We start from the raw sequence: 56,109 nt of genomic DNA on the forward strand, positions 1-56,109 counted from the left end.
AGGTGGGCGCGTGACTGCGGCGTCGCACGGATCGCCCGCTCCATCGACACCACTTCGTTCGCGGTGGCGGCCATGGTCGCCGCCGTCTGGTTCGCCGCGGCGGTCAGCTCGCGGAGTTCGTCGGCGGGCAGCATCCGACCGCGCTCCATCACCCCCAGCAGCGAGAACAACCCGCGTTCGGAGGACGCCAGCGCCGCCATCGACTGACGTGCGGCAGAACCCCGCGGTGGGAGCCGGCGGGTGGCACGCGACCGCGGCGGGGGCAACGGCTCGCGTCGCAGCCAGCGATACCGCAGGAACGACAGCGTCGCCAGGAAGGCCGCGCCGACGGCGATCGGTGACGGGATGAGCAGTGCCCACGCCGGAACGTCCCACGCGGCCACCAGCCCGGTGACGCCGATCCAGAACATGGACGACATTGTGAAGAACACCGTGAGCCGCAGCGCCCACCGCCGCTTACGGAGAAGCTTCGCGCGCGGGTCGGCGGCGGCGTTCAGCTTGTCGGCCAGCACATCGGACCACTCGGCGGCCGTGTCGATCCCGTTCTGAAGGCCTCGCTGCATCAGCGAGCGCCACGGCTCGGGCCGACTCGTCTGCGCACTCACGGGTTCCTCTTCGGCTATTGCGACAGCGGGTTTTCCGGCGTCGCCTGCTGCGGGTTGGCCGCCGGGGCCGCGGGCTGCGCCGCGGCGTTACCACCGGCAGGCAGCTGCTCACCGCGCATCGAGGCGCGGATCTGCTCCAGCCGCGAATGCCCGGCCATCTGCACGCTCGCCTGCTGGACCTCCATCATCCGGCCCTGCACCGAGTTCTGCGCCAGCTCGGCCTCGCCCATCGCGTTGGCATAGCGGCGCTCGATCTTCTGACGCACCTCGTCGAGGCTGGGCGTGGTGCCCGGGGCCGCCAACTCGCTCATTGAGCGCAGCGACGAGCTGACCTGCTCCTGCATCTTGGCCTGTTCGAGCTGAGAGAGCAGCTTGGTGCGCTCGGCGATCTTCTGCTGCAGCATCATCGCGTTCTGCTCGACGGCCTTCTTGGCCTGGCCGGCCGCCTGCAGCGCCTGGTCGTGCAGCCCCTTGAGGTCCTCGACGCTCTGCTCGGCGGTCACCAGCTGCGCGGCGAACGCCTCGGCGGCGTTGTTGTACTCGGTGGCCTTGGCCGCGTCGCCGGCGGCCGTCGCCTGGTCGGCGAGGGTGAGCGCCTGGCGGACGTTGACCTGGAGCTTCTCGATGTCGGCCAGCTGCCGGTTGAGCCGCATCTCCAGCTGACGCTGGTTGCCGATCACCTGGGCCGCCTGCTGGGTCAGCGCCTGATGCTGGCGCTGGGCTTCCTCGATGGCCTGCTGGATCTGCACCTTCGGGTCGGCGTATTCGTCCACCTTGGAGCTGAACAGCGCCATGAGGTACTTCCACGCCTTGACGAACGGATTGGCCATGTCAGTTCACTCCGCCTTCGTGTCGTTGTCTCGGACTCGCCGGCCCGGCTTACCGTGCTGCCCAATCTATCGGGTCAGCGCGTATCACCACAGTCACTCGGGTCGCGCGTCAGCGCACGAGTGCGTCAGGCGACCGCCATCGACACGACCTGCGGGATGACCACCTTGGTGGTGGCGTCGATATTGGCGGCTCCGGCGAAGGCGGCACGCTCCTCGCGGTCCATTTCCTGACCGGCGTCGAAGAGCACCTGCGAGAGCGGGACGTCGAGCGCTCCGCAGATCGCGTTGAGCAGTTCGCTCGAGGCTTCCTTGCGGCCCCGTTCGACCTCGGAGAGATAGCCCAGGCTGACTCGCGCGGTGTCGGACACCTCGCGCAAGGTGCGTCCCTGGTCGACGCGGGCACGACGCAGCACGTCGCCGATCACCTCGCGCAGCAATGCCGTCATCGTGCTCTCCCTTCGGAGTCGTTTTCTGGGATCCATTAGGGCAACGCTGAGAGCGGGCCGGTTGGTTCCCGGATGGCGCAGATCACTGTCCGGCGACGATGGAGCGCAGGCGCGCGACGGCTTCGCCGACCGCCGCGAGCCGGATGTCCCATCGCGAACCGGCTAGTCGCAGTTCCACGACGTCGGTCTGAACCGGTCCGGCGATGCCGAGGAAGACGGTCCCGACGGCGTGCCCGCCGTGTGGTTCGGGTCCGGCGACGCCGGTCAGGCCCACACCCCAGGTCGCCTCGCAGCGCTGCTGGGCGCCGACGGCCAGGGCCCGCGCGGTCGGCGCCGCGACCGGGCCCACCTCGTCGAGCACTTCGCGGGCCACCCCCGCCAGCGAGACCTTGGTGTCCTCGACGTAGGTGACCAGGCCGCCGCGCAGCACGACACTGGCGCCGGGCACGCCCGCGAGCGTCGCCGCCAGCAGGCCCGCGGTCAGCGACTCGGCCGTGGCGACCGTCTGCCCGCGCACCGTGAGGTCGGCGATCAGCGCGCGGGCGTCGTCACTGACGAGCGGGTCGTCCACGGGAGTCCCTGATCGCGGACACGACGTAATCGATGCCGGTGAGCACGGTGAGGATCACCGCGGCCCACATGATGACCCAGGCAACCGCCAGCCATGCACCGGACAGCGGGAGCACGAACAGGCCGATCGCCACCCCCTGCACGAGCGTCTTGAGCTTGCCGCCGCGGCTTGCCGGGATCACGCCGTGGCGCAACACGGCGAACCGCAGCCCGGTGATGCCGATCTCGCGGATGAGGATCACCACCGTGATCCACCACGGCAGGTCGCCCAGCATCGAAAGCCCGATCAGTGCCGCGCCGATGAGCGCCTTGTCGGCGATGGGGTCGGCGAGTGTGCCGAACTCGGTCACCATGCCGTAGTTGCGGGCCAACGCCCCGTCGAACCGGTCGGTGATCACCGCGACGGTAAACACCACGAATGCGGCTATCCGCCAGAACGTTTCATGCCCGTCGCCGACGAACAGGAAGGCGAGGAAAACCGGAACCAACGCCATCCGCACGCCGGTGAGCACATTTGCGATGTTCGCTACACGGGCGCGCGGGACCAGCGGATCGATATGGGGTTGGCCCGACACCGCAACAGAATATCGGTTGCTCGAACCGATACTCTCCACGTGTGAGCGCAGAATCCGGCGAGGTCGTCGTGCGGCGTGCGCGAACCTCGGATGTTCCCGCCATCAAATCCTTGGTCGACATCTATTCCGGCAAGATCTTGCTGGAGAAGAATCTCGTGACGCTCTACGAGTCGGTGCAGGAGTTCTGGGTCGCCGAGTACAACAGCGAACTGATCGGCTGCGGCGCGCTGCACGTGCTGTGGTCGGACCTCGGTGAGGTTCGCACCGTCGCGGTGCATCCGAAGGTCAGGGGCCAGGGCGTCGGGCATGCGATCGTCGACAAACTGCTCGACGTCGCGCGCGAACTGCGCCTCGAGCGGATCTTCGTGCTCACCTTCGAGATCGAGTTCTTCAGCAGGCACGGGTTTCGGGAGATCGACGGAACACCCGTCACCGCCGAGGTCTACGAGGAGATGTGCCGCTCGTACGACACCGGCGTCGCCGAGTTCCTCGACCTGTCCTACGTCAAGCCGAACATCCTCGGCAACACCCGAATGCTGTTGACCCTCTAGCGATCTGTGCACCTCTTGTTGCGCTGAGCGCTCCTAGATGTGCACAGATCACTCGTCGTCGTCGCTGCCGGAGTCCGATCCGCGGATCGACGCCAGCGTCGCCGCCAATTCGTCGGGCTTGACCAGAACCTCGCGCGCCTTGGAACCTTCGCTGGGCCCGACGATGTTGCGGGTCTCCATCAGGTCCATCAACCGGCCCGCCTTGGCGAAGCCGACGCGCAGCTTGCGCTGCAACATCGACGTCGACCCGAACTGGCTCGACACCACCAGCTCGACCGCCTGAAGGAAAACGTCCATGTCGTCGCCGATATCCGGGTCGACGTCGGTGCGCTCGCTGTTGGTCTTGGCGTTGGTGACACCCTCGGTGTACTCCGGTTCGGCCTGCGCCTTGGTCGCCTCCACCACGGCGTGGATCTCGTCGTCGGTGATGAACGCGCCCTGCAGGCGGATCGGCTTGTTCGCGCCCATCGGCAGGAAAAGCCCGTCACCCATACCGATCAGCTTCTCGGCACCCTGCTGGTCGAGGATCACGCGGCTGTCGGTCAACGACGACGTGGCGAACGCCAACCGCGACGGTACGTTCGTCTTGATCAGGCCGGTGACGACGTCGACCGAGGGCCGCTGCGTGGCCAGCACCAGGTGAATGCCTGCCGCGCGCGCCTTCTGGGTGATGCGCACGATCGCGTCCTCGACGTCGCGTGGGGCGGTCATCATCAGGTCGGCCAACTCGTCGACGATCGCGACGATGTACGGGTAGGGCTTGTACTCGCGCTGGCTGCCCAGCGGCGCGGTGATCTCGCCCGAGCGCACCTTCTTGTTGAAGTCGTCGATGTGGCGCACCCGCGAGGCCTGCATGTCCTGGTAGCGCTGTTCCATCTCCTCCACCAGCCACGCCAGCGCGGCGGCCGCCTTCTTCGGCTGGGTGATGATCGGCGTGATCAGGTGCGGAATGCCCTCGTACGGCGTCAGTTCCACCATCTTCGGGTCGATCAGGATCATCCTGACCTCCTCCGGGGTGGCCCGCACCAGCAGAGACACCAGCATCGAGTTCACGAAGCTCGACTTGCCCGAACCGGTCGAGCCGGCGACGAGCAGGTGCGGCATCTTGGCGAGGTTCGCCGAGATGTATTCGCCCTCAATGTCTTTACCCAGACCGATGACCAGCGGGTGGTGGTCGCCGCGGGTGGCCGGGTCGGTCAGCACGTCGGCCAGGCGCACCATCTCGCGGTCCACGTTGGGCACCTCGATGCCGACGGCGGACTTGCCGGGTATGGGCGCCAACATGCGGACGCTTTCCGTCGCCACCGCATAGGCGATATTGCGTTGCAGCGCAGTGATCTTCTCGACCTTGACGCCCGGTCCGAGTTCGACCTCGTAGCGGGTGACTGTCGGCCCGCGGGTGCAACCGGTCACCGATGCGTTGACCTTGAACTGGTCGAGCACCTCGGTGATGGCCTCGATCATCCGGTCGTTGCCCGCGCTGCGGCGCTTGGGAGGATCGCCCGCGATCAGCAGATCGAGCGGCGGCAGCGAATACGGCCCGTCGACGACGCGGTCCAGCGTCATCGTCGGCTGTTTCGGTTTCTTCTTGCGGCTCTTCGCGGTCGGTTCGGGAATCGTCGGCGCTTCGTCGGAGAGCGGATAGTTCTCCATGGGGGTGCCCGACGGCCACGCCTGTTCGGCGTCGTCGCCGTAGGCCTTCGGGTCGTCGTAGTAGCCGTCGGAGAAGTCGTCGGACTCGGAGATGACGGCGGTGTCCTCGTCGTCGTAGTCGTCGTAGTCGTATTCGTCGTAACCCCGCGCGGAGAACATGGCCCGCACCGTCGACGGCACTTCGCGAATCGTGGTGCCGGTCACCAGCAATACGCCGAACAACACACCGATGAACAACAGCGGCGCGGCGATCCACGCGGTGAGCCCGTCGGACAGCGGGCCGCCGATCGCGAAACCGAAGAAGCCCGCGGCATGCTGGCGCGCGGTGGGATCCTGCGGCGAACCGGCCCACAGATGCCACAGTCCGAGCGCGGGTAACGCGATCATCGCCGTGCCGAGGATCAGCCGCGGCCTGGCGTCCGGATCGGGCTCGGTGCGCATGAGCGTGATGCCGACGGCGGCCAGCGCGATCGGGACGAGCACGACGGCGGCGCCGATCAGCATCCGAAGGAACGTGTCGAGCCAGTCACCCACCGGGCCGGCGGCGCCGAACCATGAACTCGCCGCGACGATCACCGCCAGGCCCAGCAGCGCGAGGGCGATGCCGTCGCGCCGGTGACCCGGTTCCAGATCGCGGGCCCGACCGACGGAACGTGCGGTGGTACCGGCGCCCTTGGCCAGCATCAGCCAGCCCGCCCGCATTCCGCGACCGACCGAGGCGCCCGCCGACGAAATGGGTGACGAGGTCCGCCGCGGTGCCGGCTTACGCCGCGGCGCCGCCCGGCCACCGGAGCGCGCACCCTGTTTTGACCTGGTCGAACGGGTTCCAGAGCGCGCGGCGGTCTTACTAGGCATGCCTGTAAGCCTAGTCGCTCCAGCCCCAGATTCACCATCTGCCACACGGGTAACAGATCCGTATCGATTGATGCCCTTTTGCGACTTACCGTGCGGAAATGACCGAAACCAAGACGTCGGCGGCCCTGCCGACCGCCACCAAAGTGCTCTGTGCCGCCTATGGCGCCATCGCGGTCGTCGCGCTGATCGCCACCTGGAGCCAGAACCTTGCCTATCTCGACCGCGGGGCGGACTTCCTGCGCGTGTTCTCAGAAGACACCAAAGTCAACCCGGCGTCGCGGTCGATCACCGCCGACATCGCGTTGTTCGGGCTCGCCGCGATCATCTTCATGGTGTATGAGGCGCGCAAACACGGCATCCGGTTCGTCTGGGTGTATGTCATCGCCTCGCTCCTCATCGCGATCAGCGTGACGTTTCCGTTGTTCCTCTTGGCGCGGGAGTTGCGCATCCACCGCACCGAGGTCCCGCGGATCGGCGCAGCGAACGCGGTCGGTCTCGTCCTCGTCGCGGTGTTCGCCGTGGCATTCACGATCTGGATAGACGTGGTCTGAGGGTCGCGGGTGTCGGTGAGTAGGCTGTGCACTCGTCCAGCAAGGCACTCACCGAGGAGTCCCCCGCCGATGCCCGTTGTCGTTGTCGCCACCATGACCGCCAAACCCGAATCCGTAGACACGGTGCGGAACGCCTGCAAGAAGGCCATCGAGGCGGTCCACCAGGAGCCCGGCTGCGAGCTCTACGCGCTGCACGAGGCGAACGGCACCTTCGTGTTCGTCGAGCAGTGGGCGGACGAGGACGCCCTGAAGACGCACAGCACCGCTCCGGCCATCGGTGAGCTGTTCGGCGCCGTCGGTGAGCACCTCGACGGTGCGCCCGACATCAAGATGCTGCAGCCGGTCGTCGCCGGAGACCCGAGCAAGGGCGCACTGCGGTCCTGATGCCCGCGCTCGCAGGCAAAGTCGCGTTCATCACGGGCGCGGCGCGGGGCCAGGGTCGTGCCGAGGCGGTGAAACTGGCCGCCGAGGGCGCGAACATCATCGCCGTCGACCTCTGCGACCAGATCGCCTCGGTGCCCTATCCGCTGGCGACGGCCGACGACCTGGCCGAGACCGTGAAGCTGGTCGAGGACACCGGCGCGCGAATAGTGGCGCGGCAGGCCGACGTTCGCGATCAGGACGCGTTGGCGTCGGCGTTGCAGGCCGGTGTCGACGAGTTCGGCCGCCTCGACATCGTCGTCGCCAACGCCGGTATCGCGCCGATGCAGTCAGGCGCCGACGGATGGCGCGATGTGATCGACGTGAACCTCACCGGCGTGCACCACACGGTCGAGGTGTCGAAGGAGGCGCTGCTCTCCCACGGCGAAGGCGGCTCGATCGTGCTCACCAGTTCGGTCGCGGGTCTGATCGGCGTCGGCAGCGACGACCCCGGCGCGATCGGCTACGTCGCCGCCAAACACGGCATCGTCGGGTTGATGCGGCTGTACGCCAACCTGCTTGCCCCGCACAGCATCCGGGTCAACTCGGTGCATCCCGCCGGTGTGGACACCCCGATGATCAACAACGAGGCCACCCGCGAGTGGCTGGGCAGCATCGCGGAGAAGACCCCGCAGGACATGGGCAACGCGCTGCCGGTGCAGGTGCTGCAGGCCGAGGACATCGCGAACGCGGTGGCGTGGTTGGTGTCCGACGCCGCACGCTACATCACCGGGGTCGCGCTTCCCGTCGACGCGGGATCGGTCAACAAGCGTTAGCCTCGCGCCGGTACTTACCTGGCGGATAGGCAATGCTTCCTCGTTCGGCGATGGATTCTGGCGGCAGAGCCATTACGGATTTGCGGTGCATTCGGCAGCCTTCCTTTCAGCGACACCTCAATATCCCCCGAGCAATGGACCGAAGGAACGACCATGAGATCACTCATCACCACCACGGCCGCGGCCGCCGCGGCCGTCGCGGCGCTCGCCACTGCCACAAATGCGAGCGCGCTGCCCGAATGGGATATCGGCGAATACGACAGCTGCATCGCCAAAGTCGCCGATAGGAACATCAGAGGCGTCACGAATGATGCTCAGATGCTCGACGAGGCCAAGCACTGCTGCTTGATGTCGGGAGGCGAATGGGACATCTCCGCTGGTGGGCCAGCGGGCAAGTGCGTCGCGCCCGCTGCGGAAAGTCAATGGACTCCCCCGGGCGGGTTGCCGGAAAACGTGCCCCCCCATACCTTCGAGCCGGCGCGCCCGGCATCACCAACACAATCGCAGCCCATTCTCACGCCGCCGACCCTGAACTGATCGTCAACTACCGTGTCGGCGCGTTCGCGACTAGACCTCGATGACCGTCGGTACGATCATCGGCTGACGCCGGTAGACCTCGCCTACCCATTTGCCGACGGCGCGCCGTGACGCCTGTGCGATGCGGTTGATGTCGGTGACCCGTTCGGCGACAAGCGCTTCGAGCGCTTCCTCCACCTTGCGGATGGCGGGTTCGAGGGCCTTGGGATCCTCGGAGAAGCCGCGGGAATGCAGATGCGGTGCGGCCGCGGGCTTTCCGGTGCCGCGCTGGAGGACGACGGTAATGCCGATGAATCCGGATGAGAGCGTGAGCCGTTCGCCGACGACGGCGTCGCCGACATCGCCGGTGATCAGTCCGTCGACGAACATCTTGCCGGTCGGCACCGCGCCGGCGATCGACGCTCGGCCGGCCATTAGATCGACACTGACGCCGTTCTCGGCCAGCACGATGTTCTCCTCCGGCACCCCGGTGCGGGCGGCCAGACCGGCGTTGGCCCGCAGCATCCGCCAGGTGCCGTGCACGGGCATCACGTTGCGCGGCCGAACGCCGTTGTAGAGGAACAACAGCTCGCCGGCGTAGGCATGCCCCGAGACATGGACGCGCACTTGGGCATTGGTGACGACGCGCGCACCGATCTTCGCCAGCGCATCGAGCACGCCGAAGATCGCCTCCTCGTTGCCCGGTATCTGTGACGACGACATGATGATGAGGTCGCCCGCGGTCAGGGTGATGCTGCGGTGCTCACCGCGCGACATCCGCGACAGCGCCGCCATCGGCTCGCCCTGTGTTCCGGTGGTGACCAGCACGACGCGTTCGGGCGCCATCATCTCGGCGGCGCCGATGTCGATGATGTCGTCGTCGTTCTGCAGCGTGAGATAGCCGAGTTCCTTCGCGATCCCCATGTTGCGGACCATCGACCGGCCGACGAACGCAACCTTGCGGCCGAGCGCCACCGACGCGTCGATGATCTGTTGCACGCGACCGACATTGGAGGCGAAGCAAGCCACGATGACGCGTCCTTGGGCGCTGCGGATCAGCCGGTGCATGTTCGGGCCGATCTCGCTCTCCGACGGTCCGACGCCGGGGATCTCGGCGTTGGTCGAGTCGCACAGGAACAGATCGACGCCCGCGTCGCCGAGTCGCGACATCCCGGGCAGGTCGGTGGGCTTCCCGTCGGGCGGCGACTGGTCGAGCTTGATGTCGCCGGTGTGCAGGACCGTCCCGGCACCGGTGTGGATCGCGATGGCCAGGCAGCCGGGTATCGAGTGGTTGACCGCGAAGTACTCGCACTCGAACACGCCGTGTCGCGAGCTCTGGCCCTCGTCGACCTCGACGAAGACCGGCTTGATCCGGTGTTCGCGGCACTTCTCGGCCACCAGCGCCAGGGTGAACTTCGACCCGACGACCGGAATGTCGTGACGCAGCTTGAGCAGGAACGGGATTGCGCCGATGTGGTCCTCGTGGGCGTGAGTGAGCACCAGGGCTTCGACGTCGTCGAGCCGGTCCTGGACGAGGCGCAGGTCGGGCAGGATCAGGTCGACGCCGGGCTCGTCGTGCGTCGGGAACAGCACCCCGCAGTCGACGATCAGCAGCCGGCCCAGATGCTCGAAAACGGTCATGTTCCGGCCGATTTCGCTGATTCCGCCCAGCGCAGTGACCCGTAGTCCGCCTGGGGCCAGTGGCCCCGGTGGTCTGAGTTCTTCGTTCACTACCGCAGCACCGCGGCCGCTCGCATATCGGCGGCCAACGCGTCGAGTTGCACGGGTGTCGCGGGCACCTGGGGCAGCCTCGGATCGCCGGCGTCGAAGCCCTGCAGCCGCAGCCCCGCCTTCGACAGCGTCACTCCACCGAGCCGGGCCTGGGCGTTGACCAGCGGGCCGAGCGTGACATTGATCTTGCGGGCCCGCGCGATGTCACCGCATTGGAAGGCGGACAACATCTCTCGCAACTGGCTGGCCGCCAGGTGGCCCCACACACTGACGAAGCCGACGGCGCCCATGGCCAGCCAGGGAAGGTTGAGCGCGTCGTCGCCGGAGTAGTACGCCAGGCCCGTCTCGGCGATGACCTGCCCGCCGCCGTGCAGATCGCCCTTGGCGTCCTTGACCGCCACGATGTTCGGGTGCTCGGCGAGGATGCGCATGGTGTCCCACTGGATCGGCACCACCGACCGCGGCGGGATGTCATAGAGCACGTTCGGCAGAGGGGTGGCATCCGCCACCGCGGTGAAGTGGGCCAGCAGCCCCTCCTGGGGTGGACGCGAGTAGTACGGCGTCACCACCAACAGCCCGTGCGCGCCCTCGGCCGCACATGCCTTCGCCAGGTGCACGCTGTGTGCGGTGTCATAGGAACCGGCTCCGACGATGATGCGCGCCCGGTCGCCGACGGCCTCGAGCACCGCCCGCAGCAGCGCGATCTTCTCGGCATCGGTCGTCGTCGGGGACTCACCGGTGGTCCCGGACAGCACCAGGCCGTCGCAGCCGGCGTCCACCAGCCGGTTCGCCAACCGGGCCGCGGTTTCGGTGTCCAGCGAGCCGTCGGGCTTGAACGGAGTCACCATCGCGGTCAGCAAGGTGCCCAACCGGGCTGTCACATCGATTCCGCTGGTGCTCACGGGGCTCAGATTACTCGCTATGGTCACGCTTCCGTGGCCAGAGGTGACGTGGCGACCTCCGTGCCGTCCGAGAGCGTAGAGATCTCGAAGTCGCTGAACACCTGGGGTGCGACGGCGACCAATTGACGCAGGCACTCGATCGCCAGCCGGCGGATCTCGACGTCGGCGTGTTCGCTGGCCCGCATCGCGATGAAATGCCGCCACGCGCGGTAGTTGCCGGTGACGACGATGCGGGTCTCGGTGGCGTTCGGCAGCACCGCCCGCGCGGCCTGGCGCGCCTGCTTGCGGCGCAGCACCCCGAGCTTTTCGCCGGGCTCGTCGCCCCTGAACTTGGCTTCGAGGCGTTCGAGTAGCTCGGTGTAGGCCGCCCGGCTGGCATCGGCGGCCGCGGAGAACAGCTCGATCAGCTCGGGGTCGTCCTCGATGTCCGGCGGCACCACCACCTGCGCGTCGTGTTCGGGGACGTAGCGCTGCGAGAGCTGCGAGTACGAGAAATGTCGGTGGCGGATCAGCTCATGGGTGCAGGAGCGGGAGATTCCGGTGATGTAGAAGGAGACCGACGCGTGCTCGAGCACCGAGAAATGCCCGACGTCGATAATGTGGCGGATGTAGGCCGAGTTGGTGGCGGTCCGCGGATTCGGCTTCGACCAGCTCTGATAGCACGCACGCCCGGCGAATTCGACGAGCGCGGGCCCGCCGTCGGCGTCGGTTTCCCATGGCACGTCCGGCGGCGCGGTGAACTCCGTCTTGGCGATCAGTTGGACGCGCAGCGGCGTGGTCTCGGCCACGGCTCACCCTAACGCGGGCCGTTCGGTGTTCCGGTGTGCGCGCGGCGGCGCGCCGATTGTGCGGTCAGCTTCGCGACACGGCGCCACGGCGCAGCGGGATGCACAAACGAGGCGGGTAGAACATTGGAAATCCAGGTTTTGCAGCCAGACATGCCGGGAACAAATTCGTTCTCAATCGGTGTTACCCAGACGCCGATCTAGAGAGGGAGTGTGACTGATGGCCACCGATTACGACGCACCCCGTGTGAAGGACACCGACGACACGGTCGACGAATCACTCGAGGCGATCGCCGCCCGGCGCAGCAAGGTCGACGTCGCGGTGCTCGACGTCGACGATGGTGACGCGGTCGATCCGATCGTCCTGCCCGACATGGACCTGTCCGGCGAGGAGCTCACCGTCCGGGTGCTGCCGAAGCAGGCCGACGAGTTCACCTGCTCGAGCTGCTTCCTGGTGCAGCACCACAGCCGGCTCGCGCTGCAGTCGGGCGACAAGACGATCTGCGCCGACTGCGTCTAGCCGTTCTCTCGCCGGGTGCCGGGTTGCGTCAACCGGCCACTCGGCGTAAGTCGTCGGCCAGATCGCCGTTCGCGCCGACCGTAACGGTCGACAAGCCGAGCCACGACGCCATCGCGCGCAGTTCGTCGGCCAACGCCGGCGCGACCCGGGACGCCTTTTCGCCCTCCTCCGCAAACGCACCCACCACATGCAGCGCGTCATTCGCGCGATCCGCCTTCAGATCGGCCCGCCCCACCAGTTCACCGTCGAGCAGGAACGGCCACACGTAGTACCCGTACTGCCGCTTCGGCGCAGGTGTGTAGATCTCGATGCGGTACTTGAACCCGCCGAACAGGTGCTCGACGCGCGGCCGGAAGAAGATCAGCGGATCGAACGGACACAGCAGCGCCGTACCGCGGTCGCGACGCGGAATGGTCTGTCCCGCCCGCAGATACGCGGGTCCCCTCCAGCCGTCGACCTCGACCGGTTCCAGTTCGCCGTCGGCGACCAGTTTCGCGATCGCGGGCTTCACCTGCGCCGGCGACAGCCGGAAGTAGTCCCGGATGTCCTGTTCGGTGCCGACGCCCAGCGCGCCGGAGGCCCTCAGCACCAGCTCCCGAATCGCGTCCGCCTCGTCGACCTCGCGCGCGAGCACCTCCGGCGGCAGCACCCGCTCGGACAGGTCGTAGTGCCGCGCGAACCCCACCCGCGTGGCCGTCGTCAGCACGCCGGAGGCGAACAGCGCCTCGGTCACCCACTTGGTGTCGCTGCGGTCCCACCACGGACCTTTGCGGCCCCGCTGTTCTGCGCCCAGGTGCGCCTCGATCTGCCCCGCCGTCGACGGGCCCAGCTCGGTCACCGCGCGGACCACTTCATCGGCCAGCTTGGTGTTCTTCTTGACGATCTCCTTGCCCCACCGCCCGTGCGTGTACTCGCGCATCCGCCAGCGCAGCAGCGGCCAGTCGTCGACGGCCATCAACGCCGCCTCGTGCGCCCAGTACTCGACCAGCATCCGCGGCGAGCGCGCCGAGTGGCTCCACGCGGCCCTGTCGAGCACATCGCGGTCGTAGGGCCCCAGCCGGCTGAACACCGGCGCGTAATGGGCGCGCACCGACACCGACACCGAGTCCAGCTGCAACACCTGGATCCGCGAGATCAGCCTGCGCAGGTGTGCCCGCGTGACCGGCCCCCGCGGGCGGGGCTCGGCGAACCCCTGCGCGGCGACGGCGACACGCCTCGCCTGGTCGGCCGTGAGTCTGGGCGCCACGTCCTTCATCGTGCCCGACGGCACCGACACCGAGCGCACGCTTGTGTACGCATCGCCCGAGTGGGAGCGCCAACAACCGCGCCCTCGGCGAAACCCGTCAGCGCCGCCGGTAGCTGTAGAACCGGTAGCGCAGGCCCGACGCGCTGGTCAACCAGTCGCCCGCCGCGCCGATCCAGGACTCGTCGAGCACCGGGGCCATCACGTCGGCATCCTGGCGCGGGAGGTCGATCTCGATCTCGGTCACCTCACAGCGCGTCGCGAGCGGCAGGGCCGCCAGGTAGATCTGCGCGCCGCCGATGACCCAGACCGGATCGTCGGTCAGCGCATCCTCCAGCGAGGCCACCACCTCCGCCCCGTCGGCGGCGTAATCGGGCCGGTGGGTGAGCACCACGTTGCGCCGGCCCGGCAGCGGGCGGACCTTGGCGGGCAGCGACTCCCACGTCAACCTGCCCATCACGACGGTGTGGCCCATCGTCAGTTCCTTGAACCGCGCCTGGTCCTCGGGCAGGCGCCACGGAATGCCACCGTCGCGGCCGATGACGCCCGAGCTCGACTGGGCCCAGATCAGCCCGATCTCAGACCGCAACCGGGGCCTTGATCGCCGGGTGTGGATCGTAGTTGAGGATCGCGATGTCGTCGTAGGTGTAGTCGAAGATCGAATCCCGCGGCGCGAGAACGAGTTCCGGATACGGGCGTGGGTCGCGGCTGAGTTGCAAGCCCACCTGCTCGATGTGGTTGTCGTAGATGTGGCAGTCGCCGCCGGTCCAGATGAACTCGCCGACCTCGAGTCCGGCCTGCGCGGCCATCATGTGGGTCAGCAACGCGTAGCTGGCGATGTTGAACGGCACCCCGAGGAACAGGTCGGCGCTGCGCTGATACAGCTGGCACGACAGCTTGCCGTCGGCGACGTAAAACTGGAAGAACGCGTGGCAGGGCGGCAGCGCCATCTGCGGGATCTCGCCGACGTTCCAGGCCGAGACGATGTTGCGGCGCGAGTCGGGATCGGTCTTCAGCAGCTCCAGCGCGGCGCTGATCTGGTCGATGTGCTCGCCCGACGGCGTCGGCCACGACCGCCACTGCACGCCATAGACCGGACCCAGATCGCCTGTCGGAGAAGCCCATTCGTCCCAGATGGTGACGCCTCGCTCCTGCAGCCAACGTACGTTCGAGTCGCCGCGCAGGAACCACAGCAGCTCATAGACGATCGACTTCGTGTGCACCTTCTTCGTGGTGATCAGCGGAAAACCGGCCGTGAGGTCGTAGCGCATCTGGTGGCCGAACACGCTGCGGGTGCCGGTGCCGGTGCGGTCGGACTTGGGGGTGCCACGCTCCATCACCAGCCGCAGGAGATCCTCGTAAGGGGTGGCGATCGGCACGTCGGTCAGCTTACTTCCAGACCGGACGAGTAGAACGGAAGCCATGCCGAGCATCTCCGCGACCGTCACGACACCCGACGGCACCTGCCCCGTCACCCTGCACACCCCGAACGGACCCGGGCCGTGGACCGGCGTGGTGATGTACGTCGACGCCGGCGGCGTCCGCGACACCTTCCAGGAGATGGCCGCACGGCTGGCCGGCTTCGGCCACGCCGTGCTGCTGCCCGACGTGTACTACCGCCACGGCGACTGGGAGCCGTTCGACATGCGCACCGCGTTCAGCGATCCCAAGCAGCGCAACCGGCTGTTCGGGATGATCTCCTCGATCACCCCCGACATGATGGCCTCCGATGCGGCGGCCTTCTTCGACTTCCTGCAGTCCCGTCCGGAGGTCAAGGGCGACGCGTTCGGGGTCTGCGGCTACTGCATGGGCGGGCGCACCTCAGTGATCGTCGCCGGGCGCGTGCCCGACCGGGTCGCCGCGGCGGGGTCGTTCCACGCCAGCGGGCTGGTCACCGACGAGCCCACCAGCCCCCACCTGCTCGCCGACCGGACCAAAGCGACCGTCTACGTCGCGGGAGCCGAGAACGACCACGGCTTCACGCCCGAGCACGCCGAAACCCTCGACAAGGCGCTGACCGCGGCGAACGTCGCCCACACGGTGGAGTTCTACCCCGCAGGGCACGGCTTCGCGGTTCCCGACAACGCCCCCTACGACGAAGAAGCCGCCGAGCGGCACTGGATAGCGCTTCAGGAACTGTTCGAGTCCGCCCTGCCCAATTGAGGCCCAATTGGGCATGACCCGGTACCCGTGCCGGGCCGATACGCGACGATGATCCGATGGACGATCAGGATCCCGGCGCTCACCCGGACCACGAGGACGTCGGCTCGCGCATCGACCCGGTGCTCGCCCGCAGCTGGCTCCTGGTGAACGGCGCCCACTACGACCGGTTCGCGCCCGCCGTGCGGTCCCGCGCCGACATCGTCGTGCTGGATATCGAGGACGCGGTGGCGCCGAAGGACAAGACCGCCGCCCGCGACAACGTCGTGCGCTGGCTGAACGAGGGAAACACTGACTGGGTCCGCGTCAACGGATTCGGCACGCCGTGGTGGGCCGACGACCTCGACGCACTGGCGAAAACAGCGGTCGGCGGGGTGATGCTGGCGATGGTCGAATCCGTCGACCACGTCACCGAGACCGCCAACCGGCTGCCCGGGGTGCCGATCGTCGCGTTGGTCGAGACGGCCCGCGGGCTCGAGCGCATCACCGCCATCGCCGCGGCCAAGGGCACGTTCCGGCTGGCCTTCGGCATCGGCGACTTCCGGCGCGACACCGGCTTCGGCGAGAACCCGACGACGCTGGCCTATGCGCGGTCGCGGTTCACGATCGCGGCGAAGGCCGCGCACCTGCCGAGCGCGATCGACGGTCCGACGGTCGGTTCGAGCGCGCTCAAGCTCAGCGAGGCCACGGCGGTGTCCGTCGAGTTCGGCATGACGGGCAAGATCTGCCTGACGCCCGAACAGTGCGCAACCGTCAACGAGGGCCTCTCCCCCTCACCAGACGAAATCGCCTGGGCCAAAGAGTTTTTTCTCGAATTCGAACGCGACGGCGGTGAGATCCGCAACGGCTCGGACCTCCCGCGCATCGCGCGCGCGAACAAGATCCTCGATCTGGCCCGCGCGTACGGCATCGAGGTCTCGGAGTTCGACGACGTCGACGACCCGGCGCACATCCCGGCGCCGTCGGACACGTACCACTACTGAGATCCGTGCCGCCTGCGCACCAGCATCTGCAGTGACCGCAGCAGACCGCGCGCGGCGTAGATGCCCGCGACCACGGTCGCCAGGATCATCACGATGAACATCAACAGCCAGTTGGTCCGGTGGTGGTCGACGTTCCACCACACGATCGTGAACAGGATCGCGCACAGGAACACCACGATGTCGCGCCAGTTCCCGCGATACGACAGTGCCGCCAGCCGCAGGTCGCGGCTGCGCTCGGCGGCGCTGATCATGTCCTCGATGCGATGGTCGATGCTGGCCTTGAGCCGCGCCTTGAGTTCGGGTTGGTCGTCGGGGATGCGCTCGAGCAGATCCATGTCCTTGGCGATCATGCCGCGGAAGTCGGGTCCGCGGAGGTTGCCTGCGGCGATGCCCAGCAGCGCCCCTCCCGCCAGTGGCGCTGCCCCCAAAGCGATTTCGGCGATTCCAGGCATGGGCTATTCCTCCATCAGCGTCGCGGCCAGTGTGCCACCGAGCTCGTAGGCGCGTTCGCGCACACCGGCGTCGATGCCGCCGGTGACCTCCAGCGCATCGGCGGCCTTGGCCAGCGCGAGCCCGGTCGCGAGCTTCTCCACCGCGTTGACCGCACCGACGGTGTCGTTGTTGCCGTGCACCCACAGCCCGTAGGGCCGGCCGCCGACGTGGTCGAGGCTCGGGTAGTAGACGGTGTCGAAGAAGTGCTTGAGCGCGCCGCTCATGTATCCGAAGTTCGCGGTCGTCCCGAACAGATAGCCGTCGGCGTCGAGCATGTCGGGCAGGGTGGCGGCCAACGCGGGCCGCACCACGGTTTCGACGCCCTCGATGTCGGGGTCCTTCGCACCGGCCAGAACGGCCTCGAGCAGCTCGCGGGTGCCCGGCGACGGCGTGTGGTGCACGACCAGCAGCGTCTTGCTCATCGGAGCCCTCTGCTCTTCGCGCAAGCGCTCATCGTCCGCACTCTTCCATCTCGACCGCCTTCTTCATCGCTTCCCGCGCCCGGCTGCGGTCGCCTGCGTAGTCGTAGGCACGTGCCAGTCGATACCACCGCCGCCAGTTCTGCGGGTCGTTTTCCAGCTCTGCACGCACGGTGACGAACAGCTCGTCGGCGGCGTCGCGCTGGATCCGACCGGACGGCATCCGCGGCAGCGCGCTGACGTCGAGTTCCATCCCCTCCTCGCGGGCGATGCGGGCGAGCCGCTGGTGGGCCAGCCCGGCGCGCAGCGTGCTGAGCATCGCCCACAGCCCGATCAGCGGCAGCGCCATCAGCGCCAGCCCGAGCCCGACGGCGGCGGGCTCGCCGGTTCTAACGAAGGCCATCGCGAGGCGGCCGAGCAGCACGAAGTACACGACCAGTGCCACACACATGAAGCCGATCAGCAGTTGGATGCGCAGGACGCGCCCGCCCTCGGCCATCACAGATCGAGCAGCGGCTCGATACCCACGGTCAGCCCGGGCCGTTCGGCCACCCGTCGCACCGCGAGCAGGACTCCGGGAACGAACGAGGTGCGGTCCAGGCTGTCGTGGCGGATCGTCAACGTCTCGCCTTGCGTGCCGAAGAGCACCTCCTGATGCGCCACCAGCCCGGCCAGGCGCACCGAGTGGACCGGAACGCCGTCGACGTCGGCGCCGCGCGCGCCCTCCAACCCGGTGCTGGTGGCATCGGGGTTGGGTGGCATGTCTTTTCGCGCCTGGGCGATGAGGCGAGCGGTGCGCGCAGCGGTCCCGGACGGGGCGTCGGCCTTGTGCGGGTGGTGCAGTTCGATCACCTCGACCGACTCGAAGTAGCGAGCGGCCTGCTGCGCGAAATGCATCGACAGCACGGCTCCGATCGCGAAGTTCGGGGCGATCAACACCGCCGCGTCCCGCTTGGTGTCCAACCACTCGCGGACGGTGGCCAGCCGCTCGTCGGTGAAGCCGGTGGTGCCGACGACCGCGTGTATCCCGTTCTCGATGAGGAACTCGAGGTTGTCCATCACGACGTCGGGGTGCGTGAAGTCGATGACGACCTCGGTCTGGCTTTCCGTCAGCCGACTCAGCGGGTCGCCGGCGTCGACTCCCGCGGTGAAGGTCAGATCGTCGGCGGCCTCAACGGCCTCGACCATCGTCGTGCCGACCTTGCCCTTGGCGCCCAGTACTCCGACTCGCATGGCGTCACCTTATCCACTCGTCGCATCCACCCACAGCGGGCGCGGCGCTCCCCTACCATCGGCGCATGCGCGGCGCCAAGGTGTTGATAACCGGTGCGACGGGTCAGGTCGCCGTTCCGGTCGCCGAGGCGCTGGCGGCCGACAACGAGGTATGGGGAATCGCCCGGTTCACCGATACGGCGACGCGCGAGAGGCTGGAGAACCGCGGGGTGCACTGTCACGCGGTCAACCTGGCGGTCGGCGAATTCTCCGGCATTCCTTCGGACTTCGACTACGTCCTGAACTTCGCAGTGGCCAAGAGCGGCCGATGGGACAAGGACTTGGGTGCCAACGCCGAATCGGTAGGGCTTCTGATGGCCCACTGCCCCGACGCCACGGCGTTCCTGCACTGTTCGTCGGCCGCGGTCTACGACCCGCCGCATGACGAGCCGCGCACCGAGGACACGGCCCTGGGCGACAACCACAAACACCTGTTCCCGACGTACTCCATCTCCAAGATCGCCGGTGAGGTCGTCGCCCGGTCGATGGCCCGCGCGCTCGGCGTGCCGACGACGATCGCCCGGCTCAACGTCCCGTACGGGGACAACGGTGGATGGCCGTTCTTTCACCTGGAGATGATCCTGGCGGGCGCCCCGATCCCGGTGCCGCCGGGCCCGCCGGCGCTCTACAACCCGATCCACGAGGAGGACATCGTCGCGACGCTCCCGAAACTGCTTGAGGCGGCGACGGTTCCGGCGACGACGGTGAACTGGGCCGGCCATCAGACGATCAGCCTGCAGGAGTGGTGTACCTATCTGGGCACGCTGGTCGGACGGGAACCGACGTTCGAGGTGGACGCTCATGCGTTGCGCGGCAACCCGGTCGACGTCGGCCGTATGCGCGCGATCGCCGGCGACACCACCGTGGACTGGCGCGACGGGTTTCGCCGGATGGCTGCGGCCTTCCACCCCGATCTCGTCGCCGGGTAAAACGTCACGTCTCCCGGAAGGCGGGTATGACGTGATGAGCGAAAAGCCGCATCTGGTCGAGCATCTCGTCGACGGTGTTCGCGACGAACAGGGTGGCGAAGAAACCGTCGAGGCCGGCTTCGGCGAACTTCTCGACCTTGGCGCACACCTGGTCCGGGGTTCCGATGAGGTTGTCGGCCAGATACTTGTCGAAGTCGATCCCCTTCATCATGGTGTTCGTCAGCGACCTCCGGAACAGATCGAACGTCGAGTGTTCGACCCGCGATCCTGCCTCCGCCGCCGTGTCGGCGATGCACACGACGGTCTGCAGCCCGATCGTGATTTCGGACGGATCGCGACCCACCCCGCGGGCGTATTCGGCGATACGGTCGCGGCCCGCCGCGATCTCCGCCGGGCCGGTCTTGGCGGGCAACCAGCCCTGGCACCGCTCACCGGCCCGTTTCAACGCGCCCTTGGCGTTGCCGCCCGAGAAGATCGGCAGCGGCTGCTGCACCGGCTTCGGATACGATTCGACGTCGACGAATCGGCGGTGCCTGCCGTGGTAACTCGACCTCGGTTGCTCGAAGAGAACGCGTAGAGCCTCGATGCCCTCCGTCATCAGGTCCACCCGTGACGCGTCGGCGAGATCGGGTGCGACGCTTTCGAATTCGTCGCGATAGCCTCCGGCGGCCACCGCCAGCGTCACCCGGCCTCCGGAGACCTGGTCGAGCGTCGCGACCTGCTTGGCCAGCAGCACCGGATCGCGCATGGGCAACACCAGGATCCCGGTGCCCAGGCGGATCGCCGACGTCTTGGCCGCGATCGTCGCGAGCATGATGAGCGGTTCGAAGTAGTCCGGCGGCCGGTCCCACGCGTCGCGGACGAACCGCTGGGTGCTCAGATGGTCGTTCCCCGATACCTCGTCGTAGCCCATCTGCTCGGCTTCCACGGCTATCCGCACCACGTCGTCGGCCGTGGCGAACGGTATCGGGTAGGCCATTCCCGCCAGACATGTCGGCGCGTCGACGCCGAAGAGCACGTAGTCCATTGTGACCCGATCGGGCCTTCCAGCAAGCACTTCGCCCTAGAGCGGCGAGGCCCCCCGCAGGTGCTCGAAGATCAGCGAGGTCTGCGTACCAGCTACGTCGGCGTCGGCGTTCAGGTTCTCCACCACGAAGGACCGCAGGTCATCGGTGTCACGCGCAGCGACGTGCAGGATGAAGTCGTCGGAGCCCGCGAGGAAGTAGACGTCCATCACCTGCGGTCTGCGCCGGATCTGCTGGATGAAGCTGTGGATTCTGCCGCGCGCGCTCGACTGCAGGCTCACCGAGATCATGGCCTGCAGCGGTAAACCGATCGCGGCCGGATTGATATCGGTGTAGAAGCCGCGGATCACGCCGACCTCCCGAAGGCGGCGCACCCGGCCGTGGCACGTCGATGGCGCGATGCCGACGGCCTCGGCGAGTGCGCTGTTGGAGATCCGCGCGTCGCGGTGCAGCGCGGCCAGGATCCGGCGGTCGACGTCGTCGAGCGGAACCGGCCGAACATCCTTCGACTGCACGTCCCCAGTCGGCCGCCGTGATGAAGATATTTCGGTCACAAGGCGACCATACAGAATCTTGAACACACGAATTGCCGAAGAGATGAAGTTTCTTCACACTTGAGACATCTTTCAACCGAGGAGTGGTCATGCGCGTCGGCATCCCCACCGAACTCAAGAACAACGAATTCCGGGTCGCGATCACCCCCGCCGGAGTCGCGGAGCTGGTGCACCGCGGTCATGAGGTGATCATCCAGTCCGGTGCGGGCGAGGGTTCGTCGATCTCCGACGCCGACTTCAAACGCGCCGGCGCCCAGATGATCAACAGCGCCGACCAGGTATGGGCCGAGGCCGAGCTGCTGCTGAAGGTCAAGGAGCCGATCGAAGCCGAGTGGCACCGGATGCGTCCGGGTCAGACGCTGTTCACCTACCTGCACCTGGCCGCGTCAAGCGCGTGCACCGAAGCGCTTTTGGCCTCGGGGACCACGTCGATCGCCTACGAAACGGTCCAGACCGCCGACGGCGCCCTCCCCCTGCTGGCCCCGATGAGCGAGGTCGCCGGGCGGTTGGCCGCGCAGGTCGGCGCCTATCACCTGATGCGCAGCCACGGCGGGCGCGGCGTCCTGATGGGCGGGGTTCCGGGGGTGGCTCCCGCCGACGTCGTCGTGATCGGCGGCGGCACCGCGGGCTACAACGCCGCCCGTGTGGCCGCCGGCATGGGAGCGCACGTCACCGTGTTCGACGTCAGCCTCAACAAGCTGCGCGACGTGGACGCCGAGTTCGGCGGCCGTATCGAGACCCGTTACTCGTCGATCCTGGAACTCGAGGACGCCGTCAAGGGCGCCGACTTCGTCATCGGCGCGGTGCTGGTCCCGGGCGCAAAGGCACCCAAGCTGGTGACCAACTCGACCGTCGCGCACATGAAGCCCGGTGCGGTGCTGGTCGACATCGCCATCGACCAGGGTGGCTGCTTCGAGGACTCCCGACCGACCACGCACGACGACCCCACCTTCGCTGTGCACGACACGCTCTTCTACTGCGTCGCGAACATGCCCGGAGCGGTGCCGCGCACCTCGACGTTCGCCCTGACCAACGCGACCATGCCCTATGTCCTCAAGCTGGCCGATCAGGGCTGGCAGGCGGCGTGCCGAGCCGATGCCTCGCTGGCCAAGGGACTGTCGACGCACGACGGCACCCTGCTGTCCGAGCAGGTGGCCGTCGACCTCGACCTGCCGTACACCGATCCGGCGTCGGTGCTGGTCGACGCCTGATTCCTGGGTGTCTGGCCGACACCCTTAAGCGTGCCGGTGCAAAAAGATAGGGATTCGCCCGATTCCTTCGCGCCGCTTCATGCCATACCGTCGTTTTCAGCGGCTGGCGCTCAGTGCAGGGGGGCGACGAGCGTGGGGGGACAGCCGCTGACAAGCCAGCTGGACCCGGCCGTCGAGGGGTGGCCGGGCTAGGCTGGCCACATCATCGGCCCATTCAGGCCAGCAGTTCCGCCACCAGCATCGAACCCACGTCGCCGACCATCTGGCGATCGTTGGGCACGTCGGGGTCGTCGGCCGCGGTCCTGGTCATGATCGCCAGCAGCAGACGTTCACCGGCGGGTCCGAACGCGACACCGACATCGTTGGTGCTCGCGTAGTCCCCGGAGCCGGTCTTGTCGGCGATCGTCCACCCCGGCGGCAGGACCGGACGCACGCTCGACGTCCGATTGGCCCGCATCCAGTCATCGAGCTGCCGACGTTGCGGCTCCCCCAGGACATTTCCGGTGATCAGCGACCGGTAACCGTCGCCGAGCGCCTCAGGTGTCGTGGTGTCGCGCGGATCGCCGGGAACGGCTGCGTTGAGTTCGATCTCCCACCGGTCGAGCCGAGTCCGCTGGTCGCCGATGCTGCGGGCGAAATCGGTCACGCCGGACGGGCCCCCGATCGTGCGCAGCAGCAGGTTGCCCGCGGCGTTGTCGCTCTGCTGCAGGGCGGCCTGGCACAACTCGGCCAGCGTCATCATCTGCCCGATGTGCTCCCCGGTGACCGGCGAATTGGGCACGATGTCGCCCTGTTCGACGGTGACGCGGTCCGTCAGCGCGAGCTCACCGCGTTCGGCCCTTTGCAGCACGCGTGCGGCAGCGTAGGTCTTGAACGTCGAGCACAACGAGAACGGATCCTGCGCGCGGTGGGCGACGGTGCGCCCGGTGTCGAGGTTGACGGCGAACACCCCGATCAGCGCGTTGCGGCTGCGTTCCATCTCGGCCAGGCGGCCCGCGAGCTGCGGCGGGTCGGCCATGGCGGACTTGTGCGGCGAGGCGGCCAGCGCCGCGAGTGTCAATCCACCGATCAGGACGTTGCGCCGCGACAAGTCAGTCATCGGCCCCAGCGTAGGCGATCAGCCGGCGAGGGCCCGAAGCGGCTGGGGCAGAGACCGTTTCGACCGGACCGGGCCGAGCACCGCCCCGCCGTACGGTCGCTGCAGAAGGCGGCGGGCGACGGCATTCACCTCGTCGAGCGTCACCGCGTCGATCTTGGCCAAGGTCTCGTCGATGGTGCGATGTTCGCCGAAATGCAGTTCGCTGCGGCCGATACGGTTCATCCGCGAGCCCGAGTCCTCCAGGCCGAGGACCAGTCCTCCACGCAGAGATCCCTTGGCGATCCGGCACTCCGCTTCGGTGATGCCGTCGCGTGCCACCGCCTCGAGCACGTCGGTGGTGACGCGGGCGACCTCGTCGAACCGGTCCGGCAGGCAGCCGGCGTAGACCGAAAGAGCTCCGCTGTCGGAGAACGTGTCCACCGTCGAGTACACCGAATACGCCAACCCGCGAGCCTCGCGAATCTCCTGGAACAGACGAGAACTCAGCCCACCACCCAGCGCCGTGTTGAGCACCGAGAGCGCCCAGCGGTGTTCCCAGTGCCGGCCCGGCGTGCGCACACCCAGCGTCAGGTGCGTCTGCTCGGAGTCACGGTTGACCAGTTCCAGCGTCGGGCGCCCACCCACCCGGCCGGTCCCCTTGCGGGGCGGCACAGGGGCGCGGCCACGCACCAGCCGGGCGCCGAAGTACTCGCGCGCCAGCGACACCACCTCGTCGTGATCGACGTTGCCCGCCACCGCCAGAACCATCCGCTCGGGGGTGTACCGACGGAGGTGGAAGGAGTGCAGCTGCGCGCGCGTCATCGACGAAATCGAATCCACGCTGCCGATCACCGGACGGCCGACCGGATGCGAGCCGAACATCGCCGAGAGGAAGACGTCGCCGAGGGTGTCCTCGGGATCGTCGTCACGCATCGCGATCTCTTCGAGCACGACGTCGCGTTCGACCTCGACGTCCTCGGCCGCGCACTGACCGCGCAACACCACGTCGGCGACCAGGTCGACGGCCAGCTCCAGGTCGGAGTCGAGCACATGCGCGTAGTAGCAGGTGTGCTCCCTGGCGGTGAAGGCGTTGAGCTCACCGCCGACCGCGTCGACGGCCTGCGCGATGCTCACCGCCGACCGGGTCGGCGTCGACTTGAACAGCAGATGTTCGAGGAAGTGCGCCGCACCCGCGACACTCGGGCCTTCGTCGCGCGAGCCGACGTTGACCCACAACCCGACCGACGCTGAGTGCACCGACGGGATGTACTCGGTGACCACACGCAGGCCACCGGGTAGCACGGTGCGCCGCACCGCCTCCGAAGATCTGCCGCCACGTCCTCCGTGGCGCAAAGCCCTAACTGCTGGCCGCTGCGGCATCTGCCGGCGCGGTCTCCGAGTTGGCCGCTTCCTCGTCAACCAGGATGAGCGATATCTTTCCGCGGTTGTCGATGTCGGCGATCTCCACACGGAGCTTGTCGCCGACCTTGACGACGTCCTCGACCTTGGCGATCCGCTTGCCACGTCCCAGCTTCGAGATGTGGACCAGTCCGTCGCGACCCGGCAGCAGCGACACGAAGGCACCGAAATCCGTTGTCTTGACGACGGTTCCGAGGAACCGCTCACCGACCTTGGGCAGCTGCGGGTTGGCGATCGCGTTGATCTTGTCGATCGCCGCTTGCGTCGACGGGCCGTCGGTCGCGCCGACGAACACGGTGCCGTCGTCCTCGATCGAGATCTGCGCTCCGGTCTCCTCGGTGATCTGGTTGATGATCTTGCCTTTCGGGCCGATCACCTCGCCGATCTTGTCCACCGGCACCTTGATCGTGGTGATGCGCGGCGCATACGGGCTCATCTCGTCGGGGCCGTCGATGGCTTCGGCCATCACCTCGAGGATGGTCAGCCGGGCGTCCTTGGCCTGTGACAGCGCACCCGCCAGAACCTTGGACGGGATGCCGTCGAGCTTGGTGTCGAGCTGCAGCGCGGTGACAAACTCCTTGGTGCCTGCGACCTTGAAGTCCATGTCGCCGAACGCATCCTCGGCGCCGAGGATGTCGGTCAGCGCGACGAACCGGCGCTCGGTGCCGCCATCAGTCTCGACATCGTCCGACACCAGACCCATCGCGATGCCCGCGACCGGCGCCTTCAGCGGCACACCGGCGTTGAGCAAGGCGAGGGTCGAGGCGCACACCGAGCCCATGGACGTAGAACCGTTGGAGCTCAACGCCTCCGACACCTGACGGATCGCGTACGGGAACTCCTCGACGCTGGGCAGCACCGGCATCAGTGCACGCTCGGCCAGCGCGCCGTGGCCGATCTCGCGGCGCTTGGGCGAGCCGACGCGACCGGTCTCACCGGTCGAATACGGCGGGAAGTTGTAGTGGTGCATGTAGCGCTTGGAAGTCTCGGGCCCCAACGAGTCGATCTGCTGGGCCAGCTTCATCATGTCGAGCGTGGTGACGCCCAGGATCTGGGTTTCGCCGCGCTCGAACAGCGCGCTGCCGTGGGCCCTCGGGACCACCGCAACCTCGGCGCTCAGTGCGCGGATGTCGGTGATGCCGCGACCGTCGATGCGGAAGTGGTCGGTCAGGATGCGTTGGCGCACAAGCTTCTTGGTCAGCGAGCGGAACGCGGCCCCGACCTCTTTCTCGCGGCCCGCGTACTGCTCGGCAAGCCGCTCGAGCACCTCGGCCTTGATCTCGTCGGTGCGGTCGTTGCGCTCGGCCTTACCGGCGATGGTCAGCGCCTCCGACAGCGCGTCGGTGGCCACCGAGGCGACCGAGTAGTAGACGTCGTCGCCGTAATCGGGGAACACCGGGTACTCGCCCGTCGGCTTGGCCGCACGATCGGCCAGCTCCTGCTGAGCCTCGCACAGCACCTTGATGAACGGCTTGGCGGCCTCCAGGCCCTCGGCGACGACGGCCTCGGTGGGCGCCTGCGCCCCGCCGGCGATCAGCTCGACGACGTTCTCGGTGGCCTCGGCCTCGACCATCATGATCGCGACGTCACCGTCTTCGAGCGCACGACCGGCGACGACCATGTCGAACACGGCGCGCTCGAGCTGCTCGACGGTCGGGAACGCGACCCAGGTAGCCCCCGCGTTTCCAGCATCGGGGATCAGCGCGACACGCACGCCACCGACCGGCCCCGAGAACGGCAGGCCCGCGATCTGCGTGGACGCCGAGGCGGCGTTGATCGCGACCACGTCGTACAGATCCTTGGGATCGAGGCTGAGCACGGTGACCACGACCTGGATCTCGTTACGCAGGCCGTCGACGAACGTCGGCCGCAGCGGACGGTCGATCAGCCGGCACGTCAGGATCGCGTCGGTCGAGGGACGACCCTCGCGGCGGAAGAACGAGCCGGGGATACGCCCCGCCGCGTACATCCGTTCTTCGACGTCGATGGTCAACGGGAAGAAGTCGAAGTGGTCCTTGGGATTCTTGCTGGCGGACGTCGCGCTCAGCAGCATGGTCTCGTCGTCGAGGTAGGCGGCGACGGCGCCGGCGGCCTGCTGGGCCAGCCGGCCGGTCTCGAAGCGGATGGTGCGGGTGCCGAAGCTCCCGTTGTCGATCGTGGCGGTCGATTCGTACACGCCGTCTTCAATTTCAACTACAGACATAGGTGTCCGTATGGCCTCTCTGGTTCAGTGTCTCCACTGTTTAGCTGTTTTTGCGTCGTCACAGCGTATGAACCACGGGCCTCGATGCGGCTACGGCCATCGATCGAAGCTGCCGGAGATTCTTCCGGCAGCCACTACCGAAGACCGCGCGATCGAGCAGGTCCTGGTTATGACGCGCGGGAACGATGTTCGCGGAGCTGCGAAAATCGCACCCAAGTCGTTCGGGCCGAAACGGCAGTCGAACGGATCCATCGTACTCTGCGGCGAGTACGCGGCCGAAATCCCGGCGCGCATCTGCGCGCCGGTCCGGTGTCAGCGGCGAAGGCCGAGCCGTTCGATCAGCGTGCGGTAACGCTGGACGTCGACCTGGGCCACGTACTTGAGCAGCCGGCGCCGACGGCCGACGAGCAGCAGCAGGCCGCGCCGCGAGTGGTGATCGTGCTTGTGCACCTTCAGGTGCTCGGTCAGGTCGATGATCCGCTTGGTCAGCAGTGCAACCTGCGCCTCGGGCGAGCCGGTATCGGTGTCATGCAGGCCGTACTCGCTCAGGATCGACTTTTTCTGTTCGGCGGTAAGCGCCACGAAACAACTCCATCTATCTCAGTCCGCGGGAAAGGGCGCGTGGCCCCGGTGAGGCGCGGCCGCCGCGAACTGCAGCGCACGCCCGGTCGGCAGGGAGTCTAGCAGCGGCGGTGGTGCAGCACGAAATTCTGCCGAGCGCTCATCTACGTACGCCAGTTAAGACGCCATCCTGGGGTTTTGTGTTCGCGACGCAGCGGTCGGCGTCAGCGAGCCAGGATCGTGCGGGCGTGGTCGGTGTCGCGGCCCATCTGCTCCACCAGGTCGTCGACGTCGGCGAACTTCTCCTGGCCCCGCAGCCTGGCCACGAAGTCGACGGCGACGTGCTGGCCGTACAGGTCGGCGTCGGTGTCCAGCACGAACGCCTCCACCGTGCGGGTGCGCCCGGAGAACGTCGGGTTGGTGCCGACCGACACCGCGGCCTGGTAGCGCTCGCCCGGGACGACGCTGCCCGCGATCGGGCCGTGGCCGAGCACGGTGAACCACGCCGCATAGACCCCGTCGGCCGGAATCGCCGAGTACATCGGCGGGGCCACGTTGGCGGTGGGAAAGCCGAGCACCTTGCCGCGTCCGTCGCCGCGCACCACGACGCCCTCGACGCGGTGCGGGCGCCCCAGCGCCTCGGCGGCGGCGACGACATCGCCCGCGTCGACACAGGACCGGATGTAGGTCGAGGAGAACGTGACGGTCTCGTCGCGGTGATGCTCGGCCACCAGCGACATCGCCTCGACGGCGAAGCCGAACCGCTCTCCGGCCTGGCGCAACAGGTCGACGTTGCCGGCGGCCTTCTTCCCGAAGGTGAAGTTCTCCCCGACCACGACCTCGACCACGTGCAGGCGTTCGACCAGCAGTTCGTGGACATAGCGGTCGGGGGTGAGCTTCATGAAGTCGGCCGTGAACGGCATCACGAGAAAGACGTCGATGCCCAGTTCCTCGACCAGCTCGGCGCGCCGGGTCAGCGTGGTCAGCTGGGCCGGATGGCTGCCCGGGAAGACAACCTCCATCGGATGGGGGTCGAACGTCATCAGCACGGTCGGCACACCACGCGACCGTCCCGCCTTGACCGCCTGGTTGATCAGCTCCTGGTGTCCGCGATGGACACCGTCGAACACCCCGATGGTGAGCACGCATCGGCCCCAGTCCGTCGGGATCTCCTCTTGTCCCCGCCAGCGCTGCACGAGGGCAAGCCTACGGCGCGGCCGGGGTCGCGCGCCCCGCTGGATCCCCCGGATGAGGTGACCATTGCCTAAACTTCCTAACTGTGAATCCTGCCGGCGATGCGCGTGACCTGACGACGGTTGCCCAGGACTACCTGAAAGTCATCTGGACCGTCCAGGAGTGGTCGCAGGAGAAGGTGAGCACGAAGCTGCTCGCCGAACGCCTCGGCGTGTCGGCCAGCACGGCCTCGGAGTCGATCCGCAAGCTGGCCGACCAGGGCCTGGTCAACCACGAGAAGTACGGTGCGGTGACGCTGACCGAAGCGGGCAGCGCCGCTGCGCTGGCCATGGTGCGCAGGCACCGGCTGATGGAGACCTTCCTCGTGCGGGAGCTGGGCTACAGCTGGGACGAGGTGCACGACGAGGCCGAGGTGCTCGAACACGCGGTGTCCGACCGGATGCTCGACCGCATCGACGCCAAGCTCGGGCACCCGACCCGCGATCCGCACGGCGACCCGATTCCGGCCGCCGACGGCCGGGTGCCCACCCCCGACGCTCGCCAGTTGTCGGCCTGCCACGACGGTGACCGGGGCACGATCGCGCGGATCTCCGACGCCGATCCGGAGATGTTGCGGTACTTCGACAGCGTCGGCATCAACCTCGACTCCCGACTGCGGGTGCTAGCCCGCCGCGACTTCGCGGGCATGATCTCGGTGGCCATCGAGTCCGCCGAAGGCGACGACATGACCGTCGACCTCGGAAGCCCTGCCGCCGAAGCGATCTGGGTCGTCGGCTGACGATCAGCGGCGCACCGTCAGGCCGTCCACCAGTAAATCGAGCATGTGACCCGACTGCTCGCGGGAACCACTGGTAAGCAGTACTCCCCCTCCGGATCTGCGGTTTCACACCGCGCCGCGCCGCGAGGTGTCGGCTCACAGCGTCGCGGGGCGCAGCACGACGACCGACTTCGTGCGCGCCGACCGATCTTCGAGCAACGCGATGACGTGACCGTCGGGGGCCGTCGCGGCGTAGATGCCGTCGATGCCGGCCGGTTTCAGCGGCCGGCCGTGGCGGGTGTCCTCGGCTTCGGCGGGCGTGAGGTCGCGGCACGGGAACGCCATCAGGCAGGCCTTGTCGAGGCTGTAGGACAGCCGCGGGGTTTCGGCCAGCTCGTCGAGCGTGCGAGCCTCGGTCAACCCGAACCCGCCGACCCTGGTGCGGCGCAACGCCGTGAGGTGCCCGCCGACGCCGAGCGCGGCGCCGACATCGCGGGCGAGCGCGCGGATGTATGTGCCGCTGGAGCACTCCACCTCGACGTCAACGTCGACCACGCCGGGGTGGCGGCGGACGTCGAGCACGGCGAAGCGGTCGATGCGGACGCGGCGGGCCGCCAACTCGACGGCCTGCCCCTCGCGCGCGAGCTTGTAGGCACGCTGCCCGCCGACCTTGATCGCGCTCACCGCCGACGGCACCTGATCGATCTCACCGCGCAACGGGGCCACCGCCGCCTCGATCTGCGCGGCGGTGACGGCGTCGGCCGAAACCTCCTGCAGGACTTCGCCTTCGGCGTCCTCCGTGGATGTGGTCTGACCGAGCCGGATGGTCGCGGCGTACGCCTTGTCCGTCGCCGTCAACAGTCCGAGGATCTTGGTGGCGCGTTCGATTCCGACGACCAGCACGCCGGTCGCCATCGGGTCGAGGGTCCCGGCGTGCCCGACCTTGCGGGTGCCGAAGAAACGGCGACAACGGCCGACGACGTCGTGGCTCGTCATGCCCGCGGGTTTGTCGACGATGATCAGACCCGCCTCGGTCATAGCACGATCGCGGTCAGCGCCAACCCGTCGCGGACCGACCACCGGCCGGTCAGGGTTTCCAGGGGAGGTCCGTGCATCGCCGCCGGATCGATCAGGATGCGCGAGACGAATTCGCCTGAGGTGCCGCTGTCGTCGACGTCGAAGGCGATGTGCGCGTCTTCGAAACCCAGCCAGCGGTGGGTCAGCGGAAACCACGCCTTGTACGTCGCCTCCTTGGCGCAGAACAGGATTCGGTCCCAGTGCAGGCCCGCGGGCAGTTGCTTGAGCTCGCTCCGCTCGACGGGCAGGCTGATCGCGTCGAGCACACCGTCGGGCAGCACACCGTGCGGTTCGGCGTCGATGCCGACCGATCGGACTTCGGCCTGTCGGCCGACCACCGCGCCGCGGTACCCCTCACAGTGCGTCAGGGAACCGACGACGCCGTCGGGCCAGCATGGTTCGCCCTTCTCCCCCTTCAGGATCGGCACCGGTTCGATGCCGATCTCGGAGAGCGCCTGCCGCGCGCAGTACCGCACGGTGATGAATTCGTTGCGGCGTTTGGCCACCGACTTGGCGATCAGCGGCTCCTCTTCGGGCAGCGGCGCGAGGTCGGGCGGATCGAGGTAGACCTCGGCGGCGGCCAACCCGGACGTCGTCGCCGGAAGCACTCCGGACAGCAGTGAAGCGGCCACCGTCATCGCGAGAACTGCCTGTCGCGTATCCGCTGCTGCATCTTCTGCGCGTTCTCCCGCATCTCCTGGGTGATCTGGAAGTGTCCACCGAACTCGTTGAGGTACCCGGGCGGATACTGCGGGTCCGGCAGGATCTGCCGCATCCAGCGATAAGGCTTGTGGCGCCGCCACTCTCGCGGATATCCGACCGACACCTCCTCGAACCGCACGCCGTCGTACCACGTGGTGCGCGGGATGTGCAGGTGCCCGTAGACCGAGCACACCGCGTTGTAGCGGGTGTGCCAGTCGGCGGTGGCGGTGGTGCCGCACCACAGCGAGAACTCCGGATAGAACATCGCGTCGCAGGGTTCGCGCACCATCGGGAAGTGGTTGACGAGCACCGTCGGCGTCATCCAGTCCAGGTCCTCGAGCCGCTTGCGGGTGTAGGTCACCCGGTCGCGGCACCATGCGTCGCGGGTGGCGTACGGCTCGGCGGACAGCAGGAATTCGTCGGTGCCGACGACGTTGCGTTCGCGCGCGATGGCCAACCCCTCCGCCTTGGTGGCCGCGCCCTCGGGCAGGAAGGTGTAGTCGTAGAGCAGGAACATCGGCACGATCGTGGCCGGGCCGCCCTCCTCGGTCCACACCGGAAACGGATGCTCGGGCGTGATGATGCCCATCTCGTCGCACATGTTGACCAGGTAGTCGTAGCGCGCCTTGCCGAAGATCTGCATCGGGTCCCGGTTGGTGGTCCACAGCTCGTGGTTGCCCGGAATCCAGATCACCTTGGCGAACCGCTTGCGCAGCAGATCCAGCGCCCACCGGATCTCGTCGGTGCGCTCGGCGACGTCGCCGGCGACAATCAGCCAGTCGTCCGGGGAAGCCGGGTGCAGCGACTCGGTCACGGGTTTGTTGCCGGTGTGACCCGTGTGCAGGTCGCTGATCGCCCACAGGGTGGGTCGTCGGCCGTCGCGTGTCACAACTGACCAGGGTACTTAACCGGATGCCCGCGGCTCGCCCGGCAACTAGAACAGGTTCTCGTTTCCTCTTCGGCCGCTGCGAGCGGCCCGCTACACTCCCCGCAGGGTCGGACCGACGAACAAAGGGGTGAGATGCTCGCCAAGCTGCGCTTGGTCTCGGCGCTGTGCGCACTGATCGCTGCGGTGATGGTGGTGTGGCAGGCCAATCCGGCGGGCGCCCCGCGGGTGGATGTCGACGACATTCCGATGACGAATGTCACGACGTCGATCAAGTGGCCCGTCATCGAGACGACCGACCCCGCACCGTTCAATCCGTGCAAGCAGATCCCGCTCGACGCGATTCAGGCGATGGGCCTGGCGTTCACCCCGCCGACGCCGGAGGACCAGCTGCGCTGCCGATACGACGCGGGCAACTACCAGTTGGCTGTCGAGGCGATCGTGTGGCGCACCTATGAGCAGACGCTGCCCGCCGACGCGGTCCAGCTCGACATCGACGGCCACCGCGCCGCGCAGTACTGGGTGATGAAGCCGACCGACTGGAACAACCGGTGGTGGATCACCTGCATGATCGCCTTCGACACCAGTTACGGCGTGCTGCAGCAGTCGTTGTTCTACTCTCCGATCTACTCCAATCCGGCTCCCGACTGCATGCAGACCAACCTGCAGCGCGCCCACGACCTGATCCCGCACTACGTGTTCTAGGGGCCGATGCGGTCCATCGGACTCGAGCGCTCCAGCATCCCGATCGTCTCCTCGCCGTCCCAGCGGTAGCGCACCGCGGCCTGCTGCAGCGCCGGAAACGTCCAGTTCGCCATCTTCGCGAGCTGTTCGGCGGGGATCTCGGCGGGATCCGTGATGTCGTGGGTGGACAACAGCGTCTCCCCCTCGATGCGCACGGTCCCGCGGGCCGTTTCCAGCACCAGCGACACGTCCTCGCCGCGCGGCCGCAGCCGGCGCAGCCACGGCGCCTCGACGACGCGGGCGGCAATCAGCCCTTCACCGAGGTGGACATAGCCCTCGTTGTAGTTCGGTTGCCCGTCGGGCCGCGGCGGGTACGCGATGTAGCCGAACGCTCGGCCGCTGCCGAACAACGCCGACTGCCAACAATGCCCCCAGAACCCCTCCAGTCGGCGGACACCCTGTCGGCGGATGCGAAGCCCGCTGCCGGAGAAGGCATGCCGACGCCCGTCGACCTCGACGACACCCTCAGCGCGGAACAGCTGCTCATAGCGTGCACCGCCCATCAGATCGCCGACCACCGTCGTCTTCAACTGGTTCGCCGCGTCTTCCTGCATCGCCCCCTGGATCCACGGCGGCACCGCCATTTTCGCCTCGACCTCGAACCGCACGTCGACCAGCGGCCCGCCCTTGTCACCGGCGGCCAGCGCCTCCGACGACGTCTGGACGGCCTGGCCGTCGAACATCACCGCCCACGTGTCGAACGGCGCCACGCACTCGAACGCCAGCGGACCCGCGCCGAGCACCGTGGGCTTCCCGTCACGGCCCGCGACCGGCTTGCTCGGCCCGTCGGCTCGCAACCGGTACACGCGGCCCTCGGCGAACGCCAGGTTGACCTGGATCCCGTGGGCGTCCCAGTTGGATGCGACGGCCTCGATTCCGATCCTGGGCAGGCCGACCTCACCGCGGTCATCGAACACCCAGAAGCTCACCGAATCCCGCATCTCGGGGTCCTGCGGCGGCTCGGTGAACATGTGCTCCCTCACCGGGTCGATGCCGCCCGTCAGGTCGATCGTCATGGCGCGCTTCCCTTTTCCCGTTGCAGTGGTCCCGAGTAGGCAGCAACGTAGTCGGCGAACAAGGGCCGGATCACGCTGTCGTCGAGGCCGAATGCCTCCGGATCGGCCTTCGGGTGCGGCTCCCGCTTCTCGGCGTTGTGAGCCCACCACGCCCGCATACCGGCCTCGAACTGTTCGGTCACCGGCTCACCGAGCCAGCCGTACAACCGCTTCACCTCACCGATCGGATCGGTCTGCATGGCACGAAAGTCGATGTCGTAGAACCGCTCTGCGGCCCTGTCCCGGAACGTCATCACCCGCGCGACACCCGTCGACCACTGCGTGACATTCAGCTCGCCGAGGTAGCGGCGATCGAGGTGGTCGGTGAATCCACCGACGATGTCGGCGTAGACGTCGACGACCGAGAGCAACACGTCGGTCGGGTCGCGGTGCGTCATGACGAAACGGGCGTCAGGGAACACGCGGTCGAGGTAGTCCAGTGAAAGCACGTGTGCGGGCGACTTGAGCCGCCACGGCCGGGTCGGTTCGCCCCACTGGAGTAGCTTGAGCACACGACGCTCGTAACGGTATGTCGACGTGAAATCAGCTCTGTCGCAGAGCCATTGCGAGTAGCTGGGGATCTGCGCATACGCCTGGAAGATCTGGGACTTGAAATCGAGCGCCATCAGGTCGAGGCATTCCATCGGACCGCGGACGTCGGTGGGCACATGGGGGCGGGTGCCCACCAGGACGGGCCGTTGATCGGGCGGGATGCGCGGATCGTCGCCGTGCACGGTCGACGGCGGCGGGCACGGCTGCGCCGACTCCCAGCTACGCAGGTACCGGATGCCGGGATCCTGCGCGAGCAGAAACGACAACGCCGTCGACCCGGTCCTCGGCAGGCCGAGCCCGAACAGCGGCGAACGGACCTGCTCGTCGTCGATCTCGGGATGCCGGCGGTACCAGTCCTCGACCTGGAGGCGCTGCGACAGGTGCAACCCGATACGGCCGTAGACGAAGTCCTCGCCGCGACTGTTCAGCCGGGCTTCGTCGCGCAGCGCGCGCACGAGAATCTCCAGACCCTCCCGGAACGCGTCGTCGCCGAAGTCGTCGAGTCCGGTGCGGTCGACGGCCGTGGCCATCAGATCCCCGACGGATGCCACGCTGCACCTCCCGCCCGCGATGCCCGGAAACGAATTGGTGACAGTACACTGCCACCATTATGGCCGGTCCGTCAACGCGCACCTATGACAACAGCGTCCGCAGGCGAAAGGCCGCGCAGACGCGCGAACGCATCGTCGCCGCGGGCAGCGCGCTGGTGCACGAGTTCGACACGTGGGACTGGCGTGGGCTGACGTTCAAGGCCGTCGCCGCACGGGCCGGGGTCGGCGAGCGCACGGTGTACCGGCACTTTCCGACCGAACGGCAGCTGCACAACGCCGTGATGCAGCGGCTCGAGGCCGAAGCCGGGGTGTCCTATGACGACGTCACGCTGGGGAACCTCGGAGAGGTCACGGCGCGGGTTTTCGCGTCGCTGCAACGCTTCTCGGTCGAGAACAGCGCACCCGCGCCGGTGGACCCGGCATTCGTGAGCTCAGACGTCCGCCGCCGCGACGCGCTGCTGCGGGCGGTGACCTCGGCGTCACCGGATCTGCCCGAGGGGCAACGGCGCGCGGCCGCGGCCCTGCTCGACGTGCTGTGGAGCCCGGCAACCTACGAGCGCCTGGTCGCCGTGTGGGGCCTCGACGGCGCGGCCGCGACCGCCGCGATCGACTGGCTGATGACGGAGGTCACGCGGGCGATCGGCCGGGGCGGCATCGGTTCTGCGTAGCCTCGTGTCGTGACCGCATCCTCCGTCGCCGCCCGGCCGGCATCACGTTCGAAGGTCAAGAAGCTCACCGGACGCACCGTCTCTAGGCTGCTGCGGCTGCCACCGCACACCACCGACTTCACGGTCCACAAGGTCCGGGTGCCGATGCGCGACGGTGTCGAGCTGCGCGCCGATCACTATGCGCCCTCCACGCCCGATCCGGCGGGCACGCTGCTGGTCCGCTGCCCCTACGGCCGGGACTTCCCCTTCGCCGCCCTCTACGGCCGCGTCTACGCCGCGCGCGGTTACCACGTGCTGTTGCAGAGCGTGCGCGGCACCTACGGATCGGGCGGCGAATTCGATCCGATGGTCAACGAGGCCGCCGACGGCGCCGACACCGTCGAGTGGCTGCGCAATCAGGACTGGTTCACCGGCTCGTTCGCCACGATCGGGCTGTCGTATCTCGGCTTCACCCAGTGGGCGCTGCTCACCGACCCGCCGCCGGAGATGAAGGCCGCGGTGATCACGGTCGGTCCGCACGACGTGAGCGGGCCGCGCTGGGGTCCCGGCTCCTTCGCGCTGAGCGACTTCCTCGGCTGGAGCCATCTGGTGGCCTACCAGGAGGATCGGAGCCGGGTGCGGGCGCTGGTGCGGCAGATGCGGTCGCGGCGCCGACTCACCCGCGCGATGAATCGGCTACCCGCCGGTGAGTCCGGTCGGGCGTTGCTGGGCTCCGGCGCGCCGTGGTGGGAATCGTGGCTCGACCACCCCGACGCCGACGATCCGTTCTGGACGATGCTGAACCTGCGCCGCGCCATGGAGACCGCCGACGTGCCGGTGCTGCTGATCAGCGGATGGCAGGACCTCTTCCTGGAACAGACCATGGCCCAGTACCGGCGGTTGCGCGAGCGCGGCGTCGAGGTCGGCCTGACCGTCGGCCCGTGGATCCACACTCAGCTGATGACCAAGGCCGCACCCACCGCGATCCGCCAGACGCTGGACTGGCTGGACACGCATCTGTCCGGCGCCGAGAGCACGCGCCGCCAGCCGGTGCGGATTCACATCAACGGTCGGGGCTGGATCGACCTGCCGGACTGGCCACCCGCGATGCCGGAGGTGGTGCGGTACCTGCAACCGGGCGGCCGCCTCGGCGACGCCGTTCCGCCGGAGACCGCCGCGCCGTCGACCTTCACCTACAACCCGGCCAATCCGACGCCGACCGTCGGCGGTCGCCTGCTGTCACCGGAGGGCGGGTACCGCAAGGACACCAGCCTCGCCCAGCGGGCCGACGTGTTGAGCTTCACCGGCGACCGCCTGCCCGCGGACAAGTACGTGGTCGGCGTTCCGGTCGTGGAGCTGTCGCATACGTGCGACAACCCCTACAACGACCTGTTCGTGCGCGTGAGCGAGGTCGACGCGAAGGGACGCTCACGGAACGTGAGTGACGGTTACGTCTGCGCTGCATCGGATTCCGGCCAGGTGCGCATCGAACTCGATCCGATCGCCCACCGGTTCCGCGCCGGTTCGCGGATCCGGGTGCTCGTGGCGGGTGGGTCGCATCCCCGGTTCGCCCGCAACCTCGGTACGGGCGAATCACTCGGGACGGGTACCAAGCTCGCGTCGGCCACCCATACGGTGCATCTCGGTGGTGGCGCGTCGCGGCTGATCCTGCCGGCCGGACCGCAGCCGCCGGCCGGCTGAGCGGTCAGCCCACCGAATCACTGACGCGCGAGGCGATCTCGCCCAGTGTGGCGTCGTCGTGCACCGGCGGTGCCCATTGCGGGTCGACCGGCAGCTGCACCCAGCTCGTGCAGCCCGCGTACTCGGGGGTCCGTTCGAGTCGCAGGGGTCGCACCAGCGGGCTGGCCTGCACGACGAGCGCGGTGAGCCGGTGCTTCGGCCGGAAGTCGAGACGGTCGGCACGCACCGACTCGTCGGTCCAGATATGCAGTGGCGCAATCTGTTCGAGTGCCTCCGGGCGGTTGACCTCGACCGCCGCGACGACGCGGGCGCCGGCGCGGATCACCACCGCGTCGTCGGTGCTGTCGGCGGCCGCAGCGTCGAACAGGTCGCGGTGCTCGGTGCGCACGCGTTCGGCGTGGCTGTGCGCGACCGTCGGGAACAGCAGGAATCGCGAGGCGGTGACCGCGAACCGCTTCTCGTGAATGCCGCCCTTGCGCAGCAGCACGGTCTGCCTGCCGTCCAGCAGCGCATGCACCGCGGCGCTCCACTCCTTGAGCGCGGGCTGCGTCAGCGTCGTCGTCATCGCGCTACGTCTTGGCCGCCGCTTCGATGCGCGCCCTCACCTCGGGCCGACGCAGCGGCGGAACCGTCTTTGGTGGCTGGCGCCGGGGCGGCAGCGACGACAGCAGCCGCTGAGTGGTTGCGGTGACCTCGGCTACGGCGGCCTCGAAAGCATCGGCGTTGGCCGCGGTCGGCCGGGTGATGCCGCTGACCTTGCGGATGTACTGCCGCGCAGCGGCCTCGATCTCTTCGTCGGTCGCCGCTGGTTCGAGCCCACGGAGCTCGGTGATGTTTCGGCACATGGCTCCACGATAGGTTCGTCGGGTGACTGACGACATCCTGCTCATCGAGACCCAAGATCGTGTGCGCACGCTGACCCTCAACCGGCCGCAGTCGCGCAACGCGCTGTCGGCCGAACTGCGCAGGCAGTTCTACCGGGCCCTGGGCGAGGCGCAGGCCGACGACGATGTCGACGTCGTGATCGTCACCGGCGCCGACCCGGTGTTCTGCGCCGGGCTGGACCTCAAAGAATTGGGCGACACCACCGAGCTGCCCGACATCTCGCCGAAGTGGCCGCCGATGTCCAAGCCGGTGATCGGCGCGATCAACGGCGCGGCGGTCACGGGTGGCCTGGAGATCGCCCTGTACTGCGACGTGCTGATCGCCTCCGAGCAGGCACGGTTCGCCGACACCCACGCCCGGGTGGGGCTGTTGCCGACGTGGGGACTGTCGGTGCGGCTGCCCCAGAAGGTCGGCGTCGGGATGGCGCGACGTATGAGCCTGACCGGGGATTACCTGTCGGCCGAGGAGGCGCTGCGGACCGGGCTGGTCACCCAGGTGGTGCCACACCCCGAGCTGATGCCGACGGCCCGACAGGTCGCGGCCTCGATCGTCGGCAACAATCAGCGCGCCGTGCGTGCGCTGCTCGCGTCGTACCACCGCATCGACGAGGCGCAGACCAACGAGGGATTGTGGATCGAGGCGGCGTCGGCGCGCGAGTGGATGCGCTCGGCCAGCGGCGACGACATCGCCGCCAACCGCGACGCCGTCCTGCAGCGAGGCCGCTCCCAAGTCCGCTGACCCGTTGTGGCGCGTGGGCCGACGCGTCAGCTGGGGACGTGCGTGTCTGCACGCGACACGCCGCCCATTTACAGCGGTTTGTGCAGCCTCATAGGCTGCGAGCGTGAACGAAGCGCATGAGTACTGCGGCAGCGACGAATGGCGGCAGCTGATCCGCGAGGTGATCCTGCCGTGGGCGTTGGGTGAGGTCGACCTCGGCGACGACGTCATCGAGGTGGGCCCCGGCTACGGCGCCACCACCGACGTGCTGAGCGAGTCGGTGGGCCGGCTGACGTCGGTGGAGATCGACGACGAACTCGCGGCGATGCTGACCGATCGCTTCGCCGGCGTCCCGACGGTCGAGATCGTGCGCGGTGACGCGACGGCGTTGTCCTACGACGACGACCGCTTCACCGGCGCAGCGTGTTTCACGATGCTGCACCACGTCCCGACCGCCGAACTGCAGGACAAGCTGTTCGCCGAGGTCGCCCGTGTGCTGCGGCCGGGGGCGGCGCTGGTCGCCAGCGACAGTCTCGGCAGCGACGAGTTGGCCGTCGCGCATGAGGGTGACACCTACAACCCCGTCGACCCGACGTCATTGCCGGATCGGTTGGCAGCGGCCGGGTTCGGCGATGTGCAGGTGAAGACGACGGAGTTCGGCTGGGCCGCGATCGCGCGGACCCAGGCTTAACGCACGCTCACACCGCGTCGAGCGTGCGCAAAGTGCCCTGATGTCGCGGCGTGTCGTGTGCAAACACGCACGCTCGCCAAAGGTGAGGAGGGATCAGGCCGTGCCGGGCACCAGCCAGCGGCCCGAGAACGCACGCCAGCCGACGAACGCCAGCCGCAGCACCATGAACGTCGACAGCCCGGCCCAGATCCCCAGCAATCCCCACCCGAACGCCAGCGACAGCCAGATCAACGGCAGGAAGCCGACCAGCGCGCTGGTCAGCGTCGCGTTGCGCATGAACTTCGCGTCGCCGGCGCCCAGTAGCACCCCGTCGAGCGCGAACACGATTCCGGCGACCGGCAATTGGGCCACCATGAACCACCACGGCACCCCGATCGCATCGAGCACCGAGCGGTCGTCGGTGAACACGCTCGGGAACACCGACGCACCGACCGCGAACACGATGGACAGCACCGCAGAGGCCAACGCGGAGAAGATGGTGACCCGCCACGCCACCGACTTCGCGTGCGCCAACTGCCCCGCACCCAGCGCGGCGCCCACCAGCGACTGAGCCGCGATCGCCAACGAATCCAGCACCAGCGCAAGGAAATTCCACAACTGCAGCACGACCTGGTGCGCGGCGACGGCGGCCGCCCCGAACCGGGCGGCGACGGCGCCCGCCGAGACGAAACAGGCCTGGAACGCCAGCGTCCGCAACACCAGATCGCGACCCATCACCACCTGCGCGCGCAACACCTCGGGATGCAACCGCAGCGGCACCCGTTCGATCAGCAGCGCGCGACAGAACAGCAGCGCGGCCAGCCACTGCCCCACGAGGTTCGCGACGGCCGAACCCGGCAACCCGAGCCGCGGCATACCGAGCCAGCCGTACACCAGCAGCGGACACAGCACCGCCGACACCGCGAACCCGAACACGACGAACCGCAACGGCCGCGCCGTGTCCTGGACTCCGCGCATCCACCCGTTGCCCGCCGCCGACACCAGGATCGCGGGCACGCCGACGATCGCGATGCGCACCCACGGCAGCGCCTCGTCGGCGATCTCTCCTCCGTCGGACGCCCCCGCCAACGCCGACACCAGCGGCACCGCGAACACCTGTACGGCGGCGACGATCACCGCACCCAATCCCAGCGCGAGCCAGGTCGCCTGCACGCCCTCACCGACCGCGGCCGCGCGGTCGCCGGCGCCGAAGAACCGCGCCGAGCGCGCGGTGGTGCCGTAGGCCAGGAAAGTCATCTGCGAGCTCAGCGTGGAAAGGACCAGCGCGCCGATCGCCAACCCGGCCAACGCCAGCGCGCCCAGGCGGCCGACCACCGCGAGATCGAACAGCAGATAGATCGGTTCGGCGGCCAGCACTCCGAGCGCGGGCAGGGCCAGCCCAGCGATGCGGCGGCCGGTCACCGGAGCGTCCGGCGGCTCCGTCCCGGGCTCAGCCAAGGGCCGCGCGCAACGCCTTCACCACGTCCTCGGTGGACCCGGTGGCCGAATATCCGGCTGCCAGGCGGTGACCGCCACCGCCGAACCCACTCGCGACCGGCGACAGGTCATAGGACTTGGCCCGCATCGACACCGACCAGTGGCCCGGCTCGATCTCCTTGAACACCGCGGCGACCTCGGCCTCCTGCGTGGTGCGCACGATGTCGACGATGCTCTCGACTTCCTCGGGCCGGGCGTTGACCCACTCCCGGTGGTCGACGACCGCGTACACCAGACCCCGGCCGTCGGCGGCCTCGGGCAGCAGCTGCGCCGAGGACAACACCCGTGACAGCATCGGCAGCCACGCGAACGGGTGGGTGTCGAGCAGGGTCCGGCTGATGCCGGCGTTGTCCACGCCGAGTTCGACGAGGCGCGCCGCCAGCCGATGCGCGCGCGGGGTGGCCCAGCGGAACGAACCGGTGTCGGTGGTCAGCCCCGCGTACAGGCAGTGCGCGACGCCGATGTCGATCGGCTTGTCCCACGCGTCGAGCAGGTCGGCCACCAGCATCGTGGTGGAGTCGGCCGAGGCGTCGACGAAGTTGGCGGTGCCGAACAGCCGGTTGGAGGCGTGGTGGTCGATCACCAGCACCTCGCGGCGGTCGTCGACCAGACCGCGCAGCACCCCGAGCCGGTTGACGCTGGGGATGTCGACCGTGACCACCAGATCGGGGTCGCGCCGCATCTCGTCGGGGCCGACGAGCAGGTGACCGCCGGGCAGCGACTGCAGCGATTCGGGCAGTTTCTCCGGCGCGGCGAAGCTCACCTGAACGCTCTTGCCGACCTGGTCGAGCACCAGAGCCAACGCCAGACCTGCGCCTATCGTGTCGGCGTCGGGATAGACGTGGCACACGACCCCGATCGAGCCGGCCGCCGAGAGCAGTTCGGCTGCGCGCCGGGCGTTGACCCGATCTCCCACTTCCGGAGCGTCAGTCGTCTTGTCGATCGCGGTCACCGATGTCCTCAGAGTCGTCAGGCCCCCCGGCTGCTGCCTCGCCCTCCATCTCAGTGACACGGTACGGGTCCGCATCGCCTGCGTGCTTGGCACCTTGCCGAACTCGCGCCAATTCCTCATCCGCGGCGCGGGCGCGAGCCAGCAGTTCCTCCATCTTCACCGCCGCGTCGGGCACGGTGTCACGCTCGAAAGCGAGCGTGGGTGTGAACCGCACACCCAGGCTCGCGCCGACCTTCGAGCGCAGCACACCCTTTGCCTTCTCCAGCCCAGCCGCGGCCGCGTCGAAGTCCGGCTCCTCGGACAGCGACGCGCCGAGCACCGTGTAGAACAGCGTCGCGTCGTGTAGGTCGTTGGTGACCTTGGCGTCGGTGATCGTCACCCCGGCCAGCCGAGGATCCTTGATCTCGTATTCGATCGCCGAGGCGACGATGGTGGAAATGCGTTTGGCCAGTCGCTTCGCCCGTGCGGGGTCACTCATTTCTGCTCTTCGCGCAAGCGCTCATCGCCCACCCTAGGTGCGCTCCTTCTCAACGAGCTCGTACGTCTCGATGACGTCGCCTTCCTTGATGTCGGAGTACGTCAGCGTCAGACCGCATTCGTAGCCCTCGCGGACCTCGGTGACGTCGTCCTTCTCCCGGCGCAGCGACGACACGGTGAGGTTCTCGGCCACCACGACGTTGTCGCGCAGCAGCCGGGCCTTCGCGTTGCGCCGCATGATCCCCGACTGGACGAGGCAGCCGGCGATGTTGCCGACCTTCGACGACCGGAAGATCGCGCGGATCTCGGCGCGGCCGAGCTCCTTCTCCTCGTAGATCGGCTTGAGCATGCCCTTGAGCGCGCTCTCGATCTCGTCGATGGCCTGGTAGATCACCGAGTAGTAGCGGATCTCCACACCTTCACGGTTGGCCAGTTCGGTGGCCTTGCCCTCGGCGCGGACGTTGAAGCCGATGATGATCGCGTCCGAGGCCGACGCCAGGTTGACGTTGGTCTCGGTGACGCCACCGACGCCGCGGTCGATGACACGCAGCTCGACCTCGTCGTCGACCTGGATGCCCAGCAGGGCCTCCTCGAGCGCCTCGACCGTACCGGCGTTGTCGCCCTTGAGGATCAGGTTCAGCTGGCTGGTTTCCTTCAGCGCCGAATCCAGGTCCTCGAGGCTGATCCGCTTGCGGCTGCGGGCGGCCAGGGCGTTGCGCTTGCGGGCGCTGCGCCGGTCCGCGATCTGCCGCGCGATGCGGTCTTCGTCGACGACGAGGAAGTTGTCACCTGCGCCGGGCACCGATGTGAAGCCGACGACCTGGACGGGCCGCGACGGCAGCGCCTCGGCGACGTCGTCACCGTGCTCGTCGACCATGCGCCGGACACGTCCGTACGCGTCGCCGGCCACCACCGAGTCGCCGACCCGCAGCGTGCCGCGCTGGATGAGCACGGTCGCCACCGGGCCTCGACCGCGGTCGAGGTGCGCCTCGATCGCCACACCCTGGGCCTCCATGTCGGGGTTGGCCCGCAGGTCCAGCGATGCGTCGGCGGTCAGGACGACCGCCTCGAGCAGCGCCTCGATATTGGTGCCCGCCTTGGCCGAGATGTCGACGAACATCGTGTCGCCGCCGTACTCCTCGGGGATGAGGCCGTACTCGGTGAGCTGCCCGCGGATCTTGGCCGGATCCGCGCCTTCCTTGTCGATCTTGTTGACCGCCACCACGATCGGCACCTCGGCCGCCTGCGCGTGGTTGAGCGCCTCCACCGTCTGAGGCATGACGCCGTCGTCGGCCGCCACCACGAGGATCGCAATGTCGGTGGCCTTGGCACCGCGGGCACGCATGGCGGTGAACGCCTCGTGGCCCGGGGTGTCGATGAACGTGATCGGTCGCGGCGTGCCGTCGAGATCGACCTCGACCTGGTAAGCGCCGATGTGCTGGGTGATGCCGCCCGCCTCGCCCTCGCGGACGGTGGCGTTGCGGATCGTGTCCAGCAGTCGGGTCTTGCCGTGGTCGACGTGGCCCATGACCGTGACGACCGGCGGCCGCTGCTCGAGGTCCTCTTCGCCGCCCTCGTCCTCGCCGTAGGTGAGGTCGAACGACTCCAGCAGCTCGCGGTCCTCGTCCTCTGGCGAGACGACCTGAACCTTGTAGTTCATCTCGCTGCCGAGAAGCTCGAGGGTGTCGTCGCCGACGGACTGCGTCGCGGTGACCATCTCGCCGAGGTTGAACAACGCCTGCACCAGTGAGGCGGGGTTGGCGTCGATCTTCTCGGCGAAGTCGCTCAGCGAGGCGCCGCGGGCGAGCCGGATGGTCTCGCCGTTGCCGTGCGGCAGGCGAACGCCACCGACGACGGGCGCCTGCATGTTCTCGTATTCGGCGCGTTTCGCCCTCTTCGACTTACGACCGCGCTTGGGCGCACCGCCGGGACGACCGAACGCACCGGCAGCACCGCCGCGCTGGCCGGGCCGACCGCCGCCACGACCGCGGAAGCCACCGCCGGCCGGACCGCCGCCGCCACCGCCGCGGTAGTTACCGCCGCCGCCACCACCGCCGGCACCGGGACGACCGCCCTGACCCGCACCGGGACGGGGACCGCCGCCGGGGCCGGGGCGCGGACCGCCACCGGGACGCGGGGGCCGCGGGCCGGCGGGACGCTGAGGCATGTTGCTCGGGGACATCCCCGGGCGCGGGGTGCCGGGCCGCGGCCCACCGGGGCCGGGCCGAGGACCTTGCGGCCGCGGGATCGGGCGATCCACCGGCTGCTGGGTCGAGAACGGGTTGTTGCCGACGCGCGGGACGCGCGGAGCGGGCTTGGGCGCGCTCGGCGACGGGCCCGGGCGCGGGCCGGGACGTGCCGCAGGCGCAGCGGGCGTGGCCGGAGGGGCGGCCGCCGCGGGAGGCGCGACGGGCGGAGCCTCGGCGGCGGGCGCAGCAGGCTTGGGTGCGGGAGCCTTCGCGGGCTCCTGGGGGGTGGGGGCCTTGGCGGGCGCGGCCGGTGTGGCCGCCGTGGTACCGGGTTTCGCCGCCGACCCGTTTCCGTCGGCTTTGACCTTCTCCGCGGCCGGTTTCCCGCCGCCGAAGGATTCGCGCAGCCGGCGCGCGACCGGGGCCTCCACCGTGGAGGACGCGGATTTGACGAATTCGCCCTGTTCGCTCAGACGAGCGAGAACTTCCTTGCTGGTGACACCGAGTTCCTTGGCCAACTCGTGTACACGGGCCTTACCTGCCACTACATCTCCATCTCTAGAGGCGTCAGCGGTGGTAGGCGCCGCGCCTCGGGTTAGCTATGACGCATGGTCATCGGGACTTCACGGTGTGCTCATGTTCTTCGCTACCTGTTCTGTTGCCGGGAGGTCGGGCGGGTCCGCACTGCTCACAGTGCCGACATACTCGATCACCGCGGATACGTCCGGTGAACCGGTGATGCGCAGCGCTCGACCGAACGCTCGCCGCCGAATCGCTGCCTCGAGGCACTGTGGAGTGGGATGCAGCCACGCACCCCGCCCCGGCAGCTTTCTCGCCCGGTCAACGGTCAGGGTGCTGAGAGAATTCCCAGCCCCATCGACGTTGCCGACAGCGACCACCCGAAGCAGTTCGACGGCCAGCTCTCGTTTCCGGCAACCTACGCAGGTCCGCACCGGTCCGACAGGTTCGTCGGGGCTGCGTCGTTGCGCCGAAGCCGAAGTCTCGCGCTGGATCACAGGTGAGTCTACCGTCACTGCCGCTGGTATTTGAAATGGCTGCGCTGGTCGGCGTGGACACGTGCGCCGTCGGCGCTTACCGGTCCCCCACGGCACCGCGGGCCGCGTCCTGATCGGGCTCGGCCGCACCCGCGGGCGGCGCGTCGCTGCGGATGTCGATGCGCCAGCCGGTGAGCCGGGCCGCCAGCCGGGCGTTCTGCCCCTCCTTGCCGATGGCCAGCGACAGCTGGAAGTCGGGTACGACGACGCGGGCGGCGCGTGCGGCCTCGTCGATGACGGCCACCGAGACCACCTTGGCCGGTGAGAGCGCATTGGCGACGAACTTCGCCGGGTCGGGGTCGTAGTCGATGATGTCGATCTTCTCACCCGACAGCTCACTCATCACGTTGCGCACCCGCTGACCCATCGGTCCGATGCACGCACCCTTGGCGTTGAGGCCCGGCACCCGCGAGGTGACCGCGATCTTGGAGCGGTGACCGGCCTCCCTGGCAACGGCCACGATCTCGACGGAGCCCTCGGCGATCTCGGGCACCTCCAGCGAGAACAGCTTGCGCACCAGATTCGGGTGCGTGCGCGACAGCGTGATCAGCGGTTCACGCGCACCGCGGCTGACGCCGACGACGTAGCAGCGCAGCCGATCACCGTGTTCGTAGCGTTCACCGGGCACCTGCTCGGCCGCGGGGATGACGCCTTCGGAACCCTTGGTCTCGCTGCCCATCCGGACGACGACCAGCCCACGGGCGTTGGCCCGCGCGTCGCGCTGAATCACCCCGCCGACGATGTCGCCCTCGCGGGCGGAGAACTCGCCGTAGGTCTTCTCGTTCTCGGCGTCGCGGAACCTCTGCAGCATGACCTGGCGTGCCGTCGTCGCGGCGACGCGGCCGAAACCCTCTGGGGTGTCGTCCCATTCGCTGATCGTGTTGCCGTCCTCGTCCAGCTCGGACGCGATGACCTTGACCTCGCCGGTCTTGCGGTCGATCTCGATGCGGGCCTCGGCGGCGTGCCCTTCGGTGTGCCGATAGGCGGTCAGCAGTGCGGATTTGATGGTTTCGACGAGTTCGCCCACCGGAATCCCGCGGTCGACCTCGATGGCATGCAGCGCGGCCATGTCGATGTTCACGCCGAAGCCTCCTTCCCAGATTGGCCGACCAGCTCCAGCTCTCGCGGATTGGGAGGCGAGAATTCAACTTGCACAACAGCTTTCGAGATGCCGTCCAGCGGCAGCTCACGTACGGAGAAGTTGGCCTGCCGGCCGGCCCGAACCACCAGACGCACCACGCCGTCGCAGGTTTCGCCGATTCGGCCGGTCAGTTGGGTGCCGTCGGACAGCGTCAGCTCGACTTTGCGACCGTGCGCTCGCCGGAAGTGCTTCTCGGTGGTCAGCGGCCGGTCCACCCCGGGCGAGGTGACCTCGAGTACGTAGGGCGCCGACCGGGTGTCGAGTTCGTCGAGCAGCGTGGAGGCGGTTCGGGACAGTTGGGCGATCGATTCGAGGTCGAGGCCGTCGTCCCCGTCGGCCACCACCGTGATTCGCGGCGGACGCGCGGCCGGGTCGACGATGACGTCCTCGATTTCGTAACCGGCGCGCGCGAACTCGCCGTCGAGTAGCTCGATCACCTCTTTCTGCGACGGCAATCCCGCAGAATGCTCCGTCACGGCGAGCTCCTCGTCTTGAGTTGTCCGGACACGATCCCCGGCGACACACCTTGGAACCGACACTCCACGATACGCCAGCACCGCCGCGGTAAACGCCAAACGAACGCCGATGCGGATACGGCGCAATGGCAAGATGTTGCTCGTGCCGAGCCCCCCGCCGACCATCAGCAGGAGACGCCTTTTGGCCTCGGCCGCGGCATTGGCGCTGGTGGGCGCGACCGCAGCGGCCTGCGGCTCCCCGCCCCCACCGCCGGAAGTCGACGAACTCGCCGCGCAGCTCGACCGGGCGCGCGCCGACAGCCAGCTGGCTACCGACGCCGCCGCCAACGAGCGGGGCAGCGTCGCCCAGGCCCTGACGGCGGTGGCGGCCGAGCGCGCGGCCCACGCACAGGCGTTGTCTGACGAACTGGTCCGGCTGCGCGGAGAGGAGGCGCCCACCTCGACGCCGACCAGCACCACCGCCGAGCCCGCCAAGCCGCCGACGGTCAAGGATGCCCGTAACGCGCTGCGGGCGTCGGCGTCGAGCGCCACCGAACTCGCGGCCAAACTCGACGGTTACCGCGCCGGGCTGCTCGCGTCGATCGCCGCGGCCTGCACCGCCGCGTACACAGTCGCGCTCGCCGAACCGGAGAAGACGCGATGACGTCGGCGGAACCCACCCCCAGCCGGCCGTCGGATGCGGCGGACGGCGCGCTGTACGACGCGATCGCGACCGAGCACGCGACCATTTACGGGTACGGCATCGTCTCGGCGCATTCCACGCCCGAGGACAACAAGCTAGTGTCGGATTCCATGGCCGAGCACCGCGAACGCCGCGAGGCCGGGCTGAAGATGCTGAGCGACCGGTCGATCGCCGGACCGCTGCCCGCAGCGGGATACCAGCTGCCGATGAAGGTGGAGACCCCCACCGATGCCGCCAAACTCGCGGTCCGGATGGAGGAGGACGCGGCCGTCGCGTGGCGCGCCGTCGTCGAGCAGGCCACCTCCGAACAGGAGCGCGCGTTCGGTGTGGCGGCGCTGACGCAAGCTGCGGTGACGGCGGCGCGTTGGAGCCAGGTGCTCGGCACGACGCCGGTCACGGTGCCGTTCCCGGGCGGCAGCGAGTAGCTCCTCGCCGAGTGTGCGCTCAGGTCGAGATTCCGACCTGATTTTCGCGCTCAGCGCACGTTCGAGGGAGCCACGGCGGCCGCGATGTCCGCCACCGCGCCGTCGGTCGCGATCTCGCGCTTCTCGCCGCTGAACCGGTTGCGTAGCTCAACGACGCCGTCGGCCCAGCCACGGCCGACCACGACGATCCACGGCACCCCGAGCAGTTCGGCGTCCTTGAACTTCACCCCCGGCGAGGCGGTGCGGTCGTCGAACAGCACGTCGACGCCGCGCCGGTCCAGCTCGCCGGCCAGCTCCTCGGCGCCGGCGCGGGCGGCGGCGTCCTTGTTCGCGATGACGAGATGGACGTCGAACGGGGACACCTCCGACGGCCAGCGCAGGCCGATGTCGTCGTGGTGTTGTTCGGCGATGACGGCGACCAGCCGCGACACCCCGATGCCGTAGGACCCCATGGTCAACCGGACCGGTTTGCCGTTCTCGCCGAGCACGTCGACCTCGAACGCGTCGGTGTACTTGCGGCCCAGCTGGAAGATGTGGCCGATCTCGATGCCACGCGCGCTCACCAGCGGCCCGGCCCCGTCCGGCGACGGATCGCCGTCGCGCACCTCGGCGGCCTCGATCGTGCCGTCGGCGACGAAGTCGCGTCCGGCGACCAGGCCCACGACGTGCTTACCGGGTTCGTCCGCGCCGGTGATCCACGACGTGCCGTCGACCACCCGCGGATCCACCAGATAACGAACGCCGTTGGCCAGCAACGCTTTCGGGCCGATATACCCCTTGGCCAGGAACGGGTGCTTGGCGAAGTCGGCGTCGTCGAGCAACGCGTACTCGGCCGGTTCCAGCGCGGCGCCCAGCCGTTTGTCGTCGACCTCGCGGTCACCGGGCACACCGACGCCCAGCAGCTCCCAGTCTTCGCCGGGCAGGCGGGTCTTGAGCATCACGTTCTTGAGGGTGTCGGCCGCGGTGACCGTGCGGTCCAGCGTGGCGTTGGCCCAGTCGACGAGCGTCGCGATCGTCGGGGTGCCCGGGGTCTCGTAGACCTTGGCCTCGGGCTGGCCGTCGATCGGCAGGGCTTCCGGAACCGCGGTGGTCACCGCTTCGACGTTGGCGGCGTAGCCGGATTCGAGACAGCGCACGAACGTGTCCTCGCCGATCTCGCTTTCGGCCAGGAACTCCTCTGATGCGCTGCCGCCCATCGCCCCCGACACCGCCGACACGATCACGTAGCGCACACCCAACCGATCGAAGATCCGTTGGTAGGCCTCGCGGTGCGCCAGGTACTGCGCGCGCAGGCCGTCGTCGTCGACGTCGAACGAGTACGAGTCCTTCATGACGAACTCGCGGCCGCGCAGGATGCCGGCCCGCGGCCGCGCCTCGTCGCGGTACTTGGTCTGGATCTGGAACAGCAGCAGCGGAAAATCCTTGTAGCTGCTGTACTCCCCCTTCACCGTCAGCGTGAAGAACTCCTCGTGGGTGGGGCCCAGCATGTAGTCGTTGCGGCGGCGGTCCTGCAGCCGAAACACGCCGTCGCCGTACTCGGTCCAGCGGTTCGTCGTCTCGTAGGGGGCCTTGGGCAGCAGCGCCGGGAAAAGGATCTCCTGGCCGCCAATCCCGGTCATCTCGGACCGGACGACGTTCTCGATTTTGCGCAGCACCCGCAACCCCAGCGGCAGCCAGCTGTAGAGGCCGGGTCCGACGGGCCGGATGTAACCGGCGCGGATCAGCAGTTTGTGGCTGGGCACTTCGGCGTCGGCGGGGTCGTCGCGCAGAGTGCGCAGAAACAGCTCCGACATGCGGGTGATCACAGCCGACAACCTTACTGACTGTGCTGATCCCCCGATCGCTACGCTCTTACCCCGCCGGAACCCGAGCTACAGCTCGCCGGCCTCCACCGCCTCCTTCGTGTGCTGCGCGGCGGCGATCTCGCGGGACGAGAAGCCGATGAAGAATGCGGCGATCCCGACCATCACCGCGACACCGGCCACCCACAGCAGCGAGTAGGTGTAGCCGTACCCGAGGGCGTCGAGCTGGGCGGGCGTCATGTCCTTCACCGGGCCCGTGGTGCCGCCGAGGTACAGCGTGCGCGACGTCTGCACGGCCTGGATCACGACCAGCACCAAAGGGCCGCCGAGGTTCTGGACCATCAGCGTGATCGACGAGACCGGTCCGATCTCACCCGGGCCGACGCCCGCGATCGCGCACAGCGGCAGGATCACCGCGATGGCCCCGATGCCGAAGCCGCCCACGACGATCGGCGCGAACAGGTCGGGGAAGTACGGGATGCTGCGGTCCAGCGTCGAGCCGTAGAGCATCGCGCCGAGCACGAACAGACCGCCGCCGAGGATCAGCCAACGAGGCGCGACGTGCGGGGCAAGCCGGGCCGCGACCGCCGTGCCGACCCCGAAGGCCAGCGCGAACGGGATGAAGCAGATTCCGGCCCGCAGCGCCGAGTAGCCCAGGACGTCCTGCACCAGCAGCCCGATCATCACGGTCAGCGTCAACAGCACCCCGCCGGCGAGGAACAGCGCGACGAACGTCATCACGCGGTTGCGGTTGTCGAACACCGAGAACGGCACGATCGGGTGCTGCGCGGTGCGTTCGACGAGCAGGAAGCTGATGAAGAACACCGCCGACGCGACCGCGGCGCCGATCACCAACGGATCGACCCAGCCCCGCGGCGGGCCCTGCGTGAACACCAGCACCGCCGACGAGCAGCCCAGCGTGGCCAGCAGCGCACCGGTGATGTCGAGTTTGAGCCGCTCGTGGTGGGTTTCGGCGAGCTTGAACACCGCGATCGCGATGATGGCTATGCCGATCGGCACGTTGATCAGGAACGCCAACCGCCACGAGATCACGGTCAGCGCACCGCCGAGCACCAGGCCGAGCACCGAGCCGATGCCCTGCATAGCCGCGGAGATGGCCAGCGCGCGGTTACGCGCCTGACCCACCGCGTATGTCGTCGCGATCAGCGCCAGGCCGGTGGGCGCCGCGACGGCCGCCCCGGTGCCCTGCACCGCCCTCGCGACGATCAGCGTGGCCGGGTCGGTGGCCAACCCGCACACCAGCGAGGCGATGGTGAACACCCCGACGCCGGACAGGAAGGCGCGCTTGTGGCCGATCGCGTCGCCGACGCGTCCGCCGAGCAGCAGCAGCCCGCCAAACGCCAAGACGTAGGCGGTGATGACCCAGCTCTTGGTGGCGTCAGCGAGACCCAAGTCGGCCTGCATGCGAGGCAGCGCAACGATCACGATGGTGCCGTCGAGCGTCGACATGAGCTGCATGCCGGTGATCGCGATGATCGCCGGGCCCAGAACCGACTTCGCGAGCGGCAGCGCCGCGGGCGGAACGGGGCGGTCCGTCGACTCGGAGGAACCACCGACGGCAGACATGGACAGCCACCCTACCGAGTGCGGTTCAGAGGTACTCGGGTGCGGCTGGCCCTAACCGAGCTAAAGCTCTCCCCGGCTCGATGTCGAGCTAAAGCTCTCCGGAATCGATCGCGTCCTTGACTTCCTGCGCATGCGCAACCTGCGACGCGGTGTAACCGATGAACAACGCCGCGGCGCCCACGATCACCGCGACGGCCGCGACCCAGAGCAACCCGTAGGTGTAACCCTGGTCGAGCGCGTGCAGCTGCGCGGCGTTCATGTCGTTGACCGGGCCGGTGGTGCCGCCCAGATACAGCGTGCGCGACGTGATCACGGCCTGGATCACCGCCAGCACGACGGGCCCGCCGAGGTTCTGCAGCATCAGCGCGATGGCCGACACCGGGCCGATCTGGTCGAAGCCGACGCCGGCGATGGCCGACAGCATCAGCGGCACCACGATCATTCCGATGCCCAGGCCGCCGATCGTGATCGGCAGGACCAGGTTCGGGAAGTACGGGATGTTCGCGTCGAGCGTGGAGCCGTAGATCATCGCGCCCAGCACCAGCACGCCGCCGGCGATCACCAGCAGCCGCGGCGGGAACATCTGGACCAGCTGCGACGACAGCCCCAGGCCGATCCCGAGCGCGATCACGAACGGAATGAACCCGATACCTGCCCGCAGCGGGCTGTAACCCATGATGTCCTGCACGTACAGGCCGATCAGCACGGTCAGCGTGAACATCACGCCGCCGGCGAGGAACACCGCGGCGAACGTCGCGACCCGGTTGCGGTCCTTGAACAGGTCGAACGGCATGACGGGGTTGGCGGCGGTGCGCTCGACGTAGAGGAACGCGAGCAGCGCGACACCCGCGGCCAGGCCGGAGCCCAGCGTGACCGGCGACAACCAGCCCTGCTCGGGACCCATCGAGAAGCCGAACACCGCCGCGGTGCAGCCGAGCGTCGCCAGGATCGCGCCCGCGGCGTCAAGCTTGAGCCGCTCACGGCTCGTCTCGCGCAGCGTCTTGCGGGCCAGGTGGATCATCACCAGGCCGATCGGCACGTTGATCAGGAACGCCCAGCGCCACGACACCTCGGTGAGCGCGCCGCCGACGATCAGACCCATCACCGAGCCGATACCGGTCATCGCGGCGAAGATCGCGGTGGCCGCGTTGCGGGCCGGGCCCTTGGGGAACGTGGTCGCGATCAGCGCCAGTGCGGTGGGTGACGCGATGGCCGCGCCGACGCCTTGCAGCAGCCGTGCGGTGACCAGCGTCGCCTCGTTCCACGCGAGGCCGCACAGCACCGAGGCGATGGTGAACAACGCGACGCCGACGATGAAGGTGCGCTTGCGCCCGATCGTGTCGCCGAGCCGACCGCCGAGCAGCATCAGTCCGCCGAAGGTCAGCACGTAGGCGGTGATGACCCAGCTACGGCCGGCGTCGGAGAGGCTCAGCTCGTCCTGAATCTTAGGAAGCGCGACGATCGCGACCGTGCTGTCCATGGTCGCGAGCAACTGCATGCCACCGATCGCGATGACCGCCGCGATGAACCTCCGCGACGGCAGCCACGTCGGGGACCTGCCGATTTGCTCCCGCGCGGACTGAACAGCGCTCTTCTGGGAACGTGTCGAAAAGGCTCGGTTTGCCCCACCCTCGGCGTCACGGCGCATGGCAGCACGCTCTGCGTCATTGAGAGCCGTCATACGGGTTACCTTACAGTAATCTTAAGAATCCTTTAACCGCCGAAGGCGGCCACGGGCCCGATCACGATGATCGCGGGGGGCCGGATTCCGTCTTCCCGGATGCGTTCCGCGGCGTCGGCGAGGGTTGCGCGCAAAGTCCGCTGCGCGGCCGTCGTACCGTGCTGGACCACCAGGACCGGTGTATCCGCAGGTCGTCCGCCCGCCAGCAGGGCCTCGGCGAAAAGTTCGATGCGCTCGACCGCCATCAGCAACACGATCGTGCCGGAGAGCGCGGCCAGGGCATTCCAATTCACTAACGATTCGGGGTGCCCCGGCGCAACATGCCCACTGACCACCACGAATTCATGCGTGACATGGCGGTGCGTGACGGGCACGCCCGCGAGTGCGGGAACGCCTATGGCGCTGGTCACACCCGGTACGACGGTCACCGGGATGCCGGCCTCGGCGCACGCGATCACCTCTTCGTAGCCGCGCGCGAACACGAACGGGTCGCCGCCCTTGAGGCGCACGACGAACTTGCCCTCCTTCGCGCGGTCGATCAGCAGGCCGTTGATCGCGTCCTGGGCCATGGCCCGGCCGTAAGGGATCTTCGACGCGTCGATGACCTCGACGTGCGGGGGCATCTCGGCGAGAAGCTCCTGCGGTGCGAGCCGGTCGGCGACGACGACGTCGGCGTGCGCCAGGAGCCGGCGCCCCCGGACGGTGATCAGCTCGGGATCGCCCGGTCCCCCGCCGACGAGCGCCACGCCGCCGCGCACGACGTCGGTGGTCGCCGACTCGTCCGGTGCGATGAGCCCCTGCTGCATGGCTTCATGGATCGCCGACCGGATCGCCGCCGCCCGCCGGTGCTCGCCCCCGGCGAGCACCCCGACCGACAAACCCTCGTACTCGAACGACGCGGGGGTGACGGCGGTGCCCTCGATGGCCACGTCGGCGCGGACGCAGAAGATGTGGCGGTCCTCGGCCTCGGCGACGACGGCCGCGTTGACGGCCGGGTCGTCGGTGGCCGCGATCGCATACCACGCACCCTCGAGGTCGCCGGGACGAAACTCACGCAGCTGCAGTGTGATTCCGGCCATGGCCTCGACCACGGGGGTGGCCTCGCGGGCGATGACGACGACGTCGGCGCCGTTGGCGACCAGGAGCGGCAGTCGGCGCTGCGCCACGCTGCCGCCGCCGACGACGACAACCTTCCTGCCGGTCAGGCGTAGACCGACGAGGTAGGCGTTCTCGGTCACTGGCTTCGATCCTCTTCTCGCGAGCGGCTCATCGGCGCGAGCTTAGAGGTTGCGGCGACGGCGACGAACCGGCTGATCGCCCGCGAGTGCGCGGCGGGGTGGGTGTGCAGGTAACCGGCGTGCACGGCGCCGTCCACGACGCCGTCGCGTCTGCGCGCGATGTCGTGACCGGCGAAGATCCATGCGGGCGCGTAATCGTCTTTGAATGTGACTGCGGTGCGGTGGAATTCGTGTCCCATGGTGCGGTCGCCGATCGAATGCAGGGGCGAGTCCGCCACCACGACCGCCTCGCGATAGCCGAGTGTGAGTCGGTCGGTGAACGTGGCCGAACCGGCGATCACGCCACACATCGGGTGGCCGTCGAGGTCGTCGACGAGATAGGTCAGCCCCGCGCACTCGGCGTGCACGGGCGCACCCGATGCCGCCAGCCGTCGAATCTGCGTGCGGGCGACCTCGTTGGCCGACAGTTCGGCGACGAACTCCTCCGGAAAACCGCCGGGCAACACGAGCGCGTCGGTGCCCGGCGGCAAGGGGTCGGTCAGCGGGTCGAACTCGACGACCTCGGCACCCGCAGCGGCAAGCACTTCGCGATGCTCGGCGTAGCCGAAGCTGAAGGCTTTACCCGACGCCAGCGCGACCGTCGCATCACCGCCGACCGGCGTCACCTCCTCGGCGTCCCAGGGGTCGTCGATGACCCGGCTCTCGGCGAGCGCGGCGATACCCACCAGGTCCACGTAGCGTCCGACCAGTGCCGTCATCGCCTCGACCGCCGCTCGAGCCCTGTCGCCGTGTTCGACCGCGGTCACCAGACCCAGATGCCTTGAGGGAACGGTCAATTCGTCGCTGCGTGGAATCGCCCCGAACACCGGCACACCGGCGTGCTCACACGCCTGACGCAACACCTCCTCGTGGCGCAACGAGCCGACCCGGTTGA

At 68.4% G+C, this 56,109-nt stretch carries 60 protein-coding genes (2 of these 60 only partly in view); 18 read left to right on the top strand and 42 right to left on the bottom strand.

Features of this window, described 5'->3' with window-relative positions:
- The 5 genes from pspM to pgsA form a co-directional block, all read right to left on the bottom strand.
- On the bottom strand, positions 1-605 hold the 5' portion of the coding sequence (pspM, locus tag A5752_RS21810; protein ID WP_197500698.1) for a phage shock envelope stress response protein PspM. The gene continues 226 nt to the left of window position 1, outside the view; the window shows 605 of its 831 coding nt (coding positions 1-605); it begins with the start codon at positions 603-605; its stop codon lies beyond the left edge, outside the window.
- A gap of 14 nt (positions 606-619) precedes the next feature.
- Complete coding sequence (pspA, locus tag A5752_RS21815) at positions 620-1,435, bottom strand: phage shock protein PspA (RefSeq protein WP_067090048.1); 816 nt, start codon at positions 1,433-1,435, stop codon at positions 620-622.
- A 125-nt stretch (positions 1,436-1,560) separates the two neighbouring features.
- Entirely contained in the window at positions 1,561-1,881 is a 321-nt protein-coding gene (gene clgR / locus A5752_RS21820) for a transcriptional regulator ClgR (protein ID WP_067090051.1), read from the bottom strand.
- A gap of 82 nt (positions 1,882-1,963) precedes the next feature.
- Positions 1,964-2,452 (bottom strand): CinA family protein, encoded by a 489-nt coding sequence (locus tag A5752_RS21825; RefSeq protein ID WP_067090053.1) that lies wholly within the window; start codon positions 2,450-2,452, stop codon positions 1,964-1,966.
- Entirely contained in the window at positions 2,430-3,026 is a 597-nt protein-coding gene (pgsA, locus tag A5752_RS21830) for a CDP-diacylglycerol--glycerol-3-phosphate 3-phosphatidyltransferase (RefSeq protein WP_067090056.1), read from the bottom strand. The genes A5752_RS21825 and pgsA overlap by 23 nt, the downstream gene beginning before the upstream one ends.
- A 41-nt stretch (positions 3,027-3,067) precedes the next feature.
- Here pgsA and A5752_RS21835 point away from each other — a divergent pair, with 41 nt between their 5' ends.
- On the top strand, positions 3,068-3,577 hold the full coding sequence (locus A5752_RS21835; protein ID WP_197500699.1) for an amino-acid N-acetyltransferase: 510 nt from the start codon (positions 3,068-3,070) through the stop codon (positions 3,575-3,577).
- Between the two features lie 48 nt (positions 3,578-3,625).
- Here A5752_RS21835 and A5752_RS21840 read toward each other — a convergent pair whose 3' ends face one another.
- Entirely contained in the window at positions 3,626-6,085 is a 2,460-nt protein-coding gene (locus A5752_RS21840; RefSeq protein ID WP_067090059.1) for an FtsK/SpoIIIE family DNA translocase, read from the bottom strand.
- Positions 6,086-6,183: 98 nt separating this feature from the next.
- On the opposite strand from A5752_RS21840, the gene A5752_RS21845 reads away from it, so the two are divergent.
- The 4 genes from A5752_RS21845 to A5752_RS21860 all read left to right on the top strand — a co-directional run bounded on the left by A5752_RS21845 (position 6,184) and on the right by A5752_RS21860 (position 8,369).
- Positions 6,184-6,636, top strand: coding sequence for a DUF2834 domain-containing protein (locus A5752_RS21845; RefSeq protein ID WP_067090062.1), 453 nt, complete (start codon positions 6,184-6,186; stop codon positions 6,634-6,636).
- Positions 6,637-6,705: 69 nt separating this feature from the next.
- On the top strand, positions 6,706-7,020 hold the full coding sequence (locus A5752_RS21850) for a putative quinol monooxygenase (RefSeq protein WP_064415008.1): 315 nt from the start codon (positions 6,706-6,708) through the stop codon (positions 7,018-7,020).
- The gene (locus A5752_RS21855) at positions 7,020-7,832 is read left to right on the top strand and encodes a mycofactocin-coupled SDR family oxidoreductase (RefSeq protein WP_067090066.1); all 813 of its coding nucleotides are present in this window, start codon (positions 7,020-7,022) and stop codon (positions 7,830-7,832) included. The genes A5752_RS21850 and A5752_RS21855 overlap by 1 nt, the downstream gene beginning before the upstream one ends.
- Positions 7,833-7,985: 153 nt before the next feature.
- Positions 7,986-8,369: a hypothetical protein gene (locus tag A5752_RS21860; RefSeq protein WP_067090069.1), complete on the top strand. Its 384-nt coding sequence runs from the start codon at positions 7,986-7,988 to the stop codon at positions 8,367-8,369.
- A gap of 30 nt (positions 8,370-8,399) precedes the next feature.
- On the opposite strand, the gene A5752_RS21865 is transcribed toward A5752_RS21860, so the two are convergent.
- Genes A5752_RS21865 through thyX form a run of 3 tightly spaced genes read right to left on the bottom strand, consistent with a single transcriptional unit; the run spans position 8,400 to position 11,769 of the window.
- Positions 8,400-10,079, bottom strand: a complete 1,680-nt coding sequence (locus A5752_RS21865) for a ribonuclease J (protein WP_067090072.1) — start codon at positions 10,077-10,079, stop codon at positions 8,400-8,402.
- The gene (gene dapA / locus A5752_RS21870; protein WP_067090075.1) at positions 10,079-10,981 is read right to left on the bottom strand and encodes a 4-hydroxy-tetrahydrodipicolinate synthase; all 903 of its coding nucleotides are present in this window, start codon (positions 10,979-10,981) and stop codon (positions 10,079-10,081) included. The genes A5752_RS21865 and dapA overlap by 1 nt, the downstream gene beginning before the upstream one ends.
- A 23-nt stretch (positions 10,982-11,004) precedes the next feature.
- On the bottom strand, positions 11,005-11,769 hold the full coding sequence (gene thyX, locus A5752_RS21875; RefSeq protein ID WP_067090077.1) for an FAD-dependent thymidylate synthase: 765 nt from the start codon (positions 11,767-11,769) through the stop codon (positions 11,005-11,007).
- 217 nt (positions 11,770-11,986) lie between these two features.
- On the opposite strand from thyX, the gene A5752_RS21880 reads away from it, so the two are divergent.
- Positions 11,987-12,286 (top strand): DUF4193 domain-containing protein, encoded by a 300-nt coding sequence (locus A5752_RS21880; protein WP_067090080.1) that lies wholly within the window; start codon positions 11,987-11,989, stop codon positions 12,284-12,286.
- 28 nt (positions 12,287-12,314) lie between these two features.
- Here the strand turns inward: A5752_RS21880 and A5752_RS21885 are convergent, their stop codons facing one another.
- The 3 genes from A5752_RS21885 to A5752_RS21895 all read right to left on the bottom strand — a co-directional run bounded on the left by A5752_RS21885 (position 12,315) and on the right by A5752_RS21895 (position 14,908).
- A complete protein-coding gene (locus A5752_RS21885; protein ID WP_067090226.1) occupies positions 12,315-13,541 on the bottom strand; it encodes a winged helix-turn-helix domain-containing protein in 1,227 nt (408 codons plus the stop codon).
- Positions 13,542-13,629: 88 nt separating this feature from the next.
- Positions 13,630-14,118 (bottom strand): dihydrofolate reductase, encoded by a 489-nt coding sequence (locus A5752_RS21890; protein ID WP_067090083.1) that lies wholly within the window; start codon positions 14,116-14,118, stop codon positions 13,630-13,632.
- The gene (locus A5752_RS21895; protein ID WP_067090086.1) at positions 14,108-14,908 is read right to left on the bottom strand and encodes a thymidylate synthase; all 801 of its coding nucleotides are present in this window, start codon (positions 14,906-14,908) and stop codon (positions 14,108-14,110) included. Before A5752_RS21895 ends, A5752_RS21890 begins: the two co-directional genes overlap by 11 nt.
- A gap of 43 nt (positions 14,909-14,951) precedes the next feature.
- Here A5752_RS21895 and A5752_RS21900 point away from each other — a divergent pair, with 43 nt between their 5' ends.
- Complete coding sequence (locus A5752_RS21900) at positions 14,952-15,692, top strand: dienelactone hydrolase family protein (protein WP_067090089.1); 741 nt, start codon at positions 14,952-14,954, stop codon at positions 15,690-15,692.
- Between the two features lie 56 nt (positions 15,693-15,748).
- Entirely contained in the window at positions 15,749-16,672 is a 924-nt protein-coding gene (locus A5752_RS21905) for an HpcH/HpaI aldolase/citrate lyase family protein (RefSeq protein ID WP_067090091.1), read from the top strand.
- Here the strand turns inward: A5752_RS21905 and A5752_RS21910 are convergent.
- The 4 genes from A5752_RS21910 to dapB are packed head-to-tail and all read right to left on the bottom strand — an operon-like array spanning position 16,666 to position 18,816.
- Positions 16,666-17,124: a hypothetical protein gene (locus A5752_RS21910; RefSeq protein WP_067090094.1), complete on the bottom strand. Its 459-nt coding sequence runs from the start codon at positions 17,122-17,124 to the stop codon at positions 16,666-16,668. The two genes, A5752_RS21905 and A5752_RS21910, sit on opposite strands and share 7 nt — an antisense overlap.
- A 3-nt stretch (positions 17,125-17,127) precedes the next feature.
- Positions 17,128-17,586: a flavodoxin family protein gene (locus tag A5752_RS21915; protein ID WP_067090097.1), complete on the bottom strand. Its 459-nt coding sequence runs from the start codon at positions 17,584-17,586 to the stop codon at positions 17,128-17,130.
- A 28-nt stretch (positions 17,587-17,614) separates the two neighbouring features.
- Positions 17,615-18,082, bottom strand: coding sequence for a hypothetical protein (locus A5752_RS21920; protein WP_067090100.1), 468 nt, complete (start codon positions 18,080-18,082; stop codon positions 17,615-17,617).
- Positions 18,082-18,816 (bottom strand): 4-hydroxy-tetrahydrodipicolinate reductase, encoded by a 735-nt coding sequence (dapB, locus tag A5752_RS21925; RefSeq protein ID WP_067090103.1) that lies wholly within the window; start codon positions 18,814-18,816, stop codon positions 18,082-18,084. Before dapB ends, A5752_RS21920 begins: the two co-directional genes overlap by 1 nt.
- Positions 18,817-18,881: 65 nt before the next feature.
- Between dapB and A5752_RS21930 the strand changes: the two genes are divergently transcribed.
- A complete protein-coding gene (locus A5752_RS21930) occupies positions 18,882-19,784 on the top strand; it encodes an NAD-dependent epimerase/dehydratase family protein (RefSeq protein ID WP_067090105.1) in 903 nt (300 codons plus the stop codon).
- A 4-nt stretch (positions 19,785-19,788) separates the two neighbouring features.
- Here the strand turns inward: A5752_RS21930 and A5752_RS21935 are convergent, their stop codons facing one another.
- Both A5752_RS21935 and aldR read right to left on the bottom strand, forming a co-directional pair.
- On the bottom strand, positions 19,789-20,811 hold the full coding sequence (locus A5752_RS21935; protein WP_067090108.1) for an LLM class flavin-dependent oxidoreductase: 1,023 nt from the start codon (positions 20,809-20,811) through the stop codon (positions 19,789-19,791).
- Positions 20,812-20,847: 36 nt separating this feature from the next.
- Entirely contained in the window at positions 20,848-21,363 is a 516-nt protein-coding gene (gene aldR, locus A5752_RS21940) for an HTH-type transcriptional regulator AldR (protein ID WP_067090228.1), read from the bottom strand.
- A gap of 89 nt (positions 21,364-21,452) precedes the next feature.
- On the opposite strand from aldR, the gene ald reads away from it, so the two are divergent.
- Positions 21,453-22,574 (top strand): alanine dehydrogenase, encoded by a 1,122-nt coding sequence (gene ald / locus A5752_RS21945; RefSeq protein ID WP_067090231.1) that lies wholly within the window; start codon positions 21,453-21,455, stop codon positions 22,572-22,574.
- A 214-nt stretch (positions 22,575-22,788) separates the two neighbouring features.
- On the opposite strand, the gene bla is transcribed toward ald, so the two are convergent.
- From bla to A5752_RS21970, 5 genes are all read right to left on the bottom strand, one after another.
- Positions 22,789-23,673: a class A beta-lactamase gene (gene bla / locus A5752_RS21950; protein WP_067090110.1), complete on the bottom strand. Its 885-nt coding sequence runs from the start codon at positions 23,671-23,673 to the stop codon at positions 22,789-22,791.
- An 18-nt stretch (positions 23,674-23,691) separates the two neighbouring features.
- Positions 23,692-25,032 (bottom strand): M16 family metallopeptidase, encoded by a 1,341-nt coding sequence (locus tag A5752_RS21955; RefSeq protein WP_082964013.1) that lies wholly within the window; start codon positions 25,030-25,032, stop codon positions 23,692-23,694.
- Entirely contained in the window at positions 25,010-27,274 is a 2,265-nt protein-coding gene (locus A5752_RS21960) for a polyribonucleotide nucleotidyltransferase (protein WP_067090114.1), read from the bottom strand. The genes A5752_RS21955 and A5752_RS21960 overlap by 23 nt, the downstream gene beginning before the upstream one ends.
- Positions 27,275-27,586: 312 nt before the next feature.
- Positions 27,587-27,856, bottom strand: coding sequence for a 30S ribosomal protein S15 (gene rpsO, locus A5752_RS21965; protein WP_067090117.1), 270 nt, complete (start codon positions 27,854-27,856; stop codon positions 27,587-27,589).
- 203 nt (positions 27,857-28,059) lie between these two features.
- A complete protein-coding gene (locus tag A5752_RS21970; protein WP_067090121.1) occupies positions 28,060-29,031 on the bottom strand; it encodes a bifunctional riboflavin kinase/FAD synthetase in 972 nt (323 codons plus the stop codon).
- An 83-nt stretch (positions 29,032-29,114) separates the two neighbouring features.
- Here A5752_RS21970 and mntR point away from each other — a divergent pair, with 83 nt between their 5' ends.
- Positions 29,115-29,807, top strand: a complete 693-nt coding sequence (gene mntR, locus A5752_RS21975; RefSeq protein ID WP_067090124.1) for a manganese-binding transcriptional regulator MntR — start codon at positions 29,115-29,117, stop codon at positions 29,805-29,807.
- A gap of 135 nt (positions 29,808-29,942) precedes the next feature.
- Here the strand turns inward: mntR and truB are convergent, their stop codons facing one another.
- Genes truB through pptH form a run of 3 tightly spaced genes read right to left on the bottom strand, consistent with a single transcriptional unit; the run spans position 29,943 to position 32,454 of the window.
- Positions 29,943-30,824 carry a tRNA pseudouridine(55) synthase TruB gene (gene truB / locus A5752_RS21980; RefSeq protein ID WP_067090127.1) on the bottom strand — a complete coding sequence of 294 codons (882 nt, stop codon included), beginning with the start codon at positions 30,822-30,824 and terminating at the stop codon, positions 29,943-29,945.
- Positions 30,821-31,501 (bottom strand): 4'-phosphopantetheinyl transferase PptT, encoded by a 681-nt coding sequence (pptT, locus tag A5752_RS21985; RefSeq protein WP_067090128.1) that lies wholly within the window; start codon positions 31,499-31,501, stop codon positions 30,821-30,823. The genes truB and pptT overlap by 4 nt, the downstream gene beginning before the upstream one ends.
- Positions 31,498-32,454 carry an ACP phosphodiesterase PptH gene (gene pptH, locus A5752_RS21990; protein ID WP_067090131.1) on the bottom strand — a complete coding sequence of 319 codons (957 nt, stop codon included), beginning with the start codon at positions 32,452-32,454 and terminating at the stop codon, positions 31,498-31,500. Before pptH ends, pptT begins: the two co-directional genes overlap by 4 nt.
- A gap of 132 nt (positions 32,455-32,586) precedes the next feature.
- Between pptH and A5752_RS21995 the strand changes: the two genes are divergently transcribed.
- Positions 32,587-33,156, top strand: coding sequence for a DUF3558 domain-containing protein (locus A5752_RS21995; protein ID WP_067090134.1), 570 nt, complete (start codon positions 32,587-32,589; stop codon positions 33,154-33,156).
- Here the strand turns inward: A5752_RS21995 and A5752_RS22000 are convergent.
- Together A5752_RS22000 and A5752_RS22005 are read right to left on the bottom strand one after the other, a co-directional pair.
- Positions 33,153-34,211 carry a DUF7064 domain-containing protein gene (locus A5752_RS22000; RefSeq protein ID WP_067090136.1) on the bottom strand — a complete coding sequence of 353 codons (1,059 nt, stop codon included), beginning with the start codon at positions 34,209-34,211 and terminating at the stop codon, positions 33,153-33,155. The genes A5752_RS21995 and A5752_RS22000 overlap by 4 nt on opposite strands.
- Positions 34,208-35,353 (bottom strand): sulfotransferase family protein, encoded by a 1,146-nt coding sequence (locus A5752_RS22005; protein ID WP_067090139.1) that lies wholly within the window; start codon positions 35,351-35,353, stop codon positions 34,208-34,210. Before A5752_RS22005 ends, A5752_RS22000 begins: the two co-directional genes overlap by 4 nt.
- 59 nt (positions 35,354-35,412) lie before the next feature.
- Between A5752_RS22005 and A5752_RS22010 the strand changes: the two genes are divergently transcribed.
- On the top strand, positions 35,413-36,021 hold the full coding sequence (locus A5752_RS22010; protein ID WP_067090141.1) for a TetR/AcrR family transcriptional regulator: 609 nt from the start codon (positions 35,413-35,415) through the stop codon (positions 36,019-36,021).
- 9 nt (positions 36,022-36,030) lie between these two features.
- Positions 36,031-37,701, top strand: coding sequence for a CocE/NonD family hydrolase (locus tag A5752_RS22015; RefSeq protein ID WP_067090143.1), 1,671 nt, complete (start codon positions 36,031-36,033; stop codon positions 37,699-37,701).
- Between the two features lie 4 nt (positions 37,702-37,705).
- Here the strand turns inward: A5752_RS22015 and A5752_RS22020 are convergent, their stop codons facing one another.
- Both A5752_RS22020 and A5752_RS22025 read right to left on the bottom strand, forming a co-directional pair.
- The gene (locus A5752_RS22020) at positions 37,706-38,266 is read right to left on the bottom strand and encodes a DUF1802 family protein (protein ID WP_067090145.1); all 561 of its coding nucleotides are present in this window, start codon (positions 38,264-38,266) and stop codon (positions 37,706-37,708) included.
- 4 nt (positions 38,267-38,270) lie between these two features.
- Positions 38,271-38,546, bottom strand: coding sequence for a DUF2277 domain-containing protein (locus A5752_RS22025; RefSeq protein ID WP_067090148.1), 276 nt, complete (start codon positions 38,544-38,546; stop codon positions 38,271-38,273).
- A 22-nt stretch (positions 38,547-38,568) separates the two neighbouring features.
- Between A5752_RS22025 and A5752_RS22030 the strand changes: the two genes are divergently transcribed.
- Both A5752_RS22030 and A5752_RS22035 read left to right on the top strand, forming a co-directional pair.
- Complete coding sequence (locus A5752_RS22030) at positions 38,569-39,324, top strand: enoyl-CoA hydratase (protein ID WP_067090150.1); 756 nt, start codon at positions 38,569-38,571, stop codon at positions 39,322-39,324.
- Between the two features lie 103 nt (positions 39,325-39,427).
- On the top strand, positions 39,428-39,994 hold the full coding sequence (locus tag A5752_RS22035) for a class I SAM-dependent methyltransferase (protein ID WP_067090153.1): 567 nt from the start codon (positions 39,428-39,430) through the stop codon (positions 39,992-39,994).
- A gap of 93 nt (positions 39,995-40,087) precedes the next feature.
- Here the strand turns inward: A5752_RS22035 and A5752_RS22040 are convergent, their stop codons facing one another.
- From A5752_RS22040 to rimP, 7 genes are all read right to left on the bottom strand, one after another.
- Positions 40,088-41,395, bottom strand: coding sequence for an MATE family efflux transporter (locus A5752_RS22040; RefSeq protein WP_197500700.1), 1,308 nt, complete (start codon positions 41,393-41,395; stop codon positions 40,088-40,090).
- A gap of 28 nt (positions 41,396-41,423) precedes the next feature.
- The gene (locus A5752_RS22045) at positions 41,424-42,422 is read right to left on the bottom strand and encodes a DHH family phosphoesterase (protein ID WP_067090159.1); all 999 of its coding nucleotides are present in this window, start codon (positions 42,420-42,422) and stop codon (positions 41,424-41,426) included.
- Entirely contained in the window at positions 42,397-42,900 is a 504-nt protein-coding gene (gene rbfA / locus A5752_RS22050) for a 30S ribosome-binding factor RbfA (RefSeq protein ID WP_067090162.1), read from the bottom strand. Before rbfA ends, A5752_RS22045 begins: the two co-directional genes overlap by 26 nt.
- A 33-nt stretch (positions 42,901-42,933) precedes the next feature.
- The gene (gene infB, locus A5752_RS22055) at positions 42,934-45,633 is read right to left on the bottom strand and encodes a translation initiation factor IF-2 (protein ID WP_067090164.1); all 2,700 of its coding nucleotides are present in this window, start codon (positions 45,631-45,633) and stop codon (positions 42,934-42,936) included.
- Between the two features lie 78 nt (positions 45,634-45,711).
- A complete protein-coding gene (locus A5752_RS27245) occupies positions 45,712-46,233 on the bottom strand; it encodes a YlxR family protein (protein ID WP_502686774.1) in 522 nt (173 codons plus the stop codon).
- The gene (gene nusA, locus A5752_RS22060) at positions 46,181-47,224 is read right to left on the bottom strand and encodes a transcription termination factor NusA (protein WP_067090166.1); all 1,044 of its coding nucleotides are present in this window, start codon (positions 47,222-47,224) and stop codon (positions 46,181-46,183) included. The genes A5752_RS27245 and nusA overlap by 53 nt, the downstream gene beginning before the upstream one ends.
- Positions 47,221-47,760, bottom strand: coding sequence for a ribosome maturation factor RimP (gene rimP, locus A5752_RS22065; protein WP_067090168.1), 540 nt, complete (start codon positions 47,758-47,760; stop codon positions 47,221-47,223). Before rimP ends, nusA begins: the two co-directional genes overlap by 4 nt.
- 133 nt (positions 47,761-47,893) lie before the next feature.
- Here rimP and A5752_RS22070 point away from each other — a divergent pair, with 133 nt between their 5' ends.
- Together A5752_RS22070 and A5752_RS22075 are read left to right on the top strand one after the other, a co-directional pair.
- The gene (locus tag A5752_RS22070) at positions 47,894-48,403 is read left to right on the top strand and encodes a hypothetical protein (protein WP_156614093.1); all 510 of its coding nucleotides are present in this window, start codon (positions 47,894-47,896) and stop codon (positions 48,401-48,403) included.
- On the top strand, positions 48,400-48,867 hold the full coding sequence (locus A5752_RS22075; RefSeq protein WP_067090171.1) for a ferritin-like domain-containing protein: 468 nt from the start codon (positions 48,400-48,402) through the stop codon (positions 48,865-48,867). The genes A5752_RS22070 and A5752_RS22075 overlap by 4 nt, the downstream gene beginning before the upstream one ends.
- A gap of 50 nt (positions 48,868-48,917) precedes the next feature.
- On the opposite strand, the gene A5752_RS22080 is transcribed toward A5752_RS22075, so the two are convergent.
- The 5 genes from A5752_RS22080 to A5752_RS22100 all read right to left on the bottom strand — a co-directional run.
- Complete coding sequence (locus A5752_RS22080) at positions 48,918-50,672, bottom strand: proline--tRNA ligase (protein WP_067090174.1); 1,755 nt, start codon at positions 50,670-50,672, stop codon at positions 48,918-48,920.
- Between the two features lie 66 nt (positions 50,673-50,738).
- Complete coding sequence (locus A5752_RS22085; RefSeq protein ID WP_067090176.1) at positions 50,739-52,256, bottom strand: MFS transporter; 1,518 nt, start codon at positions 52,254-52,256, stop codon at positions 50,739-50,741.
- Positions 52,257-52,344: 88 nt separating this feature from the next.
- Complete coding sequence (locus tag A5752_RS22090) at positions 52,345-53,937, bottom strand: MFS transporter (protein ID WP_067090180.1); 1,593 nt, start codon at positions 53,935-53,937, stop codon at positions 52,345-52,347.
- 32 nt (positions 53,938-53,969) lie between these two features.
- Positions 53,970-55,175, bottom strand: coding sequence for a uroporphyrinogen-III C-methyltransferase (cobA, locus tag A5752_RS22095; protein ID WP_067090183.1), 1,206 nt, complete (start codon positions 55,173-55,175; stop codon positions 53,970-53,972).
- Positions 55,172-56,109, bottom strand: the 3' portion of a protein-coding gene (locus A5752_RS22100; protein ID WP_067090186.1) for a cobyrinic acid a,c-diamide synthase CobB. It continues 469 nt past the right edge of the window; the window shows 938 of its 1,407 coding nt (coding positions 470-1,407); its start codon lies off the right edge, out of view — the gene reads right to left on this strand; its stop codon occupies positions 55,172-55,174. Before A5752_RS22100 ends, cobA begins: the two co-directional genes overlap by 4 nt.

It is taken from the genome of Mycobacterium sp. 852002-51961_SCH5331710 (genome assembly GCF_001665535.1).
Lineage (GTDB): Bacteria > Actinomycetota > Actinomycetes > Mycobacteriales > Mycobacteriaceae > Mycobacterium.

Excerpts from the sequence above, each read along its gene's own strand:
- clgR (WP_067090051.1), bottom strand. The coding sequence starts at position 1,881 with ATGACGGCATTGCTGCGCGAGGTGATCGGCGACGTGCTGCGTCGTGCC.
- A5752_RS21920 (WP_067090100.1), bottom strand. The coding sequence starts at position 18,082 with ATGGCCGAGGGCGGGCGCGTCCTGCGCATCCAACTGCTGATCGGCTTC.
- rbfA (WP_067090162.1), bottom strand. The coding sequence starts at position 42,900 with ATGAGTGACCCCGCACGGGCGAAGCGACTGGCCAAACGCATTTCCACC.
- A5752_RS21855 (WP_067090066.1), top strand. The coding sequence starts at position 7,020 with ATGCCCGCGCTCGCAGGCAAAGTCGCGTTCATCACGGGCGCGGCGCGG.
- A5752_RS21900 (WP_067090089.1), top strand. The coding sequence starts at position 14,952 with ATGCCGAGCATCTCCGCGACCGTCACGACACCCGACGGCACCTGCCCC.
- A5752_RS21995 (WP_067090134.1), top strand. The coding sequence starts at position 32,587 with ATGCTCGCCAAGCTGCGCTTGGTCTCGGCGCTGTGCGCACTGATCGCT.
- A5752_RS22075 (WP_067090171.1), top strand. The coding sequence starts at position 48,400 with ATGACGTCGGCGGAACCCACCCCCAGCCGGCCGTCGGATGCGGCGGAC.
- A5752_RS21930 (WP_067090105.1), top strand. The coding sequence starts at position 18,882 with ATGCGCGGCGCCAAGGTGTTGATAACCGGTGCGACGGGTCAGGTCGCC.
- A5752_RS21850 (WP_064415008.1), top strand. The coding sequence starts at position 6,706 with ATGCCCGTTGTCGTTGTCGCCACCATGACCGCCAAACCCGAATCCGTA.
- A5752_RS22070 (WP_156614093.1), top strand. The coding sequence starts at position 47,894 with ATGTTGCTCGTGCCGAGCCCCCCGCCGACCATCAGCAGGAGACGCCTT.
- A5752_RS22010 (WP_067090141.1), top strand. The coding sequence starts at position 35,413 with ATGGCCGGTCCGTCAACGCGCACCTATGACAACAGCGTCCGCAGGCGA.
- A5752_RS21910 (WP_067090094.1), bottom strand. The coding sequence starts at position 17,124 with ATGCCTGGAATCGCCGAAATCGCTTTGGGGGCAGCGCCACTGGCGGGA.
- truB (WP_067090127.1), bottom strand. The coding sequence starts at position 30,824 with ATGACCGAGGCGGGTCTGATCATCGTCGACAAACCCGCGGGCATGACG.
- pspA (WP_067090048.1), bottom strand. The coding sequence starts at position 1,435 with ATGGCCAATCCGTTCGTCAAGGCGTGGAAGTACCTCATGGCGCTGTTC.
- A5752_RS22085 (WP_067090176.1), bottom strand. The coding sequence starts at position 52,256 with ATGTCTGCCGTCGGTGGTTCCTCCGAGTCGACGGACCGCCCCGTTCCG.
- pptT (WP_067090128.1), bottom strand. The coding sequence starts at position 31,501 with ATGACGGTGGCCGCTTCACTGCTGTCCGGAGTGCTTCCGGCGACGACG.
- A5752_RS22000 (WP_067090136.1), bottom strand. The coding sequence starts at position 34,211 with ATGACGATCGACCTGACGGGCGGCATCGACCCGGTGAGGGAGCACATG.
- A5752_RS22020 (WP_067090145.1), bottom strand. The coding sequence starts at position 38,266 with ATGACGACGACGCTGACGCAGCCCGCGCTCAAGGAGTGGAGCGCCGCG.
- A5752_RS21915 (WP_067090097.1), bottom strand. The coding sequence starts at position 17,586 with ATGAGCAAGACGCTGCTGGTCGTGCACCACACGCCGTCGCCGGGCACC.
- bla (WP_067090110.1), bottom strand. The coding sequence starts at position 23,673 with ATGACTGACTTGTCGCGGCGCAACGTCCTGATCGGTGGATTGACACTC.
- dapB (WP_067090103.1), bottom strand. The coding sequence starts at position 18,816 with ATGCGAGTCGGAGTACTGGGCGCCAAGGGCAAGGTCGGCACGACGATG.
- A5752_RS21840 (WP_067090059.1), bottom strand. The coding sequence starts at position 6,085 with ATGCCTAGTAAGACCGCCGCGCGCTCTGGAACCCGTTCGACCAGGTCA.
- A5752_RS22025 (WP_067090148.1), bottom strand. The coding sequence starts at position 38,546 with ATGTGCCGAAACATCACCGAGCTCCGTGGGCTCGAACCAGCGGCGACC.
- A5752_RS21885 (WP_067090226.1), bottom strand. The coding sequence starts at position 13,541 with ATGAAGGACGTGGCGCCCAGACTCACGGCCGACCAGGCGAGGCGTGTC.
- A5752_RS21905 (WP_067090091.1), top strand. The coding sequence starts at position 15,749 with ATGGACGATCAGGATCCCGGCGCTCACCCGGACCACGAGGACGTCGGC.
- ald (WP_067090231.1), top strand. The coding sequence starts at position 21,453 with ATGCGCGTCGGCATCCCCACCGAACTCAAGAACAACGAATTCCGGGTC.
- A5752_RS21860 (WP_067090069.1), top strand. The coding sequence starts at position 7,986 with ATGAGATCACTCATCACCACCACGGCCGCGGCCGCCGCGGCCGTCGCG.
- A5752_RS21845 (WP_067090062.1), top strand. The coding sequence starts at position 6,184 with ATGACCGAAACCAAGACGTCGGCGGCCCTGCCGACCGCCACCAAAGTG.
- A5752_RS21960 (WP_067090114.1), bottom strand. The coding sequence starts at position 27,274 with ATGTCTGTAGTTGAAATTGAAGACGGCGTGTACGAATCGACCGCCACG.
- A5752_RS22090 (WP_067090180.1), bottom strand. The coding sequence starts at position 53,937 with ATGACGGCTCTCAATGACGCAGAGCGTGCTGCCATGCGCCGTGACGCC.
- A5752_RS21955 (WP_082964013.1), bottom strand. The coding sequence starts at position 25,032 with ATGCCGCAGCGGCCAGCAGTTAGGGCTTTGCGCCACGGAGGACGTGGC.
- A5752_RS21880 (WP_067090080.1), top strand. The coding sequence starts at position 11,987 with ATGGCCACCGATTACGACGCACCCCGTGTGAAGGACACCGACGACACG.
- A5752_RS21935 (WP_067090108.1), bottom strand. The coding sequence starts at position 20,811 with ATGGACTACGTGCTCTTCGGCGTCGACGCGCCGACATGTCTGGCGGGA.